This window comes from Bradyrhizobium sp. 482_C4_N1_8, assembly GCF_052075965.1.
GTDB classification, from domain to species: Bacteria; Pseudomonadota; Alphaproteobacteria; order Rhizobiales; family Xanthobacteraceae; genus Bradyrhizobium; species Bradyrhizobium barranii.
On sequence record NZ_CP197231.1, the window covers coordinates 8388104 to 8445774 of the forward strand.

The 57671-nt window shown below is 61.0% G+C and carries 49 protein-coding genes (2 of these 49 running past the window's edge); 20 read left to right on the forward strand and 29 right to left on the reverse strand.

The genetic code is table 11. From position 1 onward, the window contains the following. Positions 1 to 78, reverse strand: partial view of a homoserine kinase gene (locus AB7Z56_RS39815; RefSeq protein ID WP_063985849.1) — the beginning only. The gene continues 906 nt to the left of window position 1, outside the view; only the first 78 of its 984 coding nucleotides appear in the window; its start codon is at positions 76 to 78; the stop codon falls past the left edge of the window. Between the two features lie 6 nt (positions 79 to 84). After that, the gene (ispH, locus tag AB7Z56_RS39820) at positions 85 to 1053 is read right to left on the reverse strand and encodes a 4-hydroxy-3-methylbut-2-enyl diphosphate reductase (protein ID WP_063985850.1); all 969 of its coding nucleotides are present in this window, start codon (positions 1051 to 1053) and stop codon (positions 85 to 87) included. A gap of 265 nt (positions 1054 to 1318) precedes the next feature. Here ispH and AB7Z56_RS39825 point away from each other — a divergent pair, with 265 nt between their 5' ends. Beyond that, positions 1319 to 2014 (forward strand): DUF1013 domain-containing protein, encoded by a 696-nt coding sequence (locus AB7Z56_RS39825; RefSeq protein ID WP_063985851.1) that lies wholly within the window; start codon positions 1319 to 1321, stop codon positions 2012 to 2014. A 310-nt stretch (positions 2015 to 2324) separates the two neighbouring features. Here AB7Z56_RS39825 and AB7Z56_RS39830 read toward each other — a convergent pair whose 3' ends face one another. The 5 genes from AB7Z56_RS39830 to AB7Z56_RS39850 all read right to left on the reverse strand — a co-directional run bounded on the left by AB7Z56_RS39830 (position 2325) and on the right by AB7Z56_RS39850 (position 8306). After that, positions 2325 to 3071, reverse strand: coding sequence for an OmpW/AlkL family protein (locus AB7Z56_RS39830; protein ID WP_063985852.1), 747 nt, complete (start codon positions 3069 to 3071; stop codon positions 2325 to 2327). A gap of 181 nt (positions 3072 to 3252) precedes the next feature. After that, a complete protein-coding gene (locus tag AB7Z56_RS39835; RefSeq protein ID WP_063985853.1) occupies positions 3253 to 3522 on the reverse strand; it encodes a hypothetical protein in 270 nt (89 codons plus the stop codon). A gap of 259 nt (positions 3523 to 3781) precedes the next feature. After that, the gene (locus tag AB7Z56_RS39840) at positions 3782 to 5692 is read right to left on the reverse strand and encodes a propionyl-CoA synthetase (protein ID WP_063985854.1); all 1911 of its coding nucleotides are present in this window, start codon (positions 5690 to 5692) and stop codon (positions 3782 to 3784) included. Between the two features lie 332 nt (positions 5693 to 6024). Then, entirely contained in the window at positions 6025 to 7410 is a 1386-nt protein-coding gene (locus tag AB7Z56_RS39845; RefSeq protein WP_063985855.1) for a tetratricopeptide repeat protein, read from the reverse strand. A gap of 134 nt (positions 7411 to 7544) precedes the next feature. Next, a complete protein-coding gene (locus AB7Z56_RS39850; RefSeq protein ID WP_063985856.1) occupies positions 7545 to 8306 on the reverse strand; it encodes a tetratricopeptide repeat protein in 762 nt (253 codons plus the stop codon). A 117-nt stretch (positions 8307 to 8423) separates the two neighbouring features. Here AB7Z56_RS39850 and AB7Z56_RS39855 point away from each other — a divergent pair, with 117 nt between their 5' ends. Next, the gene (locus tag AB7Z56_RS39855; protein ID WP_084795312.1) at positions 8424 to 10001 is read left to right on the forward strand and encodes a cation:proton antiporter; all 1578 of its coding nucleotides are present in this window, start codon (positions 8424 to 8426) and stop codon (positions 9999 to 10001) included. 86 nt (positions 10002 to 10087) lie between these two features. Continuing rightward, a complete protein-coding gene (locus tag AB7Z56_RS39860; RefSeq protein ID WP_063985857.1) occupies positions 10088 to 10858 on the forward strand; it encodes a hypothetical protein in 771 nt (256 codons plus the stop codon). 166 nt (positions 10859 to 11024) lie between these two features. Here AB7Z56_RS39860 and AB7Z56_RS39865 read toward each other — a convergent pair whose 3' ends face one another. From AB7Z56_RS39865 to AB7Z56_RS39885, 5 genes are all read right to left on the reverse strand, one after another. Beyond that, entirely contained in the window at positions 11025 to 11831 is an 807-nt protein-coding gene (locus tag AB7Z56_RS39865) for an SDR family NAD(P)-dependent oxidoreductase (protein WP_063985858.1), read from the reverse strand. A gap of 90 nt (positions 11832 to 11921) precedes the next feature. After that, complete coding sequence (locus tag AB7Z56_RS39870) at positions 11922 to 12335, reverse strand: DUF1850 domain-containing protein (protein ID WP_063985859.1); 414 nt, start codon at positions 12333 to 12335, stop codon at positions 11922 to 11924. Beyond that, positions 12296 to 14404 carry a TRAP transporter permease gene (locus AB7Z56_RS39875; protein ID WP_063985860.1) on the reverse strand — a complete coding sequence of 703 codons (2109 nt, stop codon included), beginning with the start codon at positions 14402 to 14404 and terminating at the stop codon, positions 12296 to 12298. Before AB7Z56_RS39875 ends, AB7Z56_RS39870 begins: the two co-directional genes overlap by 40 nt. A 190-nt stretch (positions 14405 to 14594) precedes the next feature. Beyond that, complete coding sequence (locus tag AB7Z56_RS39880) at positions 14595 to 15542, reverse strand: TAXI family TRAP transporter solute-binding subunit (protein WP_063985861.1); 948 nt, start codon at positions 15540 to 15542, stop codon at positions 14595 to 14597. A gap of 209 nt (positions 15543 to 15751) precedes the next feature. Next, a complete protein-coding gene (locus tag AB7Z56_RS39885; RefSeq protein WP_063985862.1) occupies positions 15752 to 16231 on the reverse strand; it encodes a hypothetical protein in 480 nt (159 codons plus the stop codon). A gap of 197 nt (positions 16232 to 16428) precedes the next feature. On the opposite strand from AB7Z56_RS39885, the gene AB7Z56_RS39890 reads away from it, so the two are divergent. Next, entirely contained in the window at positions 16429 to 16737 is a 309-nt protein-coding gene (locus AB7Z56_RS39890; RefSeq protein ID WP_063986736.1) for a hypothetical protein, read from the forward strand. 162 nt (positions 16738 to 16899) lie between these two features. On the opposite strand, the gene AB7Z56_RS39895 is transcribed toward AB7Z56_RS39890, so the two are convergent. From AB7Z56_RS39895 to AB7Z56_RS39905, 3 genes are all read right to left on the reverse strand, one after another. Then, the gene (locus AB7Z56_RS39895) at positions 16900 to 18273 is read right to left on the reverse strand and encodes an IS30 family transposase (RefSeq protein WP_354266075.1); all 1374 of its coding nucleotides are present in this window, start codon (positions 18271 to 18273) and stop codon (positions 16900 to 16902) included. 99 nt (positions 18274 to 18372) lie between these two features. Further along, positions 18373 to 19587, reverse strand: a complete 1215-nt coding sequence (locus AB7Z56_RS39900; RefSeq protein WP_441256779.1) for a hypothetical protein — start codon at positions 19585 to 19587, stop codon at positions 18373 to 18375. Between the two features lie 56 nt (positions 19588 to 19643). Next, positions 19644 to 20270 carry an NUDIX hydrolase gene (locus tag AB7Z56_RS39905; RefSeq protein ID WP_063985864.1) on the reverse strand — a complete coding sequence of 209 codons (627 nt, stop codon included), beginning with the start codon at positions 20268 to 20270 and terminating at the stop codon, positions 19644 to 19646. Between the two features lie 71 nt (positions 20271 to 20341). On the opposite strand from AB7Z56_RS39905, the gene AB7Z56_RS39910 reads away from it, so the two are divergent. From AB7Z56_RS39910 to AB7Z56_RS39940, 7 genes are all read left to right on the forward strand, one after another. Beyond that, on the forward strand, positions 20342 to 20767 hold the full coding sequence (locus AB7Z56_RS39910; RefSeq protein WP_063986737.1) for a PaaI family thioesterase: 426 nt from the start codon (positions 20342 to 20344) through the stop codon (positions 20765 to 20767). A 306-nt stretch (positions 20768 to 21073) separates the two neighbouring features. Beyond that, a complete protein-coding gene (locus AB7Z56_RS39915) occupies positions 21074 to 22096 on the forward strand; it encodes an aldo/keto reductase (protein WP_063985865.1) in 1023 nt (340 codons plus the stop codon). 12 nt (positions 22097 to 22108) lie between these two features. Continuing rightward, positions 22109 to 23425 carry a tetratricopeptide repeat protein gene (locus tag AB7Z56_RS39920; RefSeq protein WP_063985866.1) on the forward strand — a complete coding sequence of 439 codons (1317 nt, stop codon included), beginning with the start codon at positions 22109 to 22111 and terminating at the stop codon, positions 23423 to 23425. Between the two features lie 202 nt (positions 23426 to 23627). Then, on the forward strand, positions 23628 to 24203 hold the full coding sequence (locus tag AB7Z56_RS39925; RefSeq protein WP_028147393.1) for a hypothetical protein: 576 nt from the start codon (positions 23628 to 23630) through the stop codon (positions 24201 to 24203). Between the two features lie 55 nt (positions 24204 to 24258). After that, positions 24259 to 24606, forward strand: coding sequence for a DUF3088 domain-containing protein (locus tag AB7Z56_RS39930; RefSeq protein WP_441256780.1), 348 nt, complete (start codon positions 24259 to 24261; stop codon positions 24604 to 24606). A gap of 133 nt (positions 24607 to 24739) precedes the next feature. Next, on the forward strand, positions 24740 to 25315 hold the full coding sequence (locus AB7Z56_RS39935) for a cysteine hydrolase family protein (protein ID WP_231143675.1): 576 nt from the start codon (positions 24740 to 24742) through the stop codon (positions 25313 to 25315). Between the two features lie 121 nt (positions 25316 to 25436). Then, the gene (locus AB7Z56_RS39940) at positions 25437 to 25757 is read left to right on the forward strand and encodes a hypothetical protein (protein ID WP_063985868.1); all 321 of its coding nucleotides are present in this window, start codon (positions 25437 to 25439) and stop codon (positions 25755 to 25757) included. A gap of 31 nt (positions 25758 to 25788) precedes the next feature. Here AB7Z56_RS39940 and AB7Z56_RS39945 read toward each other — a convergent pair whose 3' ends face one another. Genes AB7Z56_RS39945 through AB7Z56_RS39955 form a run of 3 tightly spaced genes read right to left on the reverse strand, consistent with a single transcriptional unit; the run spans position 25789 to position 28459 of the window. Then, positions 25789 to 27057, reverse strand: coding sequence for a flavin monoamine oxidase family protein (locus AB7Z56_RS39945; RefSeq protein WP_063985869.1), 1269 nt, complete (start codon positions 27055 to 27057; stop codon positions 25789 to 25791). Between the two features lie 9 nt (positions 27058 to 27066). After that, on the reverse strand, positions 27067 to 27777 hold the full coding sequence (locus AB7Z56_RS39950) for a RibD family protein (protein WP_063985870.1): 711 nt from the start codon (positions 27775 to 27777) through the stop codon (positions 27067 to 27069). Positions 27778 to 27796: 19 nt separating this feature from the next. After that, positions 27797 to 28459: an FABP family protein gene (locus AB7Z56_RS39955; protein WP_063985871.1), complete on the reverse strand. Its 663-nt coding sequence runs from the start codon at positions 28457 to 28459 to the stop codon at positions 27797 to 27799. 204 nt (positions 28460 to 28663) lie between these two features. Between AB7Z56_RS39955 and AB7Z56_RS39960 the strand changes: the two genes are divergently transcribed. After that, positions 28664 to 30724, forward strand: coding sequence for an ATP-binding protein (locus tag AB7Z56_RS39960; protein ID WP_283017757.1), 2061 nt, complete (start codon positions 28664 to 28666; stop codon positions 30722 to 30724). Between the two features lie 899 nt (positions 30725 to 31623). Beyond that, positions 31624 to 31851, forward strand: coding sequence for a DUF3551 domain-containing protein (locus AB7Z56_RS39965; protein WP_084795314.1), 228 nt, complete (start codon positions 31624 to 31626; stop codon positions 31849 to 31851). 125 nt (positions 31852 to 31976) lie between these two features. On the opposite strand, the gene AB7Z56_RS39970 is transcribed toward AB7Z56_RS39965, so the two are convergent. After that, positions 31977 to 32102 (reverse strand): hypothetical protein, encoded by a 126-nt coding sequence (locus AB7Z56_RS39970; RefSeq protein WP_256376437.1) that lies wholly within the window; start codon positions 32100 to 32102, stop codon positions 31977 to 31979. A 156-nt stretch (positions 32103 to 32258) separates the two neighbouring features. On the opposite strand from AB7Z56_RS39970, the gene AB7Z56_RS39975 reads away from it, so the two are divergent. Continuing rightward, positions 32259 to 32642 carry a PLDc N-terminal domain-containing protein gene (locus tag AB7Z56_RS39975; protein WP_028147401.1) on the forward strand — a complete coding sequence of 128 codons (384 nt, stop codon included), beginning with the start codon at positions 32259 to 32261 and terminating at the stop codon, positions 32640 to 32642. A gap of 674 nt (positions 32643 to 33316) precedes the next feature. Here AB7Z56_RS39975 and AB7Z56_RS39980 read toward each other — a convergent pair. Together AB7Z56_RS39980 and AB7Z56_RS39985 are read right to left on the reverse strand one after the other, a co-directional pair. Continuing rightward, a complete protein-coding gene (locus AB7Z56_RS39980; RefSeq protein WP_063986738.1) occupies positions 33317 to 33808 on the reverse strand; it encodes a hypothetical protein in 492 nt (163 codons plus the stop codon). Between the two features lie 114 nt (positions 33809 to 33922). Then, positions 33923 to 34078 (reverse strand): hypothetical protein, encoded by a 156-nt coding sequence (locus tag AB7Z56_RS39985; protein ID WP_187387828.1) that lies wholly within the window; start codon positions 34076 to 34078, stop codon positions 33923 to 33925. A gap of 234 nt (positions 34079 to 34312) precedes the next feature. Between AB7Z56_RS39985 and AB7Z56_RS39990 the strand changes: the two genes are divergently transcribed. Then, positions 34313 to 36208, forward strand: coding sequence for a phage/plasmid primase, P4 family (locus AB7Z56_RS39990; RefSeq protein ID WP_441256781.1), 1896 nt, complete (start codon positions 34313 to 34315; stop codon positions 36206 to 36208). A 1513-nt stretch (positions 36209 to 37721) separates the two neighbouring features. Beyond that, positions 37722 to 40622 (forward strand): UvrD-helicase domain-containing protein, encoded by a 2901-nt coding sequence (locus AB7Z56_RS39995; RefSeq protein ID WP_441256782.1) that lies wholly within the window; start codon positions 37722 to 37724, stop codon positions 40620 to 40622. Positions 40623 to 40731: 109 nt separating this feature from the next. On the opposite strand, the gene AB7Z56_RS40000 is transcribed toward AB7Z56_RS39995, so the two are convergent. From AB7Z56_RS40000 to AB7Z56_RS40020, 5 genes are all read right to left on the reverse strand, one after another. Then, positions 40732 to 41694, reverse strand: a complete 963-nt coding sequence (locus AB7Z56_RS40000) for a 3'-5' exonuclease (protein WP_441256783.1) — start codon at positions 41692 to 41694, stop codon at positions 40732 to 40734. 277 nt (positions 41695 to 41971) lie between these two features. After that, positions 41972 to 42907 carry a hypothetical protein gene (locus AB7Z56_RS40005; protein WP_441256784.1) on the reverse strand — a complete coding sequence of 312 codons (936 nt, stop codon included), beginning with the start codon at positions 42905 to 42907 and terminating at the stop codon, positions 41972 to 41974. 161 nt (positions 42908 to 43068) lie between these two features. Further along, positions 43069 to 45405, reverse strand: a complete 2337-nt coding sequence (locus AB7Z56_RS40010; protein ID WP_441256785.1) for a hypothetical protein — start codon at positions 45403 to 45405, stop codon at positions 43069 to 43071. Continuing rightward, entirely contained in the window at positions 45402 to 46958 is a 1557-nt protein-coding gene (locus tag AB7Z56_RS40015; protein ID WP_441256786.1) for a hypothetical protein, read from the reverse strand. Before AB7Z56_RS40015 ends, AB7Z56_RS40010 begins: the two co-directional genes overlap by 4 nt. A 1-nt stretch (position 46959) precedes the next feature. After that, positions 46960 to 50340, reverse strand: coding sequence for a TM0106 family RecB-like putative nuclease (locus AB7Z56_RS40020; RefSeq protein ID WP_441256787.1), 3381 nt, complete (start codon positions 50338 to 50340; stop codon positions 46960 to 46962). A 73-nt stretch (positions 50341 to 50413) separates the two neighbouring features. On the opposite strand from AB7Z56_RS40020, the gene AB7Z56_RS40025 reads away from it, so the two are divergent. The 3 genes from AB7Z56_RS40025 to AB7Z56_RS40035 all read left to right on the forward strand — a co-directional run bounded on the left by AB7Z56_RS40025 (position 50414) and on the right by AB7Z56_RS40035 (position 53321). Continuing rightward, entirely contained in the window at positions 50414 to 51409 is a 996-nt protein-coding gene (locus tag AB7Z56_RS40025) for a helix-turn-helix transcriptional regulator (protein WP_441256788.1), read from the forward strand. 98 nt (positions 51410 to 51507) lie between these two features. Beyond that, a complete protein-coding gene (locus AB7Z56_RS40030; RefSeq protein WP_441256789.1) occupies positions 51508 to 52293 on the forward strand; it encodes a pentapeptide repeat-containing protein in 786 nt (261 codons plus the stop codon). Further along, positions 52290 to 53321 (forward strand): phospholipase D family protein, encoded by a 1032-nt coding sequence (locus AB7Z56_RS40035; RefSeq protein ID WP_441256790.1) that lies wholly within the window; start codon positions 52290 to 52292, stop codon positions 53319 to 53321. The genes AB7Z56_RS40030 and AB7Z56_RS40035 overlap by 4 nt, the downstream gene beginning before the upstream one ends. A 68-nt stretch (positions 53322 to 53389) precedes the next feature. Here AB7Z56_RS40035 and AB7Z56_RS40040 read toward each other — a convergent pair whose 3' ends face one another. Genes AB7Z56_RS40040 through AB7Z56_RS40050 form a run of 3 tightly spaced genes read right to left on the reverse strand, consistent with a single transcriptional unit; the run spans position 53390 to position 56194 of the window. Continuing rightward, a complete protein-coding gene (locus tag AB7Z56_RS40040) occupies positions 53390 to 54388 on the reverse strand; it encodes an agmatine deiminase family protein (RefSeq protein ID WP_441256791.1) in 999 nt (332 codons plus the stop codon). A 15-nt stretch (positions 54389 to 54403) separates the two neighbouring features. Continuing rightward, positions 54404 to 55093, reverse strand: a complete 690-nt coding sequence (locus AB7Z56_RS40045) for a DNA-3-methyladenine glycosylase (RefSeq protein ID WP_441256792.1) — start codon at positions 55091 to 55093, stop codon at positions 54404 to 54406. 45 nt (positions 55094 to 55138) lie between these two features. After that, on the reverse strand, positions 55139 to 56194 hold the full coding sequence (locus tag AB7Z56_RS40050; protein ID WP_441256793.1) for a hypothetical protein: 1056 nt from the start codon (positions 56192 to 56194) through the stop codon (positions 55139 to 55141). A 224-nt stretch (positions 56195 to 56418) separates the two neighbouring features. On the opposite strand from AB7Z56_RS40050, the gene AB7Z56_RS40055 reads away from it, so the two are divergent. Further along, positions 56419 to 57671 carry the 5' portion of a tetratricopeptide repeat protein gene (locus AB7Z56_RS40055; protein WP_441256854.1) on the forward strand. The gene runs 1996 nt beyond the window's last position, so only the first 1253 of its 3249 coding nucleotides appear in the window; the start codon lies at positions 56419 to 56421; its stop codon lies off the right edge, out of view.

Sequence of the window (57671 nt, forward strand, 5' to 3'; positions counted from 1 at the left end):
GGAGAGCAATTCGCCGAGATCGTATGGCTTCAGGAAATCCGCAAGCTCGTCGGCGGCAACGTCGGTGTAGACCGCCATAAAAGTCTACTCGGCGGCGGCTTCGGGACGCACCTGGCGCGGCAACGGGAAGAACTCGTTCTCTTCCGCGGCCGAGACCGTCTCCACATGCAGCGTGTAGCGCTCGGCGAAGGCATCCATGATCTCCTCGACGATCACTTCCGGCGCGGACGCGCCCGCGGTGATGCCGAGGCTCTTGATGTTGCCGAACCTGGTCCAGTCGATGTCGGTGGCGCGCTGCGCCAGCACCGCGATCCCGCAGCCTTCGCGCTCAGCGACCTCACGCAGGCGCTGCGAATTCGACGAGTTCGGCGCACCGACCACGATCAGGGCGTCGACGACCGGCGCCACCTTCTTCACCGCGAGCTGGCGGTTGGTGGTGGCGTAGCAGATGTCTTCCTTGTGCGGGCCGTTGATGTTCGGGAAACGCTCCTTGAGCAGCGCCACGATCTCCGCGGTGTCATCGATCGACAGCGTGGTCTGCGTCACGAAGGCGATGTTGTCGGGGTTCTTCGGGACGATGGTCTTGGCGTCCTCGGCGGTCTCGATCAGGGTTACGGCGCCGACCGGAAGCTGGCCGAGCGTGCCGACCACTTCGGGGTGGTGGGAGTGGCCGATCAGGAAGATCTCGCGGCCGCGCTTGAAGTGGATCGCGGCCTCGCGGTGCACCTTGGTCACCAGCGGGCAGGTCGCATCCAGCGAGAACAGATTGCGGGAGGTGGCGTCGGCCGGCACCGATTTCGGCACGCCATGGGCCGAGAACACAACCGGCGCAGTGGTGTTTTCCGGGATTTCGGCGAGCTCTTCGACGAAGATCGCGCCCTTCTTCTTCAACCCGTCGACGACGTATTTGTTGTGCACAATCTCGTGGCGAACATAGACGGGGGCGCCGTATTTATCGAGCGCCCGTTCCACGGTGTCGATTGCCCGGACCACCCCGGCGCAGAAGCCGCGGGGAGAACAAAGCACGATCTTGAGGTCTGGTTTGGCTGACATTGAGCGATCTCGGGACCGAATCACCCGTTTCGCCTTCTGGCGGGGGCGGTCAATGGATGGAATAGGGCTTAAAGGGGTCTGCTAGGACTTTACAGGCGCTTCCAAGGGAATTGGGCCCCCTTTCGGGCTCTGTCAAGGCACTATCTATAGCAGAACCATTGCGTGGCTAGCCCCTCAGGGCTTATATAGCGCGAATTCCCTGTCATCGCTGATGACCACCGGTTTCGCCTCCAGAGGGGTGGGCGAAGCACAAAGGAGATTTGCCATGAGCAACGCACCTCTGATGCCCAAGGCGACCGCCGTCTGGCTGCTCGACAACACCGCGCTGACCTTCGACCAGGTCGCCGATTTCACCAAGATGCATCCCCTCGAGGTGCGTGCGATCGCCGACGGCGACGCTGCCCAGGGCATCAAGGGCATGGATCCCCTCTCCAACGGCCAGCTGACCCGCGAGGAGATCGAGAAGGGCGAGAAGAACCCGGACTACCGGCTCCGCCTTCAGGAGAGCAAGGTCGTGCTGCCGCCGCAGCCCAAGCGCAAGGGCCCGCGCTACACCCCGGTCTCCCGCCGCCACGAGCGCCCGAGCGCCATCCTCTGGCTGCTGCGCAGCCATCCGGAGCTCAAGGACGCCCAGATCATGCGTCTGGTCGGCACCACCAAGAGCACCATCGCCAGCGTTCGCGACCGTACCCACTGGAACACCTCCCAGCTGACCCCGATCGACCCGGTGACGCTTGGCCTTTGCTCGCAGATCGAGCTCGATTTCGAAGTGGCGCGCGCGGCGAAGGAAAAGCCGATCGACACAGCCTATGGCGGCGCCACCCTGCTGCCGGCTTCCGAAACCACCAAGAAGGACGAGTACGAGCCGGCGGAGCGATCGAACGACGATCTCAACGTCGACGCCGTGTTCGCCAAGCTGAAGACGCTCGGCGGCAAGAAGCAGGACGAGGAGGAGGAGTAAGGCTCCCCTCCCGGTTTACGATCGAACGCAATTTGAACGCGGCAGGGAAACCTGCCGCGTTTTTGTTTTGCGGAGACCCTCGCGATCGGCACAGATGCAGCCACACGCAAGCTGCAGTCCCCTCCCCCCTTGCGGGGGAGGGCAGGGGAGAGGGGTGCCCCACGGGGACTCTCTCCATCAACTCAAAGCGTCTCGCGCGACTCTCACGCACCGTTTGCTGGGCTACCCCTCTCCCCTGCCCTCCCCCGCAAGGGGGGAGGGAGCGCAGGGTTCGCCTAGGCGACAGCTCGAAAACGACAGCAACGACGTATCAAAACTTGTACGTCACACCGCCACCGACCAGCCACGGATCGATATGCGCGGTGCCTGTGACCGGCAGGCCACTGACGGTCGCTGAGTAATCCGGCCGCAGCCAGAGCTTCTTGACGTCGACGTTGAGACCCCAGTGCCGGTCGAGCATGTAGTCAAAGCCGAACTGCACGGCACCGCCCCAGGCGTTGCTGACGTGCACGCTGGTGGTGGTGGCAACGATCGCGGGCGGACCGACGATGGCGGCTGGCGTATTGGCAGCCGAATTGTTGAAGAACACGGTGTAGTTCACGCCGGCGCCGATATACGGCTTGAACGCGCCGAAATTGTCGAAGTGATATTGCAAGGTCAGCGTCGGCGGCAGCAGCGTGGTCTTGCCGATCGGCAGGTTCGCGAGCGAGCCGTTGCCGCTGATCGAGTGCCTGGTCACGCCGAGGATCAGCTCGGCCGCGATGTTCTTGGTGAAGAAATAGCTGATGTCGAGCTCGGGCACGACCTGGTCGCTGATCGAGAGCCCGGAATTCGGCGACGACAGCGACGGCACGCCTGCGACATTGACGGTTGAGCTACCGGCATCCGGCAACACGCCAAGCACGCGCAGACGCACCATCCACGGATTGAACGCTTCTACCGACGGCGGTGCCTTCTTGTAGACAGGCAGATCGGCCGCCTGCACCGAGCCAAAAGTCCCCACGAGCATCGCGCCAACCGTCGCAAGCCGCGCCAGGTTTTTTGTCGTTCCGTTCATTGCATTCCCCTTCAGCCATCTCTCGCGCGTCGTTGCGCGACGTCAGCGTCAGAGCAGAAAGGGGATGGTGATGGATTTGACGCCGATCAAATCAGGACTGACGCGACACGATTTGGTTGTGGCGTTGCCGATGTGTCACGAGATACGCGAATGAATGCGCAGGATAATTCCGTAGCCGATGTCACGGCCGGTCGGGATGGTTCAGCATGTACTCGCCGAGATCGCGCTGACGGCGGTCGGACCGGGCGGTGGCAGCGTTGCGCTGGACGTCGCGGTCCTTGCGGCAGGCCACGTATTCGGGCGAGCCCTGCGCATAGCCGCGACTCTGACAGACCGCGTCGTCATCGTCACCGCCCACCGCCACCGGCGTCTGGTAGCGCGCGGAGCAGGCGGAGACAGCGATGGCGAGCAGCACGGCGACAAGCAGGCGCGGCGCGGTGGCGAGTGGCATACGAGGTCCCCTGTTGGCCGGCCCTGTTTAGCCCGGAATGAGGAGATTGTAAGTCCCTGGGCGTCGTTCCCCACGCGCTGTCATTCCCCGCGACCCGGCTACGCCAAGGCTTCGCCGGGTTGAGGTCCAGGGGCGCCGAAGCTTTAGCGTAGGCGGCAGGCGGGGAATCCAGTACTCCGCGGCGGTCATTGGGTCACACAACTCCGGCCGCGGCGTACTGGATCACCCGCTTTCGCGGGTGATGACAGCGGAGATCGCCTCACACCCTGCCCTTCAGCGCCTCGCCGATCTCGTCCAGCACCTTGGGATCCTCGATCGTGGCCGGCATGGTCCAGGCTTCGCCATCGGCGATCTTCTTGATGGTGCCGCGCAGGATCTTCCCCGAGCGCGTCTTCGGCAGGCGGCCGACGGTGATGGCGAGCTTGAAGGCGGCGACGGGGCCGAGCCTGTCGCGCACCAGCGCGACGATCTCCTTTTCGATCTCCGCAGGCGCGCGCTTCACGCCGGCCTTGAGCACCAGGAAGCCGCAGGGCACCTCGCCCTTGATCGCGTCCTTGACGCCGAGCACGGCGCATTCGGCGACGTCCGGATGCGAGGCCAGAATCTCCTCCATGCCGCCCGTGGAGAGACGATGGCCGGCGACGTTGATGATGTCGTCGGTGCGGCCCATCACGAAGACATAGCCGTCCTCATCCTTGTAGCCGGCGTCCGAGGTTTTGTAGTAGCCGGGGAATTCAGTGAGGTAGGCGTCCTTGAAGCGCGCATCCTGATTCCACAGCGTCGGCAGGCAACCCGGCGGCATCGGCAGCTTGATGACGATCGAGCCCATGGTGTTGGGGCCGACGGGCTTTGCGGCTTCGTCGACGACGTCAACCTGGTAGCCCGGCATCGGCACCGTCGGCGAGCCATGCTTCACCGGCAGCATGCCGAGACCGACCGGATTGCCGGCGATGCACCAGCCCGTCTCGGTCTGCCACCAATGGTCGATCACCGGCACCTTGAGCTGCTGCTCCGCCCATTCCACCGTCGGCGGATCGGCACGCTCGCCGGCGAGGAACAGCGTGCGGAATTGCGACAGGTCGTATTGCCGGATGAACTTGCCTTCCGGATCCTCTTTGCGGATCGCGCGGAACGCCGTCGGCGCGGTGAAGAAGGCGACCGCCTTGTGCTCGCTGATGACGCGCCAGAACGCGCCGGCATCGGGCGTGCCGATTGGCTTGCCCTCGTACATGATCGACGTCGCACCATGCAGCAGCGGGCCATAGATGATGTAGCTGTGGCCGACCACCCAGCCGATGTCGGAGCCACACCACCAGACCTCGCCCGGCTTGACGCCATAGAGGTTGAACATCGACCATTTCACCGCGACGAGATGGCCGCCATTGTCACGCACGACACCCTTGGGGATCCCGGTCGTGCCTGAGGTGTAGAGGATGTAGAGCGGATCGGTGGCGGCGACAGGCACACAAGCGGCCTTCTTGCCGTCGTTCATCGCCTTGCGGCGCAGGCTCGCCCAATCGTAGTCGCGGCCCGGCGTGAGGTCGCAGATGTGCTGGGGACGTTGCAGCACGATGCAGGCCTTCGGCTTCGTGCCCGCAAGCTTGATCGCCTCGTCGAGCAGCGGCTTGTACTGCACGATCCGGCCGGGCTCGATGCCGCAGCTCGCGGAGAGGATGAGCTTCGGCTGAGCGTCGTCGATGCGGGTGGCGAGTTCCTTGGCGGCAAAGCCGCCGAACACCACCGAGTGCACCGCGCCGATGCGCGCGCAGGCGAGCATCGCGACGACGGCTTCCGGCACCATCGGCATATACAGGATGACGCGATCGCCCTTGGCGACGCCAAAATCCTGCATGATGGCGGCGAGCGCCTGCACCTCACCCAATAGCTCCGCATAGGTGAACTTGGTGACCGAGCCCGTCAGCGGCGAATCATGGATCAGCGCAACCTGGTCGGCGCGGCCGCGTTCGACATGGCGGTCGAGCGCGTTGTAGCAGGTGTTGACGACGCCCCCCATGAACCAGCGGCCGTAGACGCCCTGCGAGGCATCGAAGATCGTCTTTGGCGGCTCGATCCAGTCGATCTCCGTGGCCGCCTCGGCCCAGAAGCCCTGGGGATCAGCCAGCGAGCGCGCATGGACCTCGTGATAGAGACTCGTTCCCTTGACGTTCATTCCCGCGCTCCCGTTCCCTTTAGTCGCCTTGCCTTGACCTGACCGACAGGACGAGCGTCCCGCCATGACAGGGATCAAGTGCCGGCGTTGTTTGAGAGGTATTTTCCCGGGAACGGGCCGCGGTTCAAGCTGAAAAGGATGGGTCTTTGGGAGGGAGGGAAGAAAGGCCATCGAGGCAAGCTGGAGCCACGACAAAGGTGAGCCCCCTCCCCCCTTGCGGGGGAGAGCGGGAGAGAGGGGTGGCCACGAACTCAGTCTAGAGTTTGTGGCCACCCTCTCCCTAACCCTCCCCCGCAAGGGGGGAGGGAACGCAGTGTGCGCGTAGAGGCGCCTCAACTCTCCATCGCATTCAGCCGCTGCAACCGATCCTGCATGACCTTCCTCAGATCATAGCCAGGCCGGCCGAAGCTCGCATTCCGCGTGGCGAGGAAATCGCGCTGGGTCTTGCGGAGATCGCCGGCCGAGCGGCCTTTCGTAACCTTCAGCACGCGCTCATAGGTCTCGGCGATCTGGCGATCGAGCACGCCGAGTTGCGGATCGGCGCAGATCACCTTCTCGACCTCGCGCTTCGCCGTGGCGCAATCGAACGACGGGCCGTTGCCGGAATTCGCCGCGAGCGGACGCAGCGGCTCGGCGCCGAACTTCGCGATCTCCGCCATCATGGTGCGGCGGCCGTTGGCCGCGTTCTCGTTGCCGGGATCGAGCTTCAGCGCCGTCTCGTAATCGGCCAGCGCCTTCCTGCGCTCACTCATCTTCTTGTAGAGCACCGCGCGGTTGTTATAGGTCTGCGCGAAATTCGGATCGATCTTCAGCGCAGCCTCGTAGTCGCTGAGCGCCGCGCCAAGCTCGCCCTTGAGCTGGTAGGAATCGCCGCGGTTGGTGAAGAAGCTCGGCCGCGGCGCCAGCCGCAGCGCCTGGTCGTAGTCGGCGATCGCCTTGTCGTACTCACCCATTGCGGCCAGTACCAGGCCACGATTGTCGTAATATTCGGGGACCTTCGGATCGAGCTTGATCGCCTCGCCGTCATCGGCGACCGCCTTGTCGAGCTGGCCGAGCTTCTTGTAGGCCGCGCCGCGATTGGTGTAGGCGCGCGGCCGGTTCGGATCGAGCCGCAGCGCCTCGCTGAGATCGCGGATCGCCTTCTCGTTGTCGCCGCCGAGATAATAGTTCACGCCGCGGTCGGACCAGGCCTGCGCATCATCCGGCTTCAGCTTGATCGCCTGATCGTAATCGGCGAGCGCGCGGTCGAGCCGGCGCTGATTGGTGTAGACGACGCCGCGCAGCTCGTAGGCTTCCGCGTCCTGCGGATCGAGCTCGATGGCCTTGCTGAGATCAGCCGCGGCACGGTTGAGATCGCCGCCGGCCTCGCGCAGCAGGTCGCCGCGCAGGCGCCATGCCTTTGCGTTCTTGCCGTCCAGCGCGATGGCGCGGTCGATATCCCGCAGCGCCTGCGTGAGGCCGCCTGAGGTTCGCGCATTGGCGTCGGCGCGCACCAGCAGCGCGGCGGCGCGGTCTGAGCTCGAATTGGTGGTCTGGTCGATGATGGCGCCGCACGCCGTGATCAGTTCGGCGGGCGCAGTCTTGCTGCCCATCACGCAATCGACGGCAGCAGAGGCCGGGGCGGCGAGGACAAGGCTCATTGCAGCGCTGAGCAGGAAGGCGCGAAGCGGAATTTTGGCAAACGGGAACATTTGCGCGGAAGAACGCGTGCCGCACATCAGGGAGACTCCGTGACATCAGGTTTTCACCATTGTCGCGGCGGGCGAGGAATGGGTTCAATTCGGCCCTGTTGGGACGCACCGCCGCCCGCACTCCCTCGCCCCGCTTGCGGGGAGAGCCGAAGACCGCCTCACTACCCGTCCACCCCGTTCAGCCGCTGCAATCTGTCTTGCATCGCTTTCTTGAGATCATAGCCCGGCCGGCCAAATCCAGCATTGCGGCGGACAATGAACTCGTCCTGCTCGCGCTGAAGCGCCTTAGCTTCCGCAGGATTGCGTGCCTCCCGGATCGCGCGGGCGTTCGACGCAAAAATCTCCCGATCGAGATCGGCGAGCTCGCGGTTGGCGCAGATCGCCTTCTCGACGGCCCGGGCCGCACTCCTGCAATTGAAGCTGGGCTTGCCGGCCACCGCCATCTGCGCGCCGATCCGCTCGAGCTCGCGCGCCATCGCCTTGTGATTGGCCTTGGCCTTCTCGTGGTTCGGATCGATCTTCAGCGCGGCGCCGAAATCCTGCACCGCCTTCGGCTTATCGCCCTTCTTCAGCCAGAGCTCGCCACGGGCGTTGAAGAGGTCGGCCAGGGTCGGATCGAGCTGAAGAGCGCGGCTGTCGTCGGCGATCGCACGGTCGACCTGGTCATGCCGCGCATAAAGCGCGCCGCGCGCGACCAGCGCCTTGACCAGGTCCGCCTTGGCCGTCTTCTCGTTGTCGATGACGGAGGCGCAGGCGGAGCCGGCCTTGTCCATGTCGTCGGCGGCAGCAGCAGCGAGGCACGGCGCGACATCGACCTGCACGACGGCGGCGGGCTCGCCGCCGGTCGCGGCATGGGCCGCCCCTAGCGAAAGCGCACAGAGCGCCACCGCGCCGGACAATCGAATGAGATTTTGAGAACGCATGCTAGCTGCAGTCGGAAAGTCTTGGCTTGAGTCTTGGCCTGGGTTTTGGCCTGGGTCTGGCTTGAGCCTTGCCTTGAGGGTGCACTATCCATCATACGGCCGGATTGGTGCTAGCTTGTGGCACGGCCAAAATCGGTTTCGGGGATCAACGTGTCGACATTCGAATGGATCATCGTGCTTCTGCTCGGCGCCGTTGCATTATCGGCGCTGGCGCGGCGGATCAAGGTCCCCTACCCGACCTTTCTCGCCATCGGCGGCGCGCTGATCGCCTTCGTGCCGAACAGCCCCTCCTGGACGCTCGAACCCGACCTCGCCTTGGCACTTTTTGTCGCACCGGTGCTGATGGATGCCGCCTTCGACACCTCGCTGCGCGATCTCCGCAACAACTGGGTTCCGGTCTCGACCCTGGTGGTCGCCGCGGTCGGCCTGACCACGGTCGGCGTGGCCTTCGTCGCGCACCGGCTGATGCCTGACATGCCCTGGGCCGCCGCCATTGCGCTCGGCGCCATCGTGGCCCCGCCGGATGCCGCGGCAGCGGTTGCAATCCTGAGCCAGGTCAAGCTGCCCTATCGCATGGTGAAGGTCCTGGAGGGCGAGAGCCTGCTCAACGACGCCAGCGCGCTCCTGATCTATCGCATCGCGGTCGGCGCTGTCGTCATGGAGCATCTGAAATGGAGCGAGGTCGCGCCGACGATCGCACTCGGGCTGGTCGGCAGCGTCCTCGCCGGTCTTTTGGCCGGGCGCATCATCCCGCTGTTCCTGGAACGCGTGAAGGAAGCGCCGAGCGCGATCATCGTGCAGTTCGCCACCACCTTCATGGTCTGGATCGCAGCCGAGCATCTCGGCCTCTCCGGCATCCTCACCATCGTCGTCTACGCCATCACCGTCGCGCGCACGGCGGGGGCGCGCATGCCGGCGCGGTTACGGGTGCCGTCCTATGCGGTCTGGGAAACGATGGTGTTCGTGCTCAACGTGCTCGCCTTCATGCTGATCGGCATGCAGATGCGGCCGATCTGGACGCGGCTCGACGCGGAGGTGCGCTGGGAATATTGCGTGGCCGCAGCCTGGATCCTGCTCACGGTGGTCCTGGTGCGGCTTGCCTGGATCACGTTCTACCGCGCGACGCTGCGCGTCCTGATCGCGCACGGGCTCTATCATCCGAAGGATCCCAAGCAGGTTGCCTCGCCGAAGGGTGGCCTCATCATCTCCTGGTGCGGCATGCGCGGTCTCGTCACGCTCGCCACCGCCTTCGCCTTGCCGGAAAACTTCCCCTACCGCGACTTCATCGTCTTCATCGCCTTTGCGGTGGTGCTGGGCTCGCTGGTCATCCAGGGCCTGACGCTGCGGCCGCTGATTCTCGCCTTCGGCCTCAAGGACGACGATCCCGTCGGTATCGAGGTCGCGCGCGCCCGCGCAGTCGCCTATCGCGCCGCGCTCGATGCGATCGAGGACGATCCGTCGGAGGAGGCGGAAATCCTGCGGCTCGAATACCGCGCCATCCTGATGCAGGCCGACGACGATCCGCACGGCGGCATCGCCAGCGGCGAATTGCCCGCCGATCCGCTGCGCCGCCGCGCCATCGAGGCCGCGCGCAAATCGATCCTCGGCCTTCGCGATACCGAAGTGATCGGCGACGACGCGTTTCACCGGATCGAGGAAGAGCTCGATCGCGCAGAATTGAGCGCCGACGGTTAAACTCCGCTCGAGCGTTGAGCGGCGTGCCGGCCTATCCAGGTGGTTAGGAGCTTGAACCAAACACCGCCTCTCCAGACTCATTCCAGATGACGACCTTGATCGACGACCGTCGTGTACGCGCGCGTGATGCGTCGCCTGCACGATATTTTTATCTCAATATGGCACTGGCCTGCGCAGCCACCGCGTTTCTCGGCTTCGCGCCGACCTATTTCGTACCGCTCGCGCAGCGGACGTTTTCGGCGAGCCCGGTGATTCATTTTCACGGGCTCCTGTTCTTCACCTGGTCTCTCTATTTCGTGATCCAGACCTGGCTCGCGGCGTCGGGCCGCGTGGTCAATCACCGCGCACTCGGGATTGCCGGCGTGTCGCTTGCGACCGCGATGACGATCTTCGGCTTCCTCGCCTCGGTGCACGTGATGCAGCACGCCGCCGCACTTGGGCAGAAGGATGCCGGCATCGGCTTCTCGATCGTGCCGATGAGCGGCATCGCGTTCTTCGCGGTGGTGTTCGTGCTCGCGATCGTGAACACGCGAAAGCCCGAGATTCACAAGCGCCTGATGCTGCTTGCCGCGGTCTCGATCCTCGATGCCGCGATCGCGCGCTGGTTCATTACCTTCCTCGCGCCTCCCGGTCCTCCCGGCCCGCCGCCGGTGCCCGTCACGATCGCCCCGGCCGTGGTCGCGTCGCTCCTGCTTGTCGTCGCCATGGCGCGCGACTGGCGCACCGATGGCCGCGTGCACCCGGTCTACATTTACGGCACGCTCGCGCTGCTGGCGGTGAAGGTGCTGAACTGGCCGATCAGCGAGAGTGCGGCGTGGCATTCGTTTGCCGGCGGGATTCTGGCGCTGGCGCAGTAGTCACCGCTGTCGTCCCGGACAAGCGCAGCGCAGATCCGGGACCCATAGCCACAGGACGTGGTTTGGCGAAGACTCGGAGTTGCTAGCTCGCGCGGCAACTTCGTCCTGTGGCTATGGGTCCCGGGTTCGCGCTTTGCGCGTCCCGGGACGACGACGGAAATTGGAGCTACGCCCCCGCCTTGCACGTGATCCCGCCGTCGACCACGAGCTCGATCCCCGTCACATATTTCGACTCGTCCGACGCCAGGAACAGCGCGGCATTGGCGACGTCCCAGGCCTCGCCCATGTGCCCCATCGGCACCTGCGCATCGCGGGCGCGCCACATCGCCTCGACGTCGCCCTTGGCGTAGCTGTTCGCGAGACCCGCGGAATGCTCCACCATCGGCGTCTTCATCAGACCGGGCAGGATTGCATTCACCCGCACATGGTTCTTCGCGAACTCGATCGCGGTCGAGCGCGTCAGCTGGTTCATCGCGGCCTTGCTGGCGTTGTAGCTGACATAGGAAATCCCGACATGCCGGATCGAGGCGATCGAGGAGATGTTGATGATCGAGCCGCCGCCCTGCTTCACCATCACGGGGACGACGTGCTTCATGGCGAGATAGGCACTCTTGAGGTTGACAGTGAAGACGCGGTCCCAGCTCTCCTCGGCGACCTCGACCACGCTGCCCATCTCGGCGATGCCGACATTGTTGTCGAGCACGTCGATGCGGCCATAGGCCTTCAGGCACGCCGCCACCATCGCCTCGATCTCGCTCGCGCGCGAGACGTCCGCGGTGAAGGCAGTCGCATTGCCGCCCTCACCCGTGATGATCTTCGCTGTCTCCTCGGCTGCCGCACCGTTGCGGTCGACGCAAAACACCTGCGCGCCCTCGCGCGCAAAGGTCACCGCGGTCGCCTTGCCGTTGCCCCAGCCGGGCCCGATCGAGCCGGCGCCCACCACCATCGCAACCTTGCCCTTGAGCCGATCCATCGCATTTCTCCCTTGCTGTTCTTGTAGCCCGGATGGAGCGCAGCGCAATCCGGGGCGACTGTTCCCGGATTGCGCTTCGCTTCATCCGGGCTACGGATCGTTACAAATCTTCATCGTCGTGACGTTAGCACCGATCGGGTGCCCGACAATCTCCGACAACGTCCGGCACTTCCCGTCATGGCATAACCGCCATTCCCCGGCCGCACCCGAATTGCCGAGCACGACCTCCGGCATCGGTGCACGCTGCGGCTGCCATTGAAACCAGCCGTCGACGAGCCGCGCCTCGGGCGGCGGCTCCATGCCGGGCCCGGTGCCCTTGACGCGCGCCTGCACCAGTTCGAGGCCGGCAGGCGTCACGCGCCAGTCCTCCTGCCAGTCGACCTTCGCAATCGAATGCGTCCACACCAGCGTGAAGGCGGAAAGCGCGAGCGCTTTCACGCCTGAAGCTGTTGCGAAACAGAGGCTCACACCGCCTCGACAATTGCCGGCGGACGCTGCCGCCATTGCCACAGCACGAGCGCGGCGGAGAGCAGGAAGCCCACGGTGTCGCTGAAGGCGAAGTCACCGAGCAGGCAGAGCGCGGCGCCGAGCGCGAGCACGCGTTCGAGCAGCGTCATGCGCGTGAACAGGAAGCCGATCGCGACCATGCCGAACAGGCCGATCGCCACCAGCGCCTTGAAGGTCGCGAGCGCCACCGCGCCGTAGAAGCCGAGCTTGGCCGCCATGGGGTCGCCGGCCTGGAGCATCAGCGCCGGGGAATAGACGAAGATGAACGGAATGACGTAACCGGCAAGCGCGATGCGCATCGCCTCCCAGCCGATCTTGTCCGGATTCTCCTTCGCGATCGGCGCCGCCGCCAATGCGGCGAGTGCCACCGGCGGCGAGAGGTCGGCCATGATGCCGTAATAGAACGCGAACATATGGCTCGCGATCAAGGGCACGCCGAGCTTCGCCAGCGCCGGCGCGGCGAGCGCGGCGGTGATGATGTAGGTCGGGATGGTCGGAATGCCCGTGCCGAGCAGGATCGACAGCAGCATGGTCATGATCAGCGCCAGGAACAGGCTCTTCTCGCCGAGACCGATCACCCAGCTGCCAAAAATGGTGCCGACGCCGGTCTGCGACATCATGCCGATGATGACGCCGACGATGGCGCAGGCCATACCCACCGTGATCGCCGACTTCGCACTCTCGGCCAGCGCATTGCGGCATTCGCGCAAGGCCGCGAACCCGCCGCGCACGAACGCCGTGATCACGATCAGCCCGACGACGACGCTCGCGACCGGCACGATCTGGAGACCGTCGCGCGACAGCGCGCCGACGACGAGCGCAAGTCCGATCCAGAAGATGGAGCGGACGACCATCGAGGAGGCGCCGGCCGTGATGCTGGCGCCCAGGATCAGCGTCACCGTGAGCGCAAGGCCCATGCTGCCGGCATAGAGCGGCGTAAAGCCCTCGAACAGCATGTAGACGAGCGCCGCGAGCGGCAGCACGAGATACCAGCGCGTCACCAGCGCCTTCCAGGCACTCGGAATCTCCGAGCGCTTCATGCCGACGAGGCCGTGCTTGCCGGCTTCGAGATGGACCATCCAGAAGGCGGACGCGAAATAGAGGATGGCGGGGATCGCCGCCGCCTTGACGATTTCCGAGTACTGGACGCCGAGCGTCTCCGCCATGATGAAGGCGACCGCGCCCATCACCGGCGGCATGATCTGGCCGCCCATCGAGGCCGTCGCCTCGACACCCGCCGCAAAGGCGCGGCGATAGCCGAACTTGATCATCAGCGGAATCGTGAACTGGCCGACCGTGACGACGTTGGCGACGCCGGAGCCGGAGATCGTGCCCATCATGCCCGAGGCGAACACTGCGACCTTGGCGGGGCCGCCGCGGGTCCTGCCAAATAGCCCAAGAGAAACGTCGGTGAAGAGCTGGATCATGCCGGCGCGCTCCAGGAACGAGCCGAACAGGATGAACAGGAAGATGTAGGTCGCCGAGACGTAGATCGGCACGCCGTAAAAGCCTTCGGTGCCGAACGACAGATGCGTGACGATCTGGTCGAAGTCATAGCCGCGATGGTTGAGCGGCGACGGCAGATACTGCCCGAAGAACCAGTAGACGAGACATGCGCCGCACATCAATGGCAGCGCCGCGCCCATCAGGCGCCGCGTGCCCTCGAAGATCAGCACCGCGAGCAGGGTGCCGACCGCGAGATCGAGCCTGGTCGGATCGCCGTCGCGCGCAATCAGGTCGGCATAGAAGATCCACTGATAGAGGCCGCAGAAGAAGCCGGCGCCGCCGATCACCCAGCCGAGCGCGCGACCGACATCGCTCTTCGCGGTGAAATTGGCGATCAGGCCGAAGGTGAGGAGAACGAGGAAGCCGACATGGACGCCGCGCACCACCTGGCTCGGCAGATAGTTGAAGGCGGCGACATAGAGCTGGAAGGTGGCGAAGGCGATGCCGATCCAGTAGGCGAGTTGGCCCCACCAGCCCGGACCAAAACCTTCCGGAAAACCGTGCTCGAAATTGTCGAATTCAACCTTGATGGGCTCTGCGGAGCCCTCTGCCTGCAACATGCCCGTATCCCCGCGCCCATCATCTGCGGCGCTTATAACATTGAGCTTCCGCTCGCCACACCGTCATGGCCGGGCTTGTCCCGGCCATCCACGGCTCACGGCGCCTCCAAGAACGTGGATGGCCGGGACATCTGCGCGAAGACGCGCTTCGCGCTTTTGCCCGGCCATGACGTCCGATAACGAAAGCTGACTACTTGATCAGCCCTTTTTCCTTGTAATAGCGGATCGCGCCGGGATGCAGCGGAACCGGGCTGCCGGTGGCGGCCGCCTCGAGCTTGATCTCCTTGCCCGCGGCATGGGCGTTCTGCAATTCGGGCAGCGACTCGAAGATCAGCTTGGTCATCTGGTAGGCGAGGTCGTCCGACACCGCGGAGCTCGTCACGAGATAGTTGACCACGGCCGCGGTCGGCACGTCCTTGTCCTGGCCGGTATAGGTATTGGCCGGAATGATTGCCGAGATGAAGGGCGGGCCGATCTTGTCGATGGTCTCCTTCGGCACCGACACCACGGTGATCGAGGCCGAACTCGAGAGATCCTTCAGCGAGGCGACGCCAAGGCCGGCCGATTGAAGCGTCGCGCCCAACTGGCGGTTCTTCATGAGGTCGACGGATTCGGCGAACGGCAGATATTCGACCTTGCCGAGGTCCTTATAGGTCATACCTGCGGCCGCGAGGATCGCACGGGAATTGAGCTCGGTGCCCGACTTCGGCGCGCCGACCGAGAGGCTCTTGCCCTTGAGGTCTGCGAGCGTCTTGATGCCCGATTCGGCGGTCGCGACAATCTGGATGTAGTTCGGATAGATCGCGCCGATGGTGCGCAGCTTGTCCAGCTTGGACTTGAAGCCGGCTTCCTCGTCGCCCTCCCAGGCGGCTTTGAGCGAGTCACCCAGCGTGAACGCAATTTCACCGCGGCCCTGCTGGAGCAGGATCAGGTTCTCGACCGACGCCTTGGTGGCCTGCACCTGCGTCTTCACGTTCGGAATCTTGTCGCCGTAAATCTTTCCGATCGCGACCCCAAGCGGATAGTAGACGCCGGAGGTGCCGCCGGTCAGCACGTTGATGAAGGATTGCGCATGCGCGCAAGGTGCCGACGCCGCCAGGGCAAGAGCCGCGGCCGCGCCGAAAATCGTCCGTTTCATGGTTGTTGTACTCCCCAAACCGGCCGGGAAATTGGCCGGATGGGGGAAGCGGGTCAACCCATCCAAAAGTCACAACAGGACTGCGGTAAACGGCTGACCCGGCTCGATTTTTGGGGAACCCGCGGGTGCGGCGAGGTGGCGCAGTCAGGGTCTGGCGCGTGTCTCGCCGCGCTGGCAAGCCTTACTGGCAAGCTCTTGCTGGCAAGCCCTTATTGGAAGGTCATGTCCAGGCACTTGGAGATGTCGGAGCCGAGGCCGGAGGAGATGATGATGCAGCCGCGCACCTTCTGCGCGGTGACGTCGGCGGCCCAGACCGAGTAGCCGCCGGGGCCGAAGAACGAGTTGGTGTTCGGCGGTTCGGTCTCGGTCGCGTCGAAATCGTATTTGCCGTCGGTCTCGAAGATGCGCGGCTTCTTGGTGCAGCCGCCGTCGGTCTGGACGTTGATGACTTCCTTGTTGTCGCGGGTCAGCGCGAGCGAGACCTGGCAGCGGAAATATTCCGAGGTCTTGGTATTGAACAGGTAGGTGTAGGACTTGCAGGTCGCGGTGTTCAGCTTGCCCGGGGCGAGGCCACGGCTGCACGAAATCCGCTGGTTGTGGCTGAGCTGGTAGTCATCCGCCCGGGCGGCGGGCGCCAGCGCCGTCACCAACAGCGCGGCGGCTGAGCAGGCTTTCACGACTTGGTTCATCCGAATCATCCCCCTACCAATATTTTTGTCGAATTGCGTTCTAGACTGAAAGCGGAACATAGTCGCGCGGGGACGAAGGGAAAATCACAAACTGCTGGGCAGGACGTGATGCGCTGCGGCGCTTTCGCAAATTGACCTGTAAACGCCGTTCGTGATTTGTTCAAGATGGCAACCCCAACGATGGGGAGGATGGGATGATGGCATTTTCAACGAAGACATTTGCACTTGCACTCACAGCAACGCTCGGCGCATTCAGCGCACCCGCATTGGCGCAGACCGCGGCAACGCCCTGGGAGCTCAAGCCCGACACCGGCTATGCCTATGACAAGGAAGGCAAGACCTTCTCCTACAAGATGGGCACCAACAATGCCGGTGAACTCCTGAAGGGCGCCAAGAAGGTGCCGAAAGGCACGCTGTTCTTCATCGGCCACAACGGCCAGCTCTACATGCGCAGCGGCCCGTATCTCGAAGGCGACGGCAAGTTCAAGTTCGGGTCGGATCAGTAAGGGGCGACGGCCAACCCAAGCACTCGGTGTCATCACCCGCCTTGTGCGCGCTTGCGCACTGGGGCGGGTGATCCAGTATTCCAGAGGCCGTTGTGCTTCAATCGAGAGGCTGCGGCGTACTGGGCGGATTCAATCGGTCGTCGCAACACCAATTAATTTCACTCATGACAGCAGTTCGTCAAGCGCCTCCGCTGGCGTTTTCCAGCCTAGTGTCTTTCTCGGTCGGGCATTGAGGGCCGCTGCCACAGCGGATATTTCGTCGGCGCTGTGGATGCTCAGGTCTGTGCCTTTCGGAAAGTACTGCCGCAGCAATCCGTTGGTGTTCTCGTTAGTGCCGCGCTGCCAAGGGCTTTGCGGGTCGCAGAAGTAGACCTGGATACCCGCATCGATCTTGAGACGATCGTGCTGAGCCATTTCGGCTCCCTGATCCCAAGTCAGCGATCGACGCAGTTCTTCGGGTAAGGTGATGACGGTGCGCGTGATCGCATCGCGCACGGCTTCGGCCCCGTGTCCCGCGAGCGCAGGTCCGTTCTTCACGCGCGGAGCTTCGCCATGCCCCGCCAACCGGGGAAGGTGCAATAGCATCGTGAAGCGCGTCGTGCGCTCGACCAGCGTGCCGATTGCCGAGCTGCCAAGACCGAGGATGAGGTCTCCCTCCCAATGTCCCGGCACTGCTCGATCGGCAGCTTCAGCAGGGCGCTCACTGATCATGATCTCCGGGGAGACAAAACCCTTGCCTCGCCTGCGTACGCGCGCTCTGGGCATCCGTAATACACGCCCTGTTCGCAAGCAGGCCGTCAGCTCGCGGCGTAGCGCCCCACGGCCCTGGACGAAGAGAGCTTGATAGATAGCTTCGTGGCTGATGCGCATCGTCTTGTCGTCCGGGAAGTCGATCGGCAAGCGTCGGGCAATCTGCTCGGGGCTCCAGGCTTTGGCCCATCGCCGATCCTTGCGCGGGCCATGCCGGCGCCCCTTCCACGGAACGACGGGACCAAGAACGGGAGCGCCGCTCGGGGCTACGACGTCGCCAGCAAGTCTCTCCTGCACATAAGTGCGCAAGGTTGCATTGAGCGCAAGCTTGGTCGGCTTGGGCCGGCGGGCGGATCGATCCGCATGCCATTGGGCAGTTGTTGCCCGATACTCCAACCCGCCGCCGCGGGTGGCCGCGTTGCGCCGCAGTTCACGGGAGACTGTCGAAGCAGCCCGCCCCAGGCGACGTCCAATCTCCTGTATGGAATGGCCCTGCACCTTGAGCAGTGCGATCTCCTCGCGCTCAACCAACGAGAGGTACCGCCCGGAGAGCGCATTTGCCGAAGATCTGAACATCGCTGGTGGCATGCCGCCCGCCTTTCGGAATAATCTGCCTCCGACAGGTTGTGACAATCCGGCTTCCAGCGCAGCATCTTCGCTACTTAGCCCCGCGGCAATCGCCCGCCAAAATTTATTCTGTTCATTGCGTCCTGCAACAGACGGCCGTCCTGGCGATGGCAATGGGGCTCGTCCTGATTGCGCCGATCGGCGCCTTACAATGTTCATCGCAACCTCAAACCTCCGAGTGTTGCGACGACCGATTGAATCCGCCCTGGATGCCCCGGTCAAGCCGGGGCATGACAGCGGAGGATGTGGCAGCGAGGACTAAAACGCCCCCGCCAGCTCCCGCGCGCCGGCATTGTTGCTGTTACTGTCCATCCGCGTGTCCGTCACCGCCAGCAGCTTGGCCACCGTGTTGTGACGGATCGCGACCGGGTTGCGCTCGTAGCCGCCGCGCTGGAAGAAGTTCGAGGTCGGCACCTGCTCGCGCATGGCCTGCGGCATCGTCACCATGTCGAGACCGGTGCCGTCGCCGGTGAGGTTCATCATCTCGAGCTCGGCGGCGGTGAGCAGCCGGGTGTAGCCCTTGGTGCGCGCGAACAGCACCGAAGTCAAAAGCTTATGGGTTTGCAGCATCGGGCCGATATCGATGTCGAGCACCATGGCATGCATGGCCCAGCCCTGCGCGGTGTTGCCGATCTTCTCGTGCTCCGACCAGGTGTCCGGCACCGATTTCGCCTGCGCCACCATCTTCTTCAGCACGGCAAGCTTGTGCTCGAGCGGCTGGCGCGCCGGTCCCGACGTCCGCGCCACCTTCTCGGAGAGCGCACGGATGAGTTCATGGCCCTGCTCGGCCAGCAGCTCGACGCTGTTGGTGGTCAGGAGCTGGTTGTAGCCCATCGCGGTCGAGATCGCGCGCTTGCCGCCATGCTCAATACCCGCCTGCACATCGTAATTGCCGGTGCCGCCGGTCTCGAACGAATAGACCCGCACCGCCTGCTCGCGCGTCAGCCCGGAGGCGAGCGCGTAGCGCGCATAGGCGCGCTTGAACTCGACCTCGCTGGACGGCCGCTGCGGCGTGAACTGATAGAGCTCCCGCGCCGCTTGCAGGAGATCGGCGACCACCGGTATCGGCTTTCTGGTCGGACGCTCCGGCGTTTCCTCCGGCTCCGGATTCACCGGCCGCTTCGGCCCGTTATAGAGCGGCGGATGCTGCAGCACATAATCGTCAAGCGTGACCTGCTGTCCGCTGCGCCGCTTGGCGTTGCGGCCTTTCCGCTTCTCGGAGATCTGGCTCCAATAGGCACCCGCCTCTTCGTCGAAGGCCCCGCGCGCCGCCTGATATTCCTGCAGCTTGCGGCGATATTCGAGCACGGCCGGCGACGCCCCACCTTGCGCAAAGAACTGCGACAAGAGCTGGGCCTTGGCATCGCGGACGGCCGGCGGCAGCGCGTCGGCCTCGCCGCCCTGCGCTGTGGGCGCGAGCAGGACGATCGCGAATGGAACCAGCGCGAGATGTTTTCGAATCGAGTGATGCATGCTGCCCTCTTAGCAGGCATCCGGTAACCGTCACGTTAACGCGCCGTTTACCATCGTCACTTCCAGGCGAACACCGGCTGTTCCAGCTCGGTGACGCGGGTGTGACGTCCCGCCAGCACCTCGCGGAACTGGTAGATCAACGCCGCGGTCGGCGCGTGAATCAGGCTCGTCTCGTGATGGAAGCGGATCACGCGGCGGGAGCTTTCGGGAATCGCGATGAAGTCGAACGCGTCTTCATGCTCGATCGTGGCGAGCGCGATGCGGTGGACCGAGGCGACCTCATCCGGGTTCGGCCGGATCGCGGCACTGTCGGCCGTCCAGACCACCACCGGCGTGATCAGATAGCCGGAGCGGGTCGGATAATCGTCGAGCGTGCCGAGCACCTCCGCGTGCGAAAGGCGGAGGCCAAGCTCCTCATCAAGCTCGCGCAGCGCCGCTTCGACCGGCGTCTCGCCGGCATCGCAGCGGCCGCCCGGCAAGGCCCATTGGCCGCGATGGGCGCGCAGGTGTGACGCGCGCAGCGTGAGCAGGAATGCGGTGTCATCGCCGTCACTCGCCGCGGTCAGCGCGACCGCCACCGCGGCGCGTTTCAATGCGGCCGGCGCATCGTCCTCCGGCAGGCGCGTGAAGGCCGCGCAGGCAGCCGCGATATTCCGCCGTGTGGCATCGTCGAATGGTCTCATGATGCTTGACTACACCACGTCAGGCCCCGATGAAATGAGCTCGCAAGGCCCGCGCAGCAATGGACGACCACATGACCAACAAGGCCGCCGCAAGGCTCAAATCGGACGGCTGGAGCATCCTGGAGACCACGGGCTTCTTGCACCTGATCGGCCCCTTGTGGGAGCGCAAGGTCGACGGCCATTACGAATTCGCACTCGCCACCGAGGACAAGCACCACAATCGCCGCGGCATGGTCCAGGGCGGCGTGATGATGACGTTCGCGGACCGTACCTGCGGCATGACCGCCCGCTACGTTTCCGGCAAGGAGTTCATGGCGACGGTGCAGCTCGACACCCATTTCGTCGAGGCCGGCCAGATCGGCGACATCCTGATCTCCCGCCCCCGCGTGGTGCGCTCGACGCGCAGCCTCATCTTCATGAGCACGGAAGTGACGGTGGATGGTCGCTGCATCGTGATGGCGAATGGCGTGTTCAAGATCTTGAAGGGGCCGGGGTAGCGTCGCGCGGTCGGGCTGCCGCTCTAACTACACCCACCGCTGTCGTCGCCCGGCTTGACCAGGCGACCCAGTACGCCGCAGCCTCTCGGCTCAATCACAGCCGTCTCTGGAATACTGGATCGCCCGCCTTCGCGGGCGATGACAGCTGAGAGTGCGGCAAGCGCCCTCCCCAATCTCGTCATTGCGAGCGCAGCGAAGCAATCCAGTATCTCTCCGCGGATGCATCTCTGGATTGCTTCGCTGCGCTCGCAATGACGGAATTAGCTGGCTATGCTGCCAGCTTCGATAGCGTTGAGGAAACAGCCCATGCAATACCGCCAGCTCGGCCGCACCGGCCTGAAAGTCTCGCCGATCTGTCTGGGCACCATGATGTTCGGCGGACCTACCGATGAAGCCGCATCAAATCGGATCATCGCCAAGGCGCATGAGGCCGGGATCAATTTCATCGACACGGCGGATGCCTATTCGAAGGGCGGCTCCGAGGAGGTCGTCGGCCGCGCGATCGGCAACAACCGGCACGCCTGGGTGCTCGCCACAAAACTCGCCAACCCCATGAACACTGGTATGGGCGACGATCCCAACCGTGTCGGCCTGTCGCGCCGCTGGGTGTTGCAGGCCGCCGACGAGAGCCTGAAGCGGCTCGGCACCGACCACATCGACATCTATTATCTGCACAAGGAAGACCATGCGACACCGCTGGAGGAGACGGTGCGCGCGATGGGCGATCTGATCCGCGCCGGCAAGGTGCGCTATTTCGGCGTCTCGAACTACCGCGCCTGGCGCGTCGCCGAGATCTGCAACATCTGCGACCGGCTCGGCATCGACCGGCCCGCGGTGAGCCAGCCTTATTACAACGCCGTGAACCGCATGCCCGAGGTCGAGCACTTCCCGGCCTGCTCCTATTACGGCCTCGGCATCGTGCCCTACAGCCCGCTGGCGCGCGGCGTGCTCACCGGCAAGTACAAGCCCGACGCCGCGCCGGACAAGGAGACACGCGCCGGCCGCAACGACACCCGCATGATGCAGACGGAATGGCGGCCGGAATCGCTCCAGCTCGCGCAGGAGATCAAGACCCACGCCGAGACGAAGGGCATCACCGCCGGCCAGTTCGCGGTCGCCTGGGTGCTGAACTCCGCCTTTGTCAGCTCGATCGTCGCCGGCCCGCGCACCGAGGAGCAGTGGGACGGCTACATCCGCGCGCTCGACTACCGCTTCACGGCGGATGACGAGGCGCTGATCGACCGGCTGGTCGTGCCGGGCCATCCCTCGACGCCGGGCTACAACGACCCCGCCTATCCGATCGAGGGACGCCGCGCGCGGACGGCTTGAGAGCTGAAGACGATGACGGCGCACGAAGACCGCTACGGCCTTTCGCTCTCGACGTCTTCGCACGAGGCGGCAAGCGCCTATCGCGAAGGCGTCGATCTCATGCTGGCCGGCTGGACCGGCACGGCGGAGGCGCTGGAGCGCGCGATTGCGGCCGATCCGGATTTCGCGCTTCCCCACATCGCCCGCGCCCGCGTGCATGCCTTCTATCAGCAGGGCGATCTCGCCCGGCAGAAGGCGGCTGTGGCACGCGAACGCGTCGCCAAGCGCGGCACGGAGCGCGAGCGCTCGCATGTCGAGACGCTGGCGCTTGCGATCGAGGGCCGGCTGCCCGAGGCGATCGCATCGACGCTGAAACACGTCGACGCATGGCCGCGCGACGCCGTGGTGCTGTCGCTGCCGCTCGGCGCGTTCGGCCTGTTCGCGTTCTCCGGCATGCCCGATCACGACCGCGCGCGGCACGAGCTGTGCGAGCGCGTCGCGCAGCATTATGGCGAGGACTGGTGGTTTCTCACCATGTCCGGCTGGGCCATGACCGAGAATGGCGACGTCGCGCGCGGTCGCGGCGTCACCGAGCGTGGCTTCGACCTGCGCCGTCAGAACGCCCATGCCGCGCACGCCGTGCTGCACGCGATGTTCGAGGACGGCTCGATCGACGCGGCTGATCGCCTCGTCGACGAATGGATCCCCTCTTACGACCGCGCCGGCATCCTGCACGGCCATATCCGCTGGCACCAGGCGCTCGGCGCGCTCGAGCATGGCGATGCGGCGCGCGCGCTTGCGATCTATGCCGACGTGCTTCAGCCCTCCGCCACGAAGGCGCCGCCGCTCAACGTCGTCACCGACGGCGCCTCGCTGCTCTGGCGCCTGTCGGCTTACGGCCACACCGTGCCGGAAGCGCTCTGGCTCGAGGCCGATGCCACCGCGCAAAAACTGTTTCCGAAATCGAGCCTGCCCTTTGCCGACGTCCACATGGCGCTGTTCGCTGCGGCGACGCAGAACCAGGAGGCGCTCGCCGCGCGCCTCGCGGCGATCGAGCAGCGGCTCACTGAGGGCAAGCTGCCGGCCGGTCCCGTGGTGCCGGCGATCTGCCGTGCGCTCGTGGCCTTTGCCCGCGAGGATTACGCCTCATGCGTGCGAACGCTCGCGCCCGTCCTCGGCGAGGTCGTGCGCATCGGCGGCAGCCATGCCCAGCGCGAACTGATCGAGGATACCTACATCGTCGCGCTCATGCGCAGCGGTGAGCTGCCCCGTGCCCGCGCGCTGCTCGACGCCCGCCTGCACCGCCGGCCCTCGCTTCGCGATACGCGCTGGCAGGCGGCGACCGTTTAGCTCTGCCACGAAAAAAACATCGGTCTGGCAGCAAGTGGCCTGCTAGGACGGGATGGGGCGATCGGATGAATCGCCGATGGGTGGTGCGGTGGTATTCCAGTCGGGTCTAGCTGAACAAACGGGATCGCAACCAATTTGTGGTTCGCTCGTTGTTGAGCGGAACTTTTCCGCCGCCGTGGCCCCCTGGCATACGAGCCTGATGATGCGCCTCCGCCGACCGGTCCTCGCCGCGGCCCTCGCGATTCTCGCAAGCCCTTGTTTTGCCGAGTCTTCCGCGCCCATCCCCGTCAACAACCCGCCGGCGCAGAACGCCTTCATCGACCTGCTGGCGCTGATGTCGGGCCACTGCAAGACGCTGAAGGTCGCGGGGCGCACCTTCGCGTGCAAGACGGTGGCTTACGCCCATGGTGACAAGGGCCGGGTCAATTTCGCGGTCGCCGTCGACGATCCCTCCGACGCCAACCATGTCGTGTCGTTCTCCGGCGAGAACGGCCAGCGCGCGGACGACAATTCCTACGAGCTGCGAATCGACCGCATGCTGCTCAATTCCAAGGACAGGCCCAAGGTCGACGGCCTGCCGGTGCCGGCTGAGCAGACCTCGACCGGCGTCTGCCGCCAGACCGGCAATTTCGCCGCAAGGAAGGTCACGGACGTCACCTGCACGGCGACCGACAGCGAGGGCCGCCGGTACGAGCTGCTGTTCGTCTCCGACGGCAAGCCGGTGAGCGTGCGCCGCATCCGGCAATCGTCGCCATCGATCCAGGATCCGTTCAAGTAACGGCATCATCCGCTGCTGTCGGCATGTATGATCGCGCCATGCTTTGGAGCGATTCATGACTCGCGACCGCCTGTTTCTGCTGCGCCCTGGTTTCGAGGACCCCGCCTTTCCGGGCCAGCGTTTCTATTGCTGGCATTGCGCGTTGATCGAGGGCGTGCTCGCCTCGTTTCCGCAGCTCGCCGAAAAGCTCGACGTTGAGCGCATCGCATGGCCGCGGCCAAGGCTGTCGGCGATCGCGCTGGTCGGCGAGGAGAACCAGTCGCTGCCGCTGCTCGTGCTGGCCGACGGGATGACGTCGCCGCACCAGACCGGCAGTCACCACGGCCGCGCCTTCATCGCCGACAAGGACGCGATCCTCACCGTGCTCTCCGAACGCCACGGGTTTCCCGATCCGCATCCGTGAGGGCCGCGCACTCGCGCAGCTCTCTGCGTCCGGGGCACGAGAGCTGTCGCGAAACGAGGGAAAATCGACATTGCCTGCCACGTCGGTCGCCCCGCATACTTCGCGCAGCAAGCAAGTCTGGAAGCCGCTCCTCATGATCAGCCCCCTCCCCGCCCTCGTCGTCGTCGACGTTCAGCGCGCATTCGACGAATGGGAGGCGGCCGGCAAGCGGCGCAACAATCCGGACGCGGTGGCGCGCATCGCCGATCTGCTCGCCGCATTCAGGAAGCGCGGCGCGCCGATCTTCCACATCCGCCACGAAGGCACCAAGCCGAACTCGACGTTCCTGCCGCAAAACTCCGGCTACACGGTCAAGGGCGAGGCGCGCGAAGCGCCGGGCGAGGCGGTGATCGTCAAGCGCGTCAACAGCGCCTTCATCGGCACCGATCTCGAGACGCGCCTGCGCGCGGGCAACATCACGACGCTCGTGATCTGCGGCGCCACCACCAATCATTGCGTCGAGACGACGACGCGGATGGCCGGCAATCTCGGTTTCGACGCGAGCCTCGTGCGCGATGCGACCTGGACCTTCGACCGGATCGGACCAGATGGCGACAAGCATTCGGCTGAAGAGATTCATGCGATGACGCTGTCGAATCTCAACGGCGAATTTGCGCGCATCGTCAGCGCCGCCGACGTGATCGCTTCGCTCGAAGCGATGCGACAATAGATCGCGCCACATCGTTCACACGTCGATCGGAATTTCGTCTGCGTCGTTTCGACGCCCGCACTGGTCGGAACGCAGCGGACAGCCATCTGTTATCACGCGACTTCTCAACTGGAGTGATGACATGAAGTATCTCTTTGTCGCGATGGCTGTGGGTGCAGCGGCGCTCGCCGGCGGATCCACGGCCAACGCGGCGGGCAAGGCCAGCGCAAAGCAGAACGCGCCAGCCGGCCAGTCCACCGACATCAGCGCGCAGCACAGGCACCACCACCACGGCCATCGCCATCACCAATGGCGCCATCACCATCACGGCTACTATCGTCCGCACTACCGGAGCTACGGTTATTACCCGCGGCACCACGGCTATTACGGCGGCGGACCGTACGGCTATTATGGTGGCGGAGGTCCCGGCGTGACGTTCAGCTTCGGCGGCGGCCGCTGGTGAGACATTAGGCCCGCCTTGTGCGGGCCTTTTTTCATCCTCGCAAAATCATCTCCGCAGTCTCCAGCCCGCTCGCCAGCGCCGCCTCGACCGTCCCCATGTCGCGGCCGCGATAGAGCGCTTCACCAGAGAACAGCACCGGGCCGTCGGCGCGCGCGAGGATCGCCTGGGCCTCGCGCGTCCGCGGCGTCGCCCAGGAATAGGCGCCGCGGGCGAAGGGATCGTGCAGCCAGTTGGTCGCCGCAGCCGCCACGAGATCGCGCGCGATGTCGCCCCGCGACACGCCGAAGATGGCCGCAAGCGAATCGACCCCGGCATCGATCAGCCCTTGCCGATCGAGCTTCGCAAGCTCGGCCGTTCGCGGCCCGCCGAACCAGCCGGTGAGCACGGGATGCTCGTCCGGATGCCGCGTCCACCACACCGGGATCGACTGGTCCGACAGCAGGAAGGTCATGTCCGCGAGATCTTCGCTTCGCTCGCGCCACCACGGCCGCGCGAACCGCAGCAGGATTTTTATCACGCTGCCGAAGCCGATATCGTCAGCTGCCGCAGCCTTCGCGCGTGCGGGCTCCGGAAGCGCGATCTCGCGCAGCAACGGCAGCGGGACGGTGAGGATCACGCGATCGCAGCCATGCACGTCGCCGCCGGCACAGCGGACGGCCAGCGCGCCGCCCGTCTCCTCGATCGTCGATACCGCGCAGCCGAAGCGAAACGTCACGCCAATCCCGCGGCACTCGCTCGCCAGAAAATCGATCAGCGCGCCGTAGCCGCCGACGATGCGCGCCTGGGCGTGATGCCCGCCGTCCATCCATTCCTCGCGCAGCGCCAGCGTCGAGGCGCGCTCGGGGTCGGCGGCGTCGTAGCCCTCGACCATGCGCTCGATCGAATGGCGCAGCTGGTCATACCCAGGCCCGGCGAAGTGGCTGCGGAGGAAATCGGCAACCGTGAGATCATCCCTCAACGCCCCCAGCGCGGCGTACAGCTCTGCCTCGTGCGGATCGTGACGGTCTTCGTGCGAGAGCCTCGTGCCGTCAAAGCTCCACTGGGTGCCTTCGATCTCCTGCAGCGACAGTCCCGCCTCGCGCACAAGCTTGCGCGTGACCGGCGCCTCGCCATGGACGAATTCGGCGCCGCCATCGGCGGGGTAGCCGAACTCGGACGCCGGCAGCGGATCGATGCGCCCGCCGCAGCGCTCGCGCGCCTCCAGGATCGTGACCGTCCTGCCCGCACGTGCCAGCTCGCGCGCCGCCATCAGCCCGGCCGCGCCGGCACCGACGATGACGATGTGCTCCAATTGTCCCATGCCGATGCCTTACTTGGGCATCGCTTGCGGGTCGTTCTTGATCAGATAGCGCAGCAGCAGAACGCCACCGCCGAGGTCGCGCGTGCTCTCCAGCGTCATCGCGGCGAGCGGCGCGCGCTTGTCGCTGTCCGCGTCCGTCGAATCGAACACGAAGGGTGCGCCCCTGGCGCCATCGATCGCGGGGCTGAGGATCAAGTTGAATTCGTCGATGAGGCCGGCGCGCAGGAAGGCGCCATTGGCGACGCCGCCGCCCTCCACCAGCAGGCGCTTCACACCCAACTCCCGATGGAGGATGTCCAGCGTCAGTGCGAGGTCGATCTCGGACTTGCCGGCGAAGATGTAGGACACACCCTCGTCGCGCAGCCCCGCCAGATGCGAATCCGGCACGCCCTCGGTCAGCACCACGACGATCGGGTCACCGCCGATGTCTGACCGGCCCCAGCCGATCTTGCCCTGCGCGTCGAGCACGACGCCGTAGGTTTTCGCATCGCGCCGCGCGAACCAGCTTTGGCGGGGAAATGTCTCGCCCGCCGTTGCAGGATAGGGCTTGCCCTTGGCGAACTCGGAGCCGGTGACGCGGCCGATCACCCAGGCGTCGCCGCCGAGTTCGTCATGGATCTTCTCGAACCAGTCTGTGCCCGCCCCCTTCGGCCGCCAGCGGCTGGGATGCGTGCGGCCGTCCAGGCTGGAATGCATCAGGCAAATGACGTAGGGCTTCATGCAATTCTCCGGGTACGCTTCAGGCCGCCGATCCATCGCGCCCGGCGCGATCCTTCACGATCACCGCGAGCGGATTGAGTTTTGGCGGCGCGACGAGCTTCAGCGTGTTGCTGTCGTGATGGTTGAACGGCGCGCCGCGCACGAACAACTCGGTCTGGATCAGATAGCTCCAGCTTCCGTCATCGTTGAAGGTGATGTCGCAGCGATAAGAATCGGTGCGGAAGGCCTGTTCCAGGAAATCGGTCGAGCAGATTCCGTAAGCGGTATCGCCGCGCTTCGCCGTGACCGATATCTTCCTGTCATCCGGCCCGGCCTTGCCCGAGGCGAGCAAGACCTGTCCGCGCGGAATCGCGAGCGTCTGCATGATCAGCCCGGTCGCGGGCTCCCACAGCCAATAGCCGACCTGGTCGTGGAAGGTGATGTCTTCCTCGGGCGTGTTGATGTGGATGTGATAGCGCAGCCCGTAAAACAGCTGCGGCCCGTTGGCCTGCGGGTCGATCGGGTCCATGCGGATGCGCTCGATGAAGGTCCGCCGCTCCGGCCCCTCCGCCTTCGGATTGATGTCGATGCCCTTGTCCGCCTGCCAGCTCCCTGCGAGACGGCGGAGCGGGCCGAGATTGGCAAGGCCGTCGGGCGAGACGTCCTCGGGTTCGGTGAAGATGTCTGCGGGAATGGGGAGCATGGGAACCTCGCGTCAAGTTGCGGGGAGCAGCAATAGCACAAGGACGGCGGGAATCGACTGGAATGGAACCAGAGCGCGCGCCGGGTGTTATCTGCGCTTGAGTACGAGCCCTCGAAATACCGGCTCGAATGGGCAAGGACGCCCGTGTCACGCGTAGCGGGGGATCCGGTGCTGTCTGAGAAGGCTGCTCGGCGGTCAATTGAAATGGGCTTCCTCGCTGACGGAGGCAAGCTGGGCGCGATGATGAGCGCCCGCGACTGGTCGGATTCACCGCTCGGTCATCCCCGCGATTGGTCTCAGGCACTGAAAACGACGGTCAGCATGCTGCTGGCCGCGCAAGCCCAGATCGTCCTGTTCTGGGGGCCCGACTTCGTCGCGCTCTACAATGACGCCTACGCCCCGGGCATCGGCGCCAATCACCCCCGCGCCCTCGGTCGCCCCGCGATCGAAAACTGGGGCGAGCTGTGGGACGATCTCGAACCGCTGCTGTCAGGCGTGCGCCGAACCAGAAAGACGTTCGCCGCCAAGGATCGTCCGTTTTACGTCGAGCGCCACGGCTACGGCGAAACCAGCTACTGGGACGTCTCCTACTCAGCCGTGCGGGACGATGACGGCTCGGTCGGCGGAGTGCTCTGTATCGTGTCCGAGACGACGGAGCGCGTGCTGGGCGAGACGCGGCTGCGGGCGAGCGAAGCGCGATACAGGGAGCTGACTGCGACCCTCGAACAACGCGTCGCCGAACGGACCGCCGAGCGTCATTTGCTGGCGACGATCGTGGAAACCACCGACGGACAGATTCAAGCCCTCGATCTCGATTATCGCTGGCTCGCCATCAACACGTCCTGCGCCGATGCCTATCAGCGCATCTACGGTAAGCGCCCGCGGGTCGGCGATTCCCTGCACGAATTCCTGGCCGACCGGCCCGAGCATCTCGCTGCGGCAACCACGGTCTGGAGCCGGGCGCTGGCCGGCGAAGCCTTCACCAACATCGAGGAGTTCGGCGATCCCCGGTTCGACCGCCGCGTCTACGAGTTGAAGTTCGAGGCGCTCCGCGCTCCGGACGGCACGCGGATCGGCGCGTTCCTGACCGGGGTCGACGTGACGGATCGCCTGGAGGAGCAGGCGCGGCTCGCGCAGGCCGAGGAGGCGCTCCGCCAGGCCCAGAAGATGGAGGCGATGGGCCAGCTCACGGGCGGCGTCGCGCACGATTTCAACAATCTGCTCACGCCGATCGTCGGCCTGCTCGACCTGTTTCAGCGCAAGGGCATCGGCGGCGAGCGCGAGCATCGCCTCATCGCCGGTGCGGCACAGGCGGCCGAGCGCGCCAAGACGCTGGTTCAGCGCCTGCTCGCTTTCGCGCGCCGGCAACCGCTTCAGGCCATTCCCGTCAGCATCGGTCTCCTCGTTGCCGAGATGGGCGACCTGATCTCGAGCACGACCGGGCCGCAGATCCAGGTCACGGTGGACACGCCGGAAGACCTTCCCGCGGCCATGGCCGATCCCAACCAGATCGAGATGGCGATCCTGAATCTCAGCGTGAACGCCAGGGATGCCATGCCCCACGGCGGCAAGTTGCGCATCTCGGCGAAGGCGCGGACGGTTGGAGACTCTCACAATTCGGAGTTGGCACCGGGCACCTATGTCTGCATCTCTGTCGCCGACACCGGCATCGGCATGGACGAGTTCACGCTGGCCCACGCCGTCGAACCGTTCTTCTCGACCAAGGGCGTCGGGCGAGGCACCGGTCTTGGCCTCTCGATGGTCCACGGCCTTGCGTCACAGCTCGGCGGCGCGCTGACGATCAGGAGCGCCGTGGGGGCGGGGACGACGGTCGAGCTGTGGCTGCCGGTCAGCCACGCCGTCGCGGGCGCCATTGATGCCGTCCCGCAATCAAAACTGCGGCCACAGCCCGTCGGCACGGCTCTGCTGGTGGATGACGAACCGCTGGTGCGCATGAGCACCGCCGAGATGCTGGGCGAGCTCGGCTACAACGTCGTCGAAGCCGGCTCGGCGGAGGATGCGCTTCAGCGCGTCAGGGAAGGCCTGCGGCCGAACCTGCTCGTCACCGACCATTTGATGCCCGGCATGAGCGGCACAGACCTCGGCCTCGCGCTGCGCAATCAATATCCCGAGCTCCAGATCCTCGTCGTGTCGGGCTACGCCAACAACGAAGGCATCACGCCGGACCTGTCGCGGCTGACGAAGCCGTTCCGAAGCGATGAGCTGGCGGCGAGCCTGGCAGGCTTGGCGAAGGCGGGGCGGTAGGCGACGCAAGCGGGCGAGCAGCTCGCATGAGCGAAAGCGACATGCCGGTGCGATGACATGTATCGGCGATCACGCCGTGATGATCGATGCGCGGGCGACTGTACCCCAGTCCGATCGGAGGAGGCTGCCCAGCGGACGAACCCCCTCAACCCCAGCCGCATCTACTTCAACGCCAGACTCTGGGCGTGAACTGAGAAGACCGAGGTGGAGGCCCGCCGGTTCACGCTGGCGGGCTCGCTACGTTCTGAGAGCGTCAACCGCGTGGGCGACGAGAACGCCGATGCTGAGTACGATCAGGCAAATAATCGCCGCTTGAAATAACATCGGAGTAAATCCCGTGGGCCAGGGTCGGCTTTTATAAGCCCTCACATTCCGCCAGCATTTGGCCACCCAGAAGGCGCTTCGGTGTCCGCCTCGTTACAAGTATGCAAGGTTCATTGGCCTTGCGCGACGACGTCTCACCCCTTCAAAGCGGTGCGAGAATCTACCAGTCGATCAGCAGCACAACGATTACTAACATGGCGTAGATAGTCCTGCGGCCGATCCGGTTCATTGAAGAACCTCATATTCAAACGCCACGCCCTCGGGATCGTTCTCCCCGAACCATGTCTCTGCGGCTCCATCTGGCGCGACATCGGCGCCCGCCTGCCGCAGGCGGCGCAGATGAAACGGGGCTCGCTATCCGAAAGCCGTACGTCATCCGGCCAGCGGTCCGCATTCAAGGACACGCAATGGCAACTGTTACGTTTACCTACAAGCGGTTCCGAGCCTGAATAGCATGAGCGCTTTTCGCGCCAGGTAGCATCAATAAACGCCCCAGCGTCTGGCAAGGGCTTTTACTGGCGGTATTCCCCTCGCGCCGCCGGTATATTCACCTCCATCCATCCACGGAGATCGATATGCATCGTGTCGCTCCGATGCTGACGTTACTCACTGCCGCTGTATTCCTTGCTTTTTTGGAGCCGGTCCGAGCTGCCGAGGCGGATCGATACTGCCTGCGAGGTCGCAATTGGGGCTTTCCGGGCAATTGTCAGTTCGCCACCCGCTCGCAATGCCTGGCTGCTGCTTCTGGCACGAACGCATATTGCGGCATCAACCCGCGCTATGCCGCTCCGCGGCGGCGCTAATCACCGCTCGGAGCTATTCGGCGGCACGGCATGGCAGAAGCGGTCAATCAAGGAAGGCCCCAATGCGAAAGCTTGCACTGTTCGTCATCCTGCTCTCGTTCGCAGGAATGGTCCCTTCCAGCGAATCATTTGCTCAGAGTGCGCTTCGAGGTGCCGTCATCGGTGGTGCTGTTGGTGGTCGCCGCGGCGCTGCCATAGGGGCGACGGCCGGAGCCATCGCGGGCGCCCACCGGCGACATCAACATTGGCATCGATATTATTGGAGGAACGGCAACTGCTGGTACCGCTCGACCAGCGGAAGGTCGCACCGCGTGTCGCATCGGTACTGCCGTTGAGCCTTCGCGTAGCGGGCCGTGCGACTGGCCTACAGAAAAGATCGAGAACGGCAACTCAATAAGGAGATCGCAATGTTCTTCGCTCAGGAAGGATTCACATATCGAAATTTCCTGATGGATATAATTGCTGTATTCGCATTTGTCGTTTGGTTCTGGCTGCTCATTGTCATCTATGGCGACCTGTTCAGGCGCCACGACATTTCCGGATGGGGTAAGGCACTGTGGGTGCTTGCACTTGTTCTGACCTCCTACCTCGGCATCTTTGCTTACCTCATCACCCAAGGCAGGGGGATGGCGGAACGCAGCGCCGAGCAGGCTCAGCGGGCGCGCGAGGAGTTACGGCACATCGTCGGCTTTAGTGTCGCCGACGAGCTTTCCAAGCTCGATCAGCTCAAAAAATCGGGATCCATAACCGACACCGAGTACGGGCGCCTTCGCACCAAACTGGTCTCCTAACCATCGGTGAGGGAAGCGGGGAGGCCCATGATGTTCGCAAAGCCTTTTGGCACCGTTGGAGCTCTTATTGCTGGCTTTGCAATTGCGTGGACTGAAAGCGCGCATGCGGAAATATTCATAACAACCGCCACCATATCGCAGGGCGAGTTGGTCATCGTCGGAAGAGTAAGACGGCCCCGCGAGTCCAGCGTGGAAATCAAGATCAGTCCGAGCAAAACCGTGAAAGTCGAGAGCACTTCGAGCGGAGGATTTCGGTGGATTGGACCGGAGTTTCCATCGACTTGTATTGTAAAGATCACGTCCGGACCAGATACGAGAGACGTGGTGATACAGAATTGCGGCCTCCCCGGGCCAGCGGGTCCTCCAGGGCCGGCCGGACCTGCAGGCCCGATCGGACCGCCCGGGCCCAAAGCGAATTAGAAGGCAGACTTCGTCTTGCGGGTTTGCAGGTTGCCCACCGGATCGCTCTCGCATCAACAATCGAGGTGTCGGTTCGAAGTTCTGACGGAGCGCTACTGAGCATTATTGGGCTTGGTCGCGTTTTCGACCGGAACCGCAGCGTGCGATGATAGGTACCGGCGATCACGCCGTGATTATCGATACGCGGGCGACTGTGCCCAGTCCGATCGGAGGAGGCTGGCCTAGCCGACGAGCCTCCTCAACCCCAGCCGCCCCTACTTCAACGCCAGGCTGCTGCAATACGCCGAGGTCTCGCCCGATCGCCAGCCGGTGACCCGTCCGGCTTCCTTGCACTCGTCGTAAGTCTTGAAGTTGCCGACGTTCCGGCACGTGAAGGAGTACACGCCGCCCGAAGCGTTGCAGCCGACCCAGGGCTGATTTCCCGTCTTGAAGCTCGATTGGCAACCGCCGGCACAGCTGCTCGTTTCGCGTTCGAGCTTGGCGAGCCTCGCGGCATCCGACATCGGCGCCGCCGCGGCCGTCGATGTGGCTGGCGATGTCCGATACCCGGTGCTGCGGATGGCCACGTGATGCGTTGGCTTGTGCGGCCTCGCCACCTGTCTCGGCGCGTCGACCGTGATGCTGGGAAGCTGAGTCTCGGTGGGCGTCGGTTGAGACATTGCCGTGCCGCTCAGGCCGCACAGCAACAGTGCAATCGATGGGAATGTGACAGCGGGACGCGCAACGAAGCGTGACGACAACGTCATGGCCATGTCCTTCCAGATGCGGAGGGACAGTCCATTCCATCCCCCGAGACGAGGATATCACGCGCCGATTGAAGTTGCATCGCCGAACCCTGCAACTTGATTCGGCCGCTCTCGTCATCCGTCCGTGGTGATCAACCACTGGAAGAACGTCATCAGAACGGCGACCGCGATGGCGACGACGATGAGGTTTGGCTCCTGGAGCGGGCGGAAATCATCGTTGCATTCCGCCTTGAAGCGGGCGCAGCCATGAATGAGCATCGTCAGCAGCACCGCGCCCGCTAAACCAAGGTTCGCGCTCAGCCACGATGCGTGGCGTTCGTGAAATAGGCCGGAGAAATTCGCGTCAGCGGATGCCGGAGAACGAGGGCAAACACCAGGATGGTGCCCAGGGGCGGAGTGTCCTAGGCATTAAATTTCAATGACTTAGCGCTCAGTTGGGCACTCTTTTGTCCCGCAGCGTTTCGTCGTTTTTCGTTGTGGGTGCCCAACAGAAAAGGCACCTAAATGACGCAAGAAAATGAGCTTCGAGTTCCTCCGTGGCATGACGACGTTCCGCCACACGAAGAAATCGCGCGGTGGATCGAATCCGACGATACCGATCTTTCAAGCTTTGCTACGTATGCCCCGCACTCCGCCGAGGGGGAGGCCCCTCATGAGCCGCGCCCAGGGTCGGACGAGTATGACGTCGACCTGACTGAGGGCAACCGCCCGGCGGACGCTGATCAAGTCTCGCGTGACGTGCTGATCGCATGCTCGCAGGAACCGCAAAACGACACGGGTAACGGCAAGCGACTGTTGAACCATTTCGGCAGCGATCTCCTGCACGTTCACAATATGGGCTGGCACGCCTGGACTGGCACCCATTGGGAGTTTGAGCGCGGACTTGAGGTGGCGACGCGTCACGCGCAAACGACGGCCGCGCGTATCGTGCTTGAGGCCGACGTGATGGCGGCGACGGCGAATGAGCAACGAGCGATCGACGCCGCGAGCCAAGCGCGCGACCAATTGGCGGCGCTCGAAAAGGCAAAAGGCGCCGAGGCGCGCAAAGATCGGCGCTTTCAAATGTTGATGCGCATTGTTGAGGTTGGCGACGACGCCGCCGCCAACCTCAACGGACGACAAGTCGCGCGCCGGAAATATTCGGTCTCATCGGGCAATGCCAGCAAATTGCGTGGCATGCTCGATCAAGGCGCCGTGCATCGCACAGTGTCGATCGACGATCTCGACGCCGACAAGCTCGCGTTCAACGTGATGAATGGCACGCTCGGCTTTGTCTGCGACGAGGAGCCCGATCCCGATGCGTCCGATCACTCGGGCAAGACGCTCAAGCGCTGGCGCGCCGAGTTGAGGCCGCACAACCCAGGCGATTTCATCACAAAGGTCGCGCCCGTCGAGTATGATCCAAAAGCCGTGTGCCCGCATTTCGATGTGTCGATCGAACGGTTTCAGCCGATCGTCGCAGTGCGGCGCTTCCTGCAACGATATCACGGTTATGCCTTGACCGGCCTTACGGGCGAGCAATGCCTCGTATTCAACTACGGCAACGGCGCGAATTGGAAATCGACGTTCGTTGAGTTGGTCGCGCGGGTCATGGGGCCTTACGCGCAAACAATCCCGTTCGAGTCGATCTCAGGCGATGTGCAGAAAAGCGGATCGCAGGCATCGCCAGAGTTCGCGCGCTTGCCCGGCGCACGCATGGTGCGGGCCTCCGAGCCGGATCATAACGTGCAATTCAAAGAGGGATTGATCAAGTCGCTAACCGGCGGCGAGCCGATGTTGACGCGGGCTAATTTCAAAGACTTTTTCGAGTTTCGCCCTGACTTCAAGCTGGTGTTTTCCGGCAATCATAAGCCAAAGATCAGCGGCGTCGATCATGGCATCTGGCGACGCATCAATCTCGTGCCGTGGCCGACGAAGATTCAGCGGCACGAGCGGCGGCCCATGGCAGAGGTCATGGGCGAGTTGTGGCCCGAGCGATCCGGCCTCCTGAATTGGCTGGTCGCCGGCGCGATCGACTATCTCAACAACGGGCTCAACCCGCCCGACGAGGTGATCAACGCGACGGCGGCCTATCAAGAGGAAATGGACCCCGTTGGGGCCTTCATTGGAATGTGCGTCGAAATCGTATTGCCGGGCGCCGACGGTGTGCGTGCGTTCGTGTCGGCGCGGGCAATGTACGACGCCTTCGCCGACTGGTGTTTTGCGAACGGTATCACCGCTTGGAAGGAACGAAGCTTTGCAACGGCGATGACGGAAAAAGGTTTCGACAAAGAGCGGCATAGTGAGGGCCGCCGCTACATGGACGTGCGCTTGCATGACTTGCCGAGCGCTCGGCCGCGCGGCCGTCGCGTGGACGATGTGCCGCCACATCCCGACGATGACGACATTGTGCCGGTGTGACGCTACAAATCATGTCGGGTTTGTCGGGTTGGTGCCGGGTCGGCGCCGATCCGGCATCGGCACGAAAGGCAAAGGGGATCAAGATGCTAGTTGGGGTGAGGTGCACGGATGTGTCGGGATGTCGGTTCAGGCGCCCTAATTACTATTAATTTGCAATCGGGGGCGGGGCCTCTTTTCTCTTTCTCATACGTTACGCAACACTAAACCCGACATCCCAACATAACCAAAAAGCAAATAGCTGAGAGCAAAGGCAAAATTACCGATGTCGGGTTGAGATCAACCCGGCATCAACCCGACATCCCGACATAAGGGGCGAACGTGAAAACGAAAAATCGACATCGAGAAACTGGTGCAATGGGCGGTGCGCGAGGAATTGCCGAATGGGCAGGCGGTTGCGGCGCCACTTTGGGACGTTTCGAACGGCCGTGCCCGTCAGCGGCTAGGCATGCTATTTTCACTGGCAATGCATGCCCTCCATCAAGGAGCGCGGGCCTTCGTGGTCTTACCCTCGCCGCGCTTGCGCTCGGCGTGGCTCTCGCGGCGTGCCGCTAGGGAGAGGGTCGAGGGCGATGGCGCCAAGCGCGGGTCCTTCCCCGCCGGGTGGGGTGTACGGCCCAAGCGCGCCCCGAAAAATCGCCAGCCGCAGCTGGCGTTTTCTGACCTGACAACCCTGTCAACCTTACGAAGGCGGCGTGTCAACCGTGTCAACCCAGTTTTTGAAATCTGCGACTGGCGATATTTCGGGGCGCGCTTGCGGCGTGCAGACCGGCCCCCTCAGAAGGACCCGCCGAGGCGCGCTTGCCCCGTCCACGTCGGCACCCTTAGGAGGACCCGCCAGTTTGATGTTATGCCGCGTCCGTCTTAAGCGCCGAATGTTATCGGATGGATTTTCCGCAGAGTATCTTGGCGGAGCGAGAGGAACTGGCATCGAACCTTCTCCGCGTAGCCCAGCGTATTAGCCTGGCGGATCCAGGCGGACTTGGGGGTCTTCGGAAAAGGCGCTCCCCGCCGGAGATCGCTTGAAGCAGCCTTAAGGGGGCCGCCCGATACTCCCGGTCAGTCCCGGGGGGTGGCTGTAACGGCTAAAAAACCTCCCCGCGCCCGACAGCCGGCGGACTGCCCCCAACAGCGCATCAAGACCATCCCGCGCGCCCGCCAAGCCCGTACGGAGCCCCCTGATTGATCGGATCGGCAAGCCTGCCCCGGGGAGAGCCTAAGTATCGGGAGCATGGGCTTGGGGCTCCCCGATGATTGCCAGCTCAAAATCTTTCGCCAAAGGTCCTCTACCCTTCCGGCCAAAAGCAAATCATGCTGGCCGGCCATCGGCAGAACGGCATTCTCGGCTCCTTTTGACTGATGAACTAGGCGATTTCCAACCCAATTTGCCTCCCATGCGGTAGACCGTCAGGATGATTCTTGCGCGAGTTGAGCGCATTGCTAACAGTCACTAAGGATCATTGGCCTTCCAAGGCTGAGATCCATCGGGACGCGCGATCAAGGAGTTTCCGCATCTATGCAAAAGCAGATTCCGGAGCACGGTCGACGCCCTGAAGTCAGCCGGACCGGCTTGGCAAGGTTCTTCTTCGCCTTTCTGCATCCAGCAGACGCCGTGTCAGCCGCCACTCACTCGGATTCGCTGGCGCTGGTATTTATCTCAGGACAAGCCGATGTACCGCTTTTAGACATCGAGAATATTGAGGTGAGCAAAGGTTGGCTTTGGTCAGCTGTGAGAATTCGCGCATCATCCGGTGAATGGATCTTGTCCGGAATAGGTCGCCGCGAAGCTGGGCCGTTTGTCGACACGCTAGAGGAGGCCCGCCTCGCCTGGTGGCGAGTGAATTTATGGTCGAATGCTGAGTTGCTGCGTTCCGTCCATTCTCGCGTAGCAGAGCTTGCTGATCCTCCGCGCTACGTAGCCATGGGTCATTTTTCGGCACTTGAGGGTGATGCAAAAGAAGTCGCGAGGCGCCTTCCGCTAGGATGGCCCAAAGCGTTGGCCCTGACCCATCCGGTTCAAATACTCACGATAATCAGGCACTTCCTGCAGAATCCCGCGCAAGCGCGTGCCAACGCGAACACTGCCTTTGTGACAAACGAGCTAGTCCGCTCCCGGAAATTTTTCGACAGTATAGAGTCAAAACCCCTCACGCTGGAACAACGACGCGCCGTCGCTGTCGATGAAGATCGCAACCTTGTTGTCGCCGCAGCTGGCAGCGGAAAGACTTCGGTCATCGTTGCAAAGGCAGGGTGGCTTCTCCGGAAGGGATACCAGCGCCCATCGGAGGTGCTGCTGTTGGCGTATGCTAAAGATGCGCAGATCGAAATGGAACAGCGGATCCGAAGCCGTTTGGGCGTGGAGACGAGTGAGGAGCTTACAGTCAAGACTTTCCACAGCCTGGGAATATCAATCATAGGCGAGGCGGAGGAGAGACGGCCAACTCTCGCTAAAGTCGCGGAGGATGGAAAAGCTCTGTTCGATTTGCTCAAGGAGATCATCCGGGACCTTATTGCCGACCCCACGTTCTCAAATGTGATGGTCACGTGGTTTCAAAGCTATTTTGCACCTTATCGAAGCACTATGGATTTCAAGAACCAGGGTGAATACTGGAGTTACGTCCGCCAGAACGAAATTCGATCGCTCAAGGGAGAAATGGTAAAAAGTTACGAGGAATGCGAAATCGCCAATTTCTTGTACCTCAACAATGTCGCCTACGCCTACGAGCAGGCCTACGAACACGAGGCCGCAACTAAAGCCCGAAAGCAATACCAGCCGGATTTCTATTTGACCGGTGTGGGCATTTACATTGAACATTTCGCTTTATCCGCATCTGGCATGCCCGCTCCATTCATCGAGCCAGTTGAATATCTCCGCTCAATGGAATGGAAACGGCGGCTTCATACCGAACATGGAACCGTGTTAGTCGAGACGTTCAGCCATGAGAAGGCAGCCGGCATATTAACAGTGAATTTGGCCACCAAGCTGACGGCCCTCGGCGTGGTCCTGTCCCCGATAGCGGAGGGGGAGGTTTTCGCGACCTTGGAGAACCAAGGTCGCGTGGACACGTTCACTCGTCTCGTTGCGGCATTTCTTCAGCACTTCAAGGGTGGACAACTCGCTTTGGCAGATGCGAGCCTGCGGGCTACTAAGTCCGCTGATCGACCTCGATCTGAAGCCTTTGTCGTCGTTTTCGGTCGGATCTTTGATCGCTACCAGCAATGGCTCGTGGAACGTCGGCAAATAGACTTCCACGACATGATCATCCGCGCCACGGAGCACGTTGAGACCGGAAGATACAAGAGCCCTTTCACCTATATACTCGTCGACGAATTCCAGGATATCTCCGCCGGACGCGCTCGCTTGCTCAAGGCATTGTTGGATAAGTCTGCTAACTCCAAGCTTTTCGCTGTCGGAGACGATTGGCAGGCTATCTATCGCTTCGCTGGTTCCGACACCACTATAATGCGCGACTTCAATGACCGGTTCGGCTACAGCGAAAGGACCGACTTAGGAACGACGTTTCGGTGTGTGGATCGACTTGCAGACACAGCCGGCAAGTTCGTTCTTCAGAACCCCATGCAAATACGAAAGAACGTAGTCTCGGTCACCCGTGCGATCGGGCCGCGCGTGCATATCGGTTTACCGGGAGAGGAACGGTCTAACCTGCTTCGAGAAGTCCTTGCGATGATCGCAGCGGAAGCTGAAACAACGGGTAACGGTGCAACCGTACTTTTGCTCGGCAGATACAGGCATACCAAACCGAAAAATTTGGCCGAATTGTCTAAGCAACATCAGAGCTTGCAAATCGAATTCAAGACCGTCCATCGCTCAAAAGGGCTTGAGGCTGACTACGTCATTGTAGCCGGCATGTGCTCTGGAAAGTACGGTTTCCCGACCGAGATCGCCGACGATCCCATCCTTGACATTGTCCTCGCCGCCCCCGAGGGCCACCCGAACGCGGAAGAGCGGCGGCTCTTTTACGTAGCCCTAACCCGGGCGCGTCGCCGAGCCTTCCTCCTCACTGAGGGAGGAGAACCCTCCTCCTTTGTCCGGGAGCTTCTAGGGATGACTAACGACGTCACGGTTTTTGGCCGGCCTGCGGAAAGGGACAAACCGTGCCCAGTTTGCGTTACCGGACACCTTGAGCGCAGGGTCGATCGACGCGGAGCTTTCTACGGATGCTCGAACCGGCCTTACTGTGACCATAGACAGCCCGCCTGCCCGCTGTGCGGAATGGGAACACCGACTAAGACCGGCGGCTCGTACGTGTGCACGAGTTGCGACCAACCTATTGAGAGCTGCCCGCGTGGCGACGGGTGGCTGCAGCCCAAAAACGGAAGGAACGGAGAATTTTTCGGATGCACAAACTGGCCAGACTGCAGCTATACGAGGAACATCAATGTTGCCGCGGAGTAGGTTAATGTGGCGCAACAGTCCCACCTAGTTGAAACACCTCTCGTCCAAGACGCTGGTGAAACCACTACCTGGCCGCGATTCGTGCGGGCTAACTCTGCGTCGCACGCTCCTACGCATGCTTGTTCGCCGCGAACCAATTGTCCACCTTTCGGGCCTCCAAGCGCTGCAATGTAGCCAGAGACCCAACATCCATACCATTACCGCCCCAACGGACATCTGCATCTGTTCGAATTCTGCGAAAGAGCTCCGCCGTAACTAGAGTATCGGCTGCAGCTCTATGCAGTCGAACAGGAGTGGAAATTCCCAGTACCCGGCAAATTGCCTCCAACTTGTAGCTGCTGTGTCCGGGGTAGAGCCTGCGGGCCAAGAGCAATGTACACAAATTGGGGGTCTCATCTGCTAGCCCCATCTCAAATCTGCAGAATCTTAGGTCAAACGCGATATTGTGCCCAATCAACGGGCTAGCAGCGAGAAATTTCAAAAACTCTTTTGTGACTTTTTCGACGTCAGGCGCAGTTCTAACCATATCTGAGCTGATACCGGTGATTTCTGTTATCTCAGAAGGAACCAAGCCTCCGGGATTCACCAGTGTCTCAAACGATTCCCCGAGGTTTCCGTCTACGATTTCTCGCGCCGAGATTTCAATTATCCGAGCGCCGTGAGTAGGGCTGAGACCAGTTGTTTCTAAGTCAACAACTACGACTCGCTCTCCTTTAGCTCGTCGGAGACGAGGAATAATCTTTTGGTCGTCGACCACCGGAAGATGGAGAGTGGGACGCGAATATCTCTTGGAGGGCTTATCGACATTATTTGGCGCGGGGGTTGCGCCGGTTTCGACTCCCGCTGCACTCACTCGCGTCACACTTCCGTCAATTGGAGGAGATTTTAGGATTTCGCCACAGCCTAGCGTAGGTGTCTGGAGCTCGGTGTGGGTTTGCAGAGCTTCACAATCTGCATCTCCTTCCGCCAGGTCGGGAATGCAGGCTGGAGGAATGAAATCCCCCTGCTTGTTTCGGAATTTCCTGACAATGACCCCGATCAAAACAGCTAGTATTATTAGAGCGAATTCCACCCGTCCTCACTGAGATTCAACCCTATTTGGCAAACACGAAGCCGAGGGCAAAAGCGACAAAAGCCAGCTAATAACACGCCGTTCCGTTTTGTTTGGACAACCTAACGACAGAAGGTCGATCGCTTTACAAGTTAGATCATTTCAAGACCCTCCGCGTCCGGCATTCTTGAGCCCCGTGTCCCGGTATGACGCGTTATGGACTTTTGTCATGATGTGCAACAAACGCCCGCAAACAACGGAAGGTCTTCGTCCCTCAAACCGGTCGAAACCAGACCAACTAATAGATGGTCTTGATTTCGGAATGAGAGATCAAATTGACTTGCTTGCTGAGTTCGCACCGCATTCGCAAAAGATACCCCTTCCGCAAATATTCGCCAATCTCTTCAAAAGTCACTGCCAACTGATTTTCCGCATGGTGCTTTGTTCGACCGAGGGCACGATCCGCCATCCGATAAAGGCCGTCCTTAAAACGATGGGCGACATACAGTCCGCCGTCCGCCGCAACGCGCTCGAAGCCGCGAGGACGCTGAACGGGAAACGCGACATCTCCGCTGTCAACTTTACTTTCCTCATTCGCGCGCTCGAGTTGTGCTGGGGGCTGCACTTTTCCGACATTTTCCAACCCGGCGGAGGTTCCGGATTGCCCGGTCGCGGCATATTCGCCACCAGCGTGCTTCTCAAAACGCTTCGCCTGCCGGTCAAGCGCTGCACGTTCGTCCAAGCTAAGACCCAACTCTTCAATCAACGCATCGACAAGATCTCGGGGCTCTGGAAGACAGTTCACTCGCATTCTTGTTGCGTTCCAACTAATCATGTCCGGTAGCACAATCGCGAAGATCTCTTTTTCTAGGACCTCAAGCGCCTGCTTCGTACAATCGAGAGGGACACAGGCTGCAAGGCAGTGGCATCGAATGAATTCACGCCGAAGATCCTTGGCAATCTGCGCATCATGCGGCACATGGTCGGCAGATTTTCGGTCCCGCCACATTCGGCCTATATTGTAATTGCACGCGAGCTTGTGGCTGCGCTCCTCGCTGCCGTTCACATGACGACTGTAAATCCGGTCACGGAACGAGTCCGCCGCCGTAATTCCTATGTAGTGAATATCGCCAAGATGATCTGTCAGCGCGTAAACGCCTATAGCGTCGGGCAGATCGTCGATCTTCCTGAGCTTCTGGCTCTTCAGCGCTTCTACGCAGTCTTCCGCTGTCAAACCAAGCCCTTTCAATCTAATAGAACAGGCACCTAATTAGCTCACAGTCACTTTGGACTAGATAAAATAAGCGCCATAATTTTCATGTTCGACAAGGAACCCCTCAACAAGTCCCAGAACAAGCAACAGATTTCTCGATCAGTGCTGACTGGTTTGACACGTCATCGAAGTCCAAGACGGGCTCCAAATCGCTCATCCAACCTACTAGACACCTGTTCAAAGTATTTTTTGTCATCTGGAACTACTGAAACAATCGCTTCGGTCTGCGTGCGGAGCGCACCAACGATGCGCTCAATCGGTAGCCTTAATGTGGCGGCGTCCTTATGGGACTTGACCGCCATTAACGCCGCCTGTGCGGCCCAATTGGCTAAGGCCATGTACTCGATAACTCGCTGCTGTTCGCCTTCATCCGACTCAACGTGCAAGTGCTGGAGCGCGCGGGAAGTACCGAAGTGCTGCACCAACAGTCGTCCGATAAGGCGTGGCCAATCAAAGCCTTCCTTGGCGTATACGGGCAGAATCTGGGTCGCCAAAGAAATGCCCTTGATGGCCTGCGCATGGGTCAAGATAATCTGAATCAAGGAACGCAGCCTCACGATTTCCGCGGTGCGAATCGGCTTCCCCTTGAGTGATTTGCAGCGGACTTCGAATGCAGTAACTGCCTCTTGCATCTTCTTGGCAGTTGCCTTGGCCTCAGCATTCTTACTGCGGGATCTAGGTTGATCACCATTTTTCGTTGAATGGTCGGGGTCAAATGGTGCTTGCGGTTCGGTCGTGGTGAAGTCGAAGGCGTCAATGGCCTGGATATCCTGATCCTCATCCGCGCCGAGATCGCTACCAACGAGGCCGATTAACCGGTTTAGGCATGCACTGAGCACGCTTGCTGCGCTGTCTTGTCGACCATTCAGCAACTTTTGCGCTATACCTTCTTTCGTATGGGCAACGGATCGCGCACGGATGAATTCTTCGTAGGGTACGACGCCGTACGCCTGCGCCGCCGCGACCTTTGGCGCTGACGCTATCGCCTGAACAGGCTTTCCGTCGGAGGCATTGTCCTCTTCAATTTCCAACGCTTCCAGTTGGTTCAATGTCTCGATGAGAACCAGATCTTCATTCAAGATATCTGCCAAATCGTCTATCAATCTCTTCTTGCGACCGCGTTGCGGTGGCAACGTCGCGACCGCTAGGACGTCAAGATCAACAATTTGAATAGGTGCCGAGGTGAGACCGTCCGCGAAGAGAATATGACCGTATTTCGGCCTGATACCATCGAAACTCGGATGCCAACTTCGCGTAGCCGGCGAACGAAGGGTGATGCTATCGCCAATCTTCTGCCCATCGCGGCCGAAGAGCGTCAACGCAACAGCTTCGCTGGCCAGGTTGGACGGCGGATTCCAGGATAGCCGACCGGCCTGAAAACTCAACGTGCCACCATCCACGTATCTCTCGTCGTCAGCTTTGGTGGTCGAGAGAAACGTCATTTCCGCGATACTACTTGCTGGTAGGGGCGCTTCTCGATAGGCTTCGAGGCTCAACGCCTCCAGCGCTGTACCGGGTGGCACGCGTTTGTAGATGCCGCCCTCCGCATTTCCGCTTACTTTCGAAATTCCCATCAGAGCCGGATATGTGCAGTTCATGCTTCCAGAAACGACGTGATCCCATGAGTGGCCCTGCGCCACTATTAGTTTAGCATGAACGAAACGGTCGCTTTCTGGCCCCTCGATATCGAACAGTTCAAGGCCGGAAAACCGATGCAGTTCTCCTTTCGGAAAACTACCGCTGCATTTCTCTATTAGAAGATCGGTTGCTGGTACGCCGAGTGCTGTCCGCAATCGTGCCAACCCTTCGAGGGCCGTATCCCAATATGGTGATACTACAATGAGCCGCTTGATAGGGTCGGCCCCGATGCGGGCCACGATCTGATCTAGAAATGTTATGTCAGGTCGATCAAGCAGAACGGCGAGATCATCATTTACGACGTCATCGGGTGCGGTGGACTCCGTGGCGGCTCGCAGCCAGGGAGCGCCTCGTATCGCTCGTTGCAGACTTGTCGAGAACCATGGGTCATCGGCCGGAACATATCGCCTCATGTAGGCGAGAGCGCTTGCGAAGTAACGCGCTTGATCTGAAAGTTCCGGAGTATAGCGAATGTTGGCAACCAGCTCCTTATTGCCGCCTAGTCCCAAGGCGGTTAGGTTTGCTGAGCCGAGCATAAGTCGCCCCTTAGTAGGCCCGACCAGCATCGTGATCTTCGGGTGGAACGCACCTGGCGCATCTGCCTTGATGATATGATAGCTGCTCCCCGCAAAGCGCGGCGGCCCGAACTCGGAAAATGCCTGGTTTACCATTTTCCTATCAGCCAAAACTATGATGTTCCGGCATCCCGCTCCACGCAATTTGGGAAAGGGGATATCCTCAAAAGCCAACGCCCCGAACGAATAGGTGGTCATGAAGGCCGAATGAAAGCCGCTGTCCCCGAACGCCTCGAAATATTTCATATGGTTGCCAATTCGGACCGCCCGAGATCCGTCAATCCCCCTTCGTCGATCAGCTTGATGTCGCTCAGGAACCGCAAACCTTGATCTAATCGCGGGCTGCTTGGAGAGACCCGGAAATGGTCGCGGTATCGCAACACGCTCTCTTCCGGCTCCATCAAAAAAGTATAGGCTTTTTGATTGCGAAATTTGCGAGAGGCTACCCAGAGATGTCGCTTAAGAATGCGGTCACGGATCATTAAATCCACCACAACTTTTGCGCTGTCAGTAGCCCGTTCTTGCAGAAACCGGACTTCGGTTCTTAGAGATTGGAAGTGTTCGCCAGCGTTCAACGCTTGATCCATGAACGCGGTAAGCTCCGAAGCTTTGTCAACCAATGCCGCGATGAGAGCAAGAGACGACCTCACCTGGTTTTCCGTGGAGCCCGATGCTACCGCCTCAGTCATTGCCACGGCGTGGGCCTTGGCCGTAACTGCAGGTCCGCCGGCCGAAACAAAGGTCTGTTTGAAGCTTAGCCACGACTGGTCTTCTGGCGGAGTAATGAAGCCCACTAACCGATCGACCAACTCTTCCAACGTTAGCCGGCGCGAAGGTGACGATTCTAGCAGGGTAAGCGCGGCAGAAAGTATGACCTCATAAGCGAGACGGATCAGATCGCACGCCTGATACAGGGCCCAGAATTTTCGCACGTCTTCGTCAGTCTTCTCGTCGGCCGTGGCTTCGCTGTCCAGATTGTCACCGAACCAATGCCATTTGGCATCCTCTGCGCGAGGGATTTTTTGCACAGACTCCGTCAACGCTAGCAACATCCGCATTGTGCGGCGACGCATAAGGTCGCCGGCGCTGGGTGTCAGGGCCTTGCCAAGCAGGATGTCCGACAACAGCCGATGTTCTTCGCAGCCAGGCAGCATGGCTGCAGGCTTCATCCCCTTGAGTTGGTCAAGCGCGGAAATCGAAACCGAGCCCGCCTGCACGGCATCAAAAAAGACATTTGTCATGGAGCCAAGGCTCGCGCCAAAAGCCGCCGCAAGTGGCAGCGCACGTTCGGTACATATCGGAATTGGGTTTCGGTCATCGCCAATGGTCACCAATCCCATCTCTGCCATCTGGCTCGCGTAGATGCCGCCGAACGCACCGCCCTTATTGCGAAGGTAACGTTGATTGGGCTCGGTTTCCGGGTCAGCACCAACACCGAACTCTATGATTGCATCTGCCTCCGACTGCTCCGAATTTTCTCCCAGTTTTTTGTGGGCCCAATCCGATCCGGCAATGCCAAGTTCTTGATTGCCACGGCAGCAAACGAGAGCGAAAAGTATTTCACAACGACGGTGAAAGACCCGGAATATTGCTGGATCGGTATTGCGAATGTGGTCTTCGTAATTTTTGAGTATCCAAGGAAAAAACGCATAGTATCGAAATCGCAACGTGATGGTGCTGATGCCCGGCAAGAGCGACTGATAGATCGCCTCGATCGGGCGCTGCATCCCCAGAGGATCAAGCCCGCTATCTTGACCGAGTTCTGTCCACTCTGGAAAGCCTTGGCCAAGCTCGATCATTTCATCTCCTGAGCTGCGGAAGCGGATGTGTCTTTGATTTTTGGCGCCCCAAGTTGGCACCATATTCTTTCAATGCGCAGAGACTGTTCACCAGTCGCATATCTTCAACATTAGTGCAGGGGACCTCCAACAGAGCGGGGCTTGCAAACACTAGTGAGAGGGCTTGTGCACGCGAAACCGCGACGTTGATACGATTGAGACTAAAGAGGAAGTCCACACCCCGCGAAATTTCTTCTGCAGAAGAGCTCGTCATCGAGACGAGGCATACTGGCGCCTCCTGCCCTTGAAACTTATCAACCGTTCCGACCCGCGCGTCAGGTGGAAGAGCCGCCTTCAACGCGTTTACCTGTAAGTTATAGGGTGCCACCACAAGGATATCGCTCAATTCGAGGCACCTTTCGTTGCCGTCCCTGTCTCGAAATTTCTTGCCCAGGAGCAATCCGATCTCATGGCGGATGGCGGCAACTTCTTCCGGTGACGATTGGCTGTTGCCGGCATGTGAGACCTCTACCAAGCGAGCTCCGGACACTTGATCCGAGGTACCGCCAAGGATCTTCTGGTAAGCGGCGCCATCGTCGCTGGTCAACCGCCCCTCGTACACTATGTCAGAGATGAATCGGCAGACGTCGGGGTGCATCCTCCGCGATATCGGGAGAAAGATTCCACGGTCCGGTGGAACGGTGTTGTGACCGGCGAGAAGGTACTCAAGCGCCGATAATCCGCTTTCTCCGGGATGGGCACCCTGAATCGGCTGGGAAAGCTGCATGGGATCACCCACCAGGACGATGTTCGTCGAACTGGTTGCCATTGCTACGATGTTGGCGACCGAGACTTGGCCGGCCTCATCTACAAACAAATAGTCGAAGCTCGCCTCGAAATCGATGCGAGAAAACAACCAAGCCGTACCACCCACGACCGAGGCTGTAAGAAGCTGAACATCGTCATTCCTATCTGTTTGGTGGATACGCCCGGAGTAAATGCCCGTGGGCGCATCTCCTCCCTTCTTGGCTACACTGATGGTTTCGCCAGCCTCGGTCGCGCGATCGAGCACTGCGCACAGGAGATTGTCGACGGCCTTATGGCTGTTGGAAGCAACAGCAACACGTTTACCCCGCCTCACGAGATCGAGGATCGCGCAAGAACTGACATATGTTTTGCCCGTGCCAGGTGGCCCCTGGATCGGCAAGACGCTGCGATCAAGCTCTGAAACCGCCGATACGATTTCGGGAACGAGCTCTTTGAGCGGATCTATGATCGCGGGCCGCCTCCCCTTGCCTAGAAAGCGGGGTTCCGATTTAGAGACGAAGTCGATGATGGCGGCGTATCGCTCGTCACCACGAACCATGGAATCCACGGCTCGCACGATCGCCGCCTCGATTGAGTCCGTATTTAGGGGGCCCCCCGGCAGGATCGACGTCAGATCTGGAGGGGCGTCAAAGCGAGCCTTGGGAAATTTGACTTTCGCGGTTCGCTTCGCTGTGTCGATCTCCATCAATGTCACCGAAGCCGGTAATCCATTTGCCTCGACATGACAGGCACCGGGCTGGAGCTTGGTCTCTTGTTCGGGGAATTCGTACGAACGCTCCCAGGACCTGCCCGCATCAAGGGGGCGCGATCTCGCGACGAGGCCGCCCAGGCATTCAAGATCATCAACGAGGTCCTCGGCCTCCTTGCCGATTTTATCGAAGACAGACCACCAGGTCGGTTTCCGTTCTCGATCGTGAAAATGAACGAGGTCAAAAAGGAGATCGGCGACGCGATCACCGTAGCGGACGGCAACCACTTTGAGCTTCTCGCGTAGGGCGTCCGCGGCGATCTGCTCTTGGTTGACACTGTCCAGGTCAAAGTTACCCGGATTGTTCTTTATGCCGACCGGCCGCCATGGCATGTCCGCCAGCCTCACCGAGGAAATCAGCCAGTCGCGAAGCTTCTGCGTCGAAATACAGTCGATTTTGTTGTAGTCCCGGATCTCCTCAAGGAGCCTCGGTTCTTTGGTTTCTCGCCAATTTTCGTAGGCCACTACGCTTCCGCCGGCCGTTTTGACGTCGCCGGTTCGCGCTTCCATATAGAAAACTTCAAGGTTTTTGAGCGAATAAGCCGGCTCCGACGTGATTAGCGCGCCCGATACTACGCTGTAGAGATCAACGAACCGATTTTCCCTCAGCATCTGATCCAAGAGCGCTTCGCCGATACCATGGCTGCTCGTCAACCGCCGCAAAGCGGAAATCTCATAGGCTGCGTAGTGATAGATATGCGCCTTCGGAAACTGGCGCAGCCGATCGGCGAAAAAGGCCATCAGCTGGCGTAGCGCTTCCTCCTCCTCGGCGCGATCGTGGGCCCAATAGTCTTGGAATACGCCGATTCCGTCATTCTCAAGCCAGACCCCGTGGAGATACTCCAAACCGCCCTCATAAAACGGATCTCCCTCGATATCGTAGAAAACATCGCCAGCGTCCGGCGCTGGAAGTAGCGCCAGCCCACGATTGGGATCGAGCGATTTCAGCTCGAAAGACGGAGGGCCGCCAGCACGCCTTGCTGTTTGCAACCTGGCCTGGATTGTCAGTCTTTGCAGGGTCGTCTCTGCCAGCTTGGGCACGCGCCGGGTTCGCTGCCCAAGCTCAGTCATCGTGCTGATACCCGCTGCAATCAGCTTGCTCCGCTGACTTCGGGATATGCCAGCCACGAGCGACAAGCTATCAGCTGCTTCCCACTGTCCTTGGCAGTCATTGCGCCACCGACAAAGCCCGCACATCTTCACCGGGTCGGGAGACGTTGCAGGCGGGGCAGCTACGAAATCTTCCAGCCGGCTGCGCGCATGACGGGCGTAGGCTGAATATTCCGGTAGCCGGAATGAAAATCGCTCGCCGTTGCCCAACTCGATATGCGCACGCTCGGGTTCGCAGCCTTGAGCTTTGGCCAGAAGGTCGGAGTAAAGAACCAGTTGCAGAATGTGTTTCGGATCGGGTTTGCGCTTCAACTTGGTGTCGACCACCTCGTAGGAAAAACCGCCCAGCGCCGAGGGCCGTTCCACCCGGATCAGGAAATCCGACCAGCCGCCCCACGGCGACGCGAAAAAAGCACCTTGGAAGAGGACACCCGGTCCTTGCGATAGGGCAGCGCGTGTGGCTTGGGCAGCAGCCGGCAATCCAACGTCGCGCCCAAATTCGATGACGGAATGACCCTCGGCCTTCAACTTGGCGAGATACCGGGATTCGTGCTCATCGCCCTGTTTCTGCAAAATTTTTGCGTCTTCTGTATCGTCCGCAGGCTCGAGCGGCTCGCCCCTCGCGTAGCGCAGATCCAGTGCGGTCGCATGTTTGCAAGACATGAACCGCATCAGATCCGATGCAGATAAAAGAACGTCCTGCCCCTGAACTCGCATAACTCAACCCCACGGTGTAACTCTAACGTAAGGAGTTGCCATGACAATAGCTGTCACCCCCGGGTCCCCAGCAATGTCCTTCGAAAAAGCGCAGCAGCTGTTAGAACTTGCGACTTTCGTCGCAGGCCGGCGCATGGGCGTAACGCTCGACGACGTGGTGGAGCGGCTGGGAATTTCTAGACGCACAGCACAACGCATAATGCACGCGCTTGAGGCCCAATTTCCGGACACCGAATCAGGCTTTGATGAGGATGGACACAAACGCTGGCGGCTTCAAACCGGCGCGCTGCGCGATTTGCTCACGCTCACCTCGGACGAACTAGCAGCCCTGGATCTGTCGATAGAGACCCTTGAACGAAACGCGCTGGATGTAGAGGCTACCCAGCTTCGCCATCTTCGTGAGAAGATATTGGCTCTTGTGCCGCGCAACAAAATCGCCCGCGTAGAGACCGACCACGAAGCACTCCTAGAGGCCCAAGGCCTTGCCTCACGACCTGGACCAGCCGCGCGCATTCCGCCAGAGATCATTTCGTCGATTTCTACGGCGCTGAAGTCTTCTCAGCGTCTCAAAATCCTCTACCGTTCCCACGGCTCCGCTAAGCCAACCCTGCGAGTTGTCGAGCCGTACGGCGTACTCATAGGGATCCGACGCTACCTGGTCGCGAGGCCAACGGGAGATGTTGATGGCCCGCTGCGCTATTACGTGGCGGAGAGAATTCAGAGCGCGGAGTTCACCGGCGAGAGCTTCGTACGCGACCCTGGTTTCGATATCGACCAGCACGCACAGAAGGCCTTTGGCGCGTTTCAGAATGAAGCGGAATATGGCGAGGTGGTCTGGAAGTTTAAACCCAACGCAGCCCCGCACGCACGGGGGTTCCTGTTTCACCCAAAACAGGTCCTTGAGGACCTGCCCGACGGGTCCCTTATCGTCCGCTTCAGCGCTTCTGGGCATCTGGAAATGTGTTGGCACCTCTACATGTGGGGTGACCAGGTTGAGGTTTTGGCACCCGACACCCTTCGAAAAATGGTCGAGCCGTACCGCAGATCAGACTTTCCCGCCCTGCCTTAGTCCTCCCTGGGGCAGTCAGTTTTTGTCATCCCAGCAGTTTATCAAGCTACCGGGCTTTTCCTCTGCCTTGAAATGTTTCGGACTAGGGATTCGAATGAATGAAGACACTGGCCAGGAGAGGATTCCTTCAGCAACTCGGCGGCTTTGTCGGATTAGTACCAAGTGCCAGTGGCATTTACGGTCCGGTCGTACCCAAGGGCCATAAGCGTCGCATCAGCCAACGCGACCTGGAGGATGCTGCCGTGCAGCATGCGGTCTGGCTTAGCGATGACAGCCGCGGAGCAAGAGCAGTTTTCAGCGATTGTGACCTCTCGGGGCTCGACTTCCTGTCTCACGAACCGGGGATCATTGATCTGCGAGGATCAGATTTCACCGCAGCAGATCTATCTGGGACTACCGCCAATCAAGTCAGTTTTCATCGCGCGTCACTGCAGAGTGCACGCCTGTCTTGGTCTCAGCTAAAGCTCCCAATTTTTTGCGGCGCTACTTTGAGAAGGGCTTTGTGCAATGATGTTGTCTGGGGCTGGCCATCGCCGTTCGTCCTCATCCCGCCTCCCTCGATCGACGGTTGGCAGCCAAGGGCAACCTTCGTGAACACCGACCTGAGTTTCTCAAATTTCGACAGTGCGCGAGTGATGGGTTACTTTTCGGGAATAATGTTCAGCAGCGCGTCTCTGCGCAATACCGACTTGTCGCACTCAAACTTTGCCGGAATAAAATACATTTGCGAGAACTCATTTGCCGGATCCTACTTGACGCGAACAAAATTTCACTACGCATCGATCGATGGCACAAATTTTCGTTTTGCTCACCTCGACGAGCCAGATTTTTCTTTCACGAAAATTGGATCAAAATGTAGTTGGCCAGGGGGAGCAACTCTATGAAGTTTCTATATGGATCAGAACTTACCCAGCGCATTAAGGAACTGTGCAGAATAGAAGGCAGAATCGACCTTGCAATTGCCTATTGGGGTTCGCAAGCTCTCGAATTGCTCCCTCTCGAGCCGGGCAGAACGAACATTCGGATCGTATGTTGTCTCAGCGGCGGAAAATCTGCTCCGGAAGTAATAAAACAATTCGGAGAAAGGGCGCGCCAGTGTGACAACATCCATGCCAAAGTTATATGGACAAGCAAAGGCGCGATCGTCAGTTCCGCAAATGCCTCATCTAATGGATTGCCGGAAGAGGAATCTCTGGCCAGCAGCTTGCTTGAGGCTGGTGTCTTCGTAGACGACCAGACTGAGCTCGATCAGATCGAGACTTGGTTTGAGAGGCTGTTTAAAACGGGAAGTGAAAGGATCGATGATCTGGATCTTAGAGCCGCGGCTGCGGCGAGGCCACCCGGCGGCAAGAGCCCAATACGAAAACCCTCATTGCTTGAGTTTGTGATATCGAACCGAGGCAGGGTACCGCCGCAGGTTTCGATTGCCTTAGCTATGTACAAGGAACCTGCAAGCAAAGAGCAAAAGCGGGTCGCATCTGAAACCCTGCGCGACAAAGTCCAGGCGGAGAGAATCAAAAAGTTCCTGAATATTGGTGACGATGTTTTTGATAAGCTAGACTGGTACATAAACTGGCCGGAACTTCCCCCTGATCATTTCCTCATAGATTGCCACATCGGCGAAGAAAGAATGAAGGTGGGTCATTTCTTCCATACCTTTTCTTCGGTAAAGGGATGGAAAGCCAAGGTCGGTCTGCCATCCGATCATTTCTATTTTGTCTGGGACCGGGGATCAAAAGGTCCACATTGCGTGCTGACTAAAGACGACAAGAAAGCCCTGGAGAACTGTCGCGCAGAACTTTGGGATGCGGCAAAGGACAAGAGCGACGATAGCGCTCGCTTACTTTCTCTAACTGATGCTGCCCCAATCCTCTTTGAAGATGCGAAACGAAGGCATCGCCCGGATAGTTGATGGTCGGCCGACAGAGGAGCGCGACCCACTCCATCTTCGCTCTCGCGACGCCGAGTGTTTTGCTACCATCACCTGGCGGCGGGGACGGGCTGAACAAGGCAGCGGATGCCGCCACCGCCTCGCGCAATGTTTGGGGTGCTGAGCATCCGAACCTCGCGCCCAGGAAATGCTTCCGCGAGGGCTATCTGCGCCTCCCGGTCCCTCTCTCTGTCGCCAAATTTACTGGCAATCACCGCGCCATTTGGCGTGTACGCGTTGAGGTAGGTCGCGGCGAAAAGACTGTCCTCTGAGGGTGTGATCCGCGGGGCCTTGACTATCTTAAGCCTGAACGGGCTTCCGCCCATCTCACTTAGAGCGCCCAAGCGGGCTAGATCTGCATCCCTCACTTCCGCGCAGGGATCATCGTCTTCACAGGCTTGAACAAGAAGCTCGCCGGATTCCGTTGGAAGGACGTACCCATCCACATGTCCGCTTGTGATCTGCTCGCCGGCGTCGCCATCAAGCCAAATCACCTTGGTGGCCCCTAAACGCAGGAGCTCAAACTCGATATCTGTTTCGTTCAGCTGGGGGTTTCTATTCCTGTTCAGGAGGCAGCTGCGGGTGGTAAAGACAACGCCATCGCGCCCGACAACGAATGCGTCGCCTTCGGCGACGAAACCGGCGTTGATCATCTCACCGCCAAAGAGATTTCGTGCCGTACCTGCCAACCGGTCCCCGGGGCGCTGCGGGCGCAGTTTCGGCGCGCCCCACCCGTTGAAATTCAAATCGAGCGGAATCACCTCAGACCCACGGACGATGTACAATGGCGCAATATCACGCATCCAGATGTCATCGACCGGCGTTTCGATGATCTTAACATTGGCCCCTAAGAATTTCGCCCTGGCCTGGCGCGCTAAGTGCCGCGGCGTCAGCAGACGAACGGGTTCGAAATCAGAAATTGCGGTAATAATCTGTTGCAGTTCGTCAGCCATTTCACGAAGCGCGGCACCCCATTCAGGATGAAGACCCCATGCCATCCAGCAGAAAGAATGAGGCGCCCAGTCAGGCACAAATCCGTTGCGCGTCATGCGGCTCTAGCTCTGTCAGGATCGAACCCAGCGCAATTCCCTTTTCAAGTGAGCTTCTGCATCCTTGTGGCCGGCCCTGCCGGAATCATCTCTGACCAACCTCTCGTACATCTTGTCCAGACCCTTGCGGGCGGTCGCCAGCGGAGAGCACGGTTCGGACCGGTGGTAGAGTTCGAACGGGTCCCGAAAAATCGCAAGCTGGCCGCTCTTGGAAAGCTTGTATTCAGAGTCATCAAGGCCCAGCGAATCTCCGACGTTTCCGGGCCCGTTTGCAAGAACTGCCATGAAGTTTTCGCCACGTAACTCCTTGCTCGCCCCGGGCACCTCAAGGCGGTAGGCTCGCATGATTTCAGCGTAGCTTTGCTCGAGCGGTTCGATCGCCCTGATCAAAACAGCACTGCCGAAGCCATTCCGATCGCAGGAGATATTGATCGCGAGTCCCCCCGCCCAGTAGAGGTAGACGTTCCCTGGCTCGTCGCACATCTGACCACTTTCAGCTTTGGCGACATCGCTGCCCCCTACAAAGCAATGGGAAAATACATCGTTCTCGTCGTAAGCTTCTGTTTCAAGGATCATTCCGCCGGCTTTTTTGCCGTCAAAAATGGTGAACAGAAAGCAACCGACGAGGTCGGGCGCCACCTTTTCGACCGGGCGAGCAAAAAAGTCCTTGTCTATATTTTCCTGAAACCGTTGCCCCATGATCATTCTGTCTTCCCTCGATCTTCCTGCCGCAAAGATGCTCTTTGTCAGTTACACCCGTCTGCTGGACAAATCTCTAATGAGCTCACTCACGTAAGCGGTGTAGAGCTCGGCCCGTTGTTCATAGGAGACGATCGGATTTGGTGAAAGCAGATCATCAGACGTCATCCTCCACTCGTCGCAGGCCATAAGCACGCTCCAGGAGGCGCGGTCGGTCGGACAGCCTAGGTCTTTGAAATCGGGATCGAGTAGGTCCAATTCGGGAAACGCATAGTCGACGCCAATAACGGTTTTATACGAATGCTTCAGTAGCGGGATGATATCTGCCCAGTCGAGATTGGATAATCCACGCGAACCAATATCGACCAAGGCGACAGATCCATTTCGGGCCTTGGTGCAAACCGAAGTCAGCGCGGTTGACAGTGGGTTTTTACCACGAACGTAATCTTCCGAATTCGAGCCATCTTTTCTAATGGCGATCCCGTAATAATCGGTAATGGCGCGCTTCGCTTCGGACACCTGTGAATGGATCGCTCGACGCAAGCACACCTCGCTCCACTTGACGATAACGCGTGCAGACGCTGGCAAGCTATCGGTCTCGACCATTCCCAATTGGGCTGTCCAGAAATCGACTGCCGTTTCTGCGGCACGGGCATCCTGCCAAGCGAAAACGGAGCTTTCTGATAAGCCCTCGTTTGACACCTGGACTGATGCACCCAAAACTTTGGGCACGGTTTGAGTAAGGATTGCGGTCGCAAGTCCTTGGATGAATTCTCTTCGGCTCGTCGAGGGCGGTCGCATATTCAACATGCGGAGAAGACTGCCAATTATAATTGCATTGTCAAATAATTCTAATGTTGTCGGACAAACCCTGAAACGTTCACTGCTGATGGAGGCTCGCCGCGCCGACGGAGCCAGAACGCCTTCAGCCAATCGCTCGGTGAAGATCTGTCGGCCGCAAAGCACTGCATCGCGACGGAATCGCCTGGCTATCACCAAGAGCTGTACGTTACGCCCAGCCAGCGGCAGGTCGCTCACACGTCGCCGATAGTAGCTGTGAACACGCCGCGAATCGCGCCGCACGACGAAACCTGTTGAACGCACCATGGGAAGATTGCAAATCCTGGAGCGCCACAATTGGCGTGCTCGGAAATATCAGTCGGTCCGCCTCGTTCAAGCAGGCGCGCGCTGCCATCCACGATTATTTAACTTGACCTTTACCCGACCTGTTGGAATGGCTGCTTGCGGCGAACCTGAGCAGGCGCTGAGCAAGGTCACGCTGAGTAATACATCAACTAGCGAAGCTATCAACTCGAACAGGTTTGAGCAAAGTGGGTCGAGGTTTTGGTAAGAGCCGCCGCAAGTACTCGGCAGGTGGGAAGTCGTTCAAGATTGTACAAGCCGCAACGGGTAACTCTTATGAATCGGGCCATCTTGGGGTGTTCGCGCGCACCTATCCAGCTAGGTCCGATCGTGATCTTGCCATCTTGGCTATACGTGCGCTGCCAGCCGACAAAAGGTCACCTGATCAATGGTGGATGTTGGGCGAATACCTTGTCTTTAACGGCCTTTTGGACGAGGAAGAGTCTGCCATCAACGAAGGTATTGATGCGTTGACTGAAGGGGCAAACCTGCCCAACCCAAGCATCGCTTGCCTGATGGATCTCGGGTGGATTCTCAGTAGCCGGGGTCTAGATTCGCTGGCCCTGCCCTACCTCCGGAGGGCGACGGAGCTCGCACCAGACTCTAGGGACATTCTGTCCCTGAAAGCCTTGGCTGAGATCGGTGTGGGCAAACGGGAAGAGGCAATTGCGTCTTTGTCCCGTGCTGTTGGCTTCGTCAACGCCACGGATTCTGACCGCGCGTGGCTCTCGGCCTTGCGGGAAGGCGCAGACCTAAAAGCACTGAGGAAGGAGGCGGTGCTTCGGAAAATCGGCTTCGGCGATCCCGATCTCGCTCGGCATACGCCGGCGGAACAGGCCAAGGCCGCGGTTCACTTGCTAAAGGCCGTCTACGACCGCGATCCCGCAGATATGTCTGCCGCCTACCATCTCGCGTATACGCGCTACGTCGCGGGCCAACTGACGCAAGCAAAGCCTCTTCTCGATGCCGTTGTAGCTGCCGACCCTAGTAAAGACGAAGCATGGACCATTCTCGGTCTAATCGCGAAAAAGACGGGCGATCTTGATGGCGAGGTGGCCATGTATCGCAGGGCGATCGAGGCCAACCCTCGGAGCGCGCTTGCACTCGTGAACCTAGCCTCCCGTGCGATGCTCGAAGATGCCGTTAAAGCGCGGAACTACCTTAAGACAGCTATCGACGACATGGCCCCCGATAGCCGGCACTACGCATGCGCCTTACACCTTATGGGCAACAGCTATGCCTATATCGAAAAAGATTACCTCAAGGAGATCGAGTACCACAAAAAGGCGGTTAGCCTTGAGCCCACCAACCCGCTCTACCGAGATAACCTGGTGCTTGCCCTCCTCTCTGCGGGGCGGTCGATAGATGCCAGAAGGCTCTGGCGCGAAACCAAGCAGATCCCTAGCGCGCACCCGCTCGTGAAGGACGAGCTTATTGCAGC

Bases quoted from the DNA above. Each gene is read 5' to 3' on its own strand.
- ispH (WP_063985850.1), bottom strand. From the start codon at position 1,053: ATGTCAGCCAAACCAGACCTCAAGATCGTGCTTTGTTCTCCCCGCGGC.
- AB7Z56_RS39825 (WP_063985851.1), top strand. From the start codon at position 1,319: ATGAGCAACGCACCTCTGATGCCCAAGGCGACCGCCGTCTGGCTGCTC.
- AB7Z56_RS39830 (WP_063985852.1), bottom strand. From the start codon at position 3,071: ATGAACGGAACGACAAAAAACCTGGCGCGGCTTGCGACGGTTGGCGCG.
- AB7Z56_RS39835 (WP_063985853.1), bottom strand. From the start codon at position 3,522: ATGCCACTCGCCACCGCGCCGCGCCTGCTTGTCGCCGTGCTGCTCGCC.
- AB7Z56_RS39840 (WP_063985854.1), bottom strand. From the start codon at position 5,692: ATGAACGTCAAGGGAACGAGTCTCTATCACGAGGTCCATGCGCGCTCG.
- AB7Z56_RS39845 (WP_063985855.1), bottom strand. From the start codon at position 7,410: ATGTGCGGCACGCGTTCTTCCGCGCAAATGTTCCCGTTTGCCAAAATT.
- AB7Z56_RS39850 (WP_063985856.1), bottom strand. From the start codon at position 8,306: ATGCGTTCTCAAAATCTCATTCGATTGTCCGGCGCGGTGGCGCTCTGT.
- AB7Z56_RS39860 (WP_063985857.1), top strand. From the start codon at position 10,088: ATGACGACCTTGATCGACGACCGTCGTGTACGCGCGCGTGATGCGTCG.
- AB7Z56_RS39865 (WP_063985858.1), bottom strand. From the start codon at position 11,831: ATGGATCGGCTCAAGGGCAAGGTTGCGATGGTGGTGGGCGCCGGCTCG.
- AB7Z56_RS39870 (WP_063985859.1), bottom strand. From the start codon at position 12,335: ATGGCGGCAGCGTCCGCCGGCAATTGTCGAGGCGGTGTGAGCCTCTGT.
- AB7Z56_RS39875 (WP_063985860.1), bottom strand. From the start codon at position 14,404: ATGTTGCAGGCAGAGGGCTCCGCAGAGCCCATCAAGGTTGAATTCGAC.
- AB7Z56_RS39880 (WP_063985861.1), bottom strand. From the start codon at position 15,542: ATGAAACGGACGATTTTCGGCGCGGCCGCGGCTCTTGCCCTGGCGGCG.
- AB7Z56_RS39885 (WP_063985862.1), bottom strand. From the start codon at position 16,231: ATGAACCAAGTCGTGAAAGCCTGCTCAGCCGCCGCGCTGTTGGTGACG.
- AB7Z56_RS39890 (WP_063986736.1), top strand. From the start codon at position 16,429: ATGGCATTTTCAACGAAGACATTTGCACTTGCACTCACAGCAACGCTC.
- AB7Z56_RS39895 (WP_354266075.1), bottom strand. From the start codon at position 18,273: ATGAACATTGTAAGGCGCCGATCGGCGCAATCAGGACGAGCCCCATTG.
- AB7Z56_RS39900 (WP_441256779.1), bottom strand. From the start codon at position 19,587: ATGCATCACTCGATTCGAAAACATCTCGCGCTGGTTCCATTCGCGATC.
- AB7Z56_RS39905 (WP_063985864.1), bottom strand. From the start codon at position 20,270: ATGAGACCATTCGACGATGCCACACGGCGGAATATCGCGGCTGCCTGC.
- AB7Z56_RS39910 (WP_063986737.1), top strand. From the start codon at position 20,342: ATGACCAACAAGGCCGCCGCAAGGCTCAAATCGGACGGCTGGAGCATC.
- AB7Z56_RS39915 (WP_063985865.1), top strand. From the start codon at position 21,074: ATGCAATACCGCCAGCTCGGCCGCACCGGCCTGAAAGTCTCGCCGATC.
- AB7Z56_RS39920 (WP_063985866.1), top strand. From the start codon at position 22,109: ATGACGGCGCACGAAGACCGCTACGGCCTTTCGCTCTCGACGTCTTCG.
- AB7Z56_RS39925 (WP_028147393.1), top strand. From the start codon at position 23,628: ATGCGCCTCCGCCGACCGGTCCTCGCCGCGGCCCTCGCGATTCTCGCA.
- AB7Z56_RS39930 (WP_441256780.1), top strand. From the start codon at position 24,259: ATGACTCGCGACCGCCTGTTTCTGCTGCGCCCTGGTTTCGAGGACCCC.
- AB7Z56_RS39935 (WP_231143675.1), top strand. From the start codon at position 24,740: ATGATCAGCCCCCTCCCCGCCCTCGTCGTCGTCGACGTTCAGCGCGCA.
- AB7Z56_RS39940 (WP_063985868.1), top strand. From the start codon at position 25,437: ATGAAGTATCTCTTTGTCGCGATGGCTGTGGGTGCAGCGGCGCTCGCC.
- AB7Z56_RS39945 (WP_063985869.1), bottom strand. From the start codon at position 27,057: ATGGGACAATTGGAGCACATCGTCATCGTCGGTGCCGGCGCGGCCGGG.
- AB7Z56_RS39950 (WP_063985870.1), bottom strand. From the start codon at position 27,777: ATGAAGCCCTACGTCATTTGCCTGATGCATTCCAGCCTGGACGGCCGC.
- AB7Z56_RS39955 (WP_063985871.1), bottom strand. From the start codon at position 28,459: ATGCTCCCCATTCCCGCAGACATCTTCACCGAACCCGAGGACGTCTCG.
- AB7Z56_RS39960 (WP_283017757.1), top strand. From the start codon at position 28,664: ATGGGCTTCCTCGCTGACGGAGGCAAGCTGGGCGCGATGATGAGCGCC.
- AB7Z56_RS39965 (WP_084795314.1), top strand. From the start codon at position 31,624: ATGCATCGTGTCGCTCCGATGCTGACGTTACTCACTGCCGCTGTATTC.
- AB7Z56_RS39970 (WP_256376437.1), bottom strand. From the start codon at position 32,102: ATGCCAATGTTGATGTCGCCGGTGGGCGCCCGCGATGGCTCCGGCCGT.
- AB7Z56_RS39975 (WP_028147401.1), top strand. From the start codon at position 32,259: ATGTTCTTCGCTCAGGAAGGATTCACATATCGAAATTTCCTGATGGAT.
- AB7Z56_RS39980 (WP_063986738.1), bottom strand. From the start codon at position 33,808: ATGACGTTGTCGTCACGCTTCGTTGCGCGTCCCGCTGTCACATTCCCA.
- AB7Z56_RS39990 (WP_441256781.1), top strand. From the start codon at position 34,313: ATGACGCAAGAAAATGAGCTTCGAGTTCCTCCGTGGCATGACGACGTT.
- AB7Z56_RS39995 (WP_441256782.1), top strand. From the start codon at position 37,722: ATGCAAAAGCAGATTCCGGAGCACGGTCGACGCCCTGAAGTCAGCCGG.
- AB7Z56_RS40010 (WP_441256785.1), bottom strand. From the start codon at position 45,405: ATGAAATATTTCGAGGCGTTCGGGGACAGCGGCTTTCATTCGGCCTTC.
- AB7Z56_RS40015 (WP_441256786.1), bottom strand. From the start codon at position 46,958: ATGATCGAGCTTGGCCAAGGCTTTCCAGAGTGGACAGAACTCGGTCAA.
- AB7Z56_RS40020 (WP_441256787.1), bottom strand. From the start codon at position 50,340: ATGCGAGTTCAGGGGCAGGACGTTCTTTTATCTGCATCGGATCTGATG.
- AB7Z56_RS40025 (WP_441256788.1), top strand. From the start codon at position 50,414: ATGTCCTTCGAAAAAGCGCAGCAGCTGTTAGAACTTGCGACTTTCGTC.
- AB7Z56_RS40030 (WP_441256789.1), top strand. From the start codon at position 51,508: ATGAAGACACTGGCCAGGAGAGGATTCCTTCAGCAACTCGGCGGCTTT.
- AB7Z56_RS40035 (WP_441256790.1), top strand. From the start codon at position 52,290: ATGAAGTTTCTATATGGATCAGAACTTACCCAGCGCATTAAGGAACTG.
- AB7Z56_RS40040 (WP_441256791.1), bottom strand. From the start codon at position 54,388: ATGACGCGCAACGGATTTGTGCCTGACTGGGCGCCTCATTCTTTCTGC.
- AB7Z56_RS40045 (WP_441256792.1), bottom strand. From the start codon at position 55,093: ATGATCATGGGGCAACGGTTTCAGGAAAATATAGACAAGGACTTTTTT.
- AB7Z56_RS40050 (WP_441256793.1), bottom strand. From the start codon at position 56,194: ATGGTGCGTTCAACAGGTTTCGTCGTGCGGCGCGATTCGCGGCGTGTT.